Source organism: Corynebacterium sp. HMSC075F02, assembly GCF_001838335.1.
Lineage (GTDB): Bacteria > Actinomycetota > Actinomycetes > Mycobacteriales > Mycobacteriaceae > Corynebacterium > Corynebacterium jeikeium_D.
Map to the genome: position 1 here is coordinate 57,672 of NZ_KV836302.1, position 57,671 is coordinate 115,342.

At 59.7% G+C, this 57,671-nt stretch carries 48 protein-coding genes (2 of these 48 cut by a window edge); 13 read left to right on the forward strand and 35 right to left on the reverse strand.

The window, feature by feature from the left end; translation table 11 throughout:
* Positions 1-4: the 5' portion of a hypothetical protein gene (locus HMPREF2920_RS00245; protein ID WP_042388759.1), read on the reverse strand. The gene continues 380 nt to the left of window position 1, outside the view; 4 of the gene's 384 nt are visible here — the first part of the coding sequence; its start codon is at positions 2-4; the stop codon falls past the left edge of the window.
* A 110-nt stretch (positions 5-114) separates the two neighbouring features.
* On the opposite strand from HMPREF2920_RS00245, the gene HMPREF2920_RS00250 reads away from it, so the two are divergent.
* On the forward strand, positions 115-1,464 hold the full coding sequence (locus tag HMPREF2920_RS00250) for a DUF4921 family protein (protein ID WP_016422936.1): 1,350 nt from the start codon (positions 115-117) through the stop codon (positions 1,462-1,464).
* 43 nt (positions 1,465-1,507) lie between these two features.
* Positions 1,508-2,785 (forward strand): amidohydrolase, encoded by a 1,278-nt coding sequence (locus tag HMPREF2920_RS00255; RefSeq protein WP_070853966.1) that lies wholly within the window; start codon positions 1,508-1,510, stop codon positions 2,783-2,785.
* A 161-nt stretch (positions 2,786-2,946) separates the two neighbouring features.
* On the opposite strand, the gene pyk is transcribed toward HMPREF2920_RS00255, so the two are convergent.
* The 12 genes from pyk to hisH form a co-directional block, all read right to left on the reverse strand.
* Positions 2,947-4,362, reverse strand: coding sequence for a pyruvate kinase (pyk, locus tag HMPREF2920_RS00260; RefSeq protein WP_016422938.1), 1,416 nt, complete (start codon positions 4,360-4,362; stop codon positions 2,947-2,949).
* 33 nt (positions 4,363-4,395) lie between these two features.
* Positions 4,396-5,319 (reverse strand): prolipoprotein diacylglyceryl transferase, encoded by a 924-nt coding sequence (lgt, locus tag HMPREF2920_RS00265; RefSeq protein WP_048734621.1) that lies wholly within the window; start codon positions 5,317-5,319, stop codon positions 4,396-4,398.
* A gap of 7 nt (positions 5,320-5,326) precedes the next feature.
* Positions 5,327-6,106 carry a tryptophan synthase subunit alpha gene (gene trpA, locus HMPREF2920_RS00270; protein ID WP_048734624.1) on the reverse strand — a complete coding sequence of 260 codons (780 nt, stop codon included), beginning with the start codon at positions 6,104-6,106 and terminating at the stop codon, positions 5,327-5,329.
* Positions 6,107-7,396: a tryptophan synthase subunit beta gene (gene trpB / locus HMPREF2920_RS00275; protein WP_016422941.1), complete on the reverse strand. Its 1,290-nt coding sequence runs from the start codon at positions 7,394-7,396 to the stop codon at positions 6,107-6,109.
* 147 nt (positions 7,397-7,543) lie between these two features.
* A complete protein-coding gene (trpC, locus tag HMPREF2920_RS00280; protein ID WP_016422942.1) occupies positions 7,544-8,350 on the reverse strand; it encodes an indole-3-glycerol phosphate synthase TrpC in 807 nt (268 codons plus the stop codon).
* Between the two features lie 4 nt (positions 8,351-8,354).
* Complete coding sequence (locus tag HMPREF2920_RS00285; RefSeq protein ID WP_049182100.1) at positions 8,355-9,005, reverse strand: TIGR02234 family membrane protein; 651 nt, start codon at positions 9,003-9,005, stop codon at positions 8,355-8,357.
* A gap of 7 nt (positions 9,006-9,012) precedes the next feature.
* Positions 9,013-10,557 carry an anthranilate synthase component I gene (locus HMPREF2920_RS00290; protein ID WP_048734630.1) on the reverse strand — a complete coding sequence of 515 codons (1,545 nt, stop codon included), beginning with the start codon at positions 10,555-10,557 and terminating at the stop codon, positions 9,013-9,015.
* A 111-nt stretch (positions 10,558-10,668) separates the two neighbouring features.
* Positions 10,669-11,067, reverse strand: a complete 399-nt coding sequence (gene hisI, locus HMPREF2920_RS00295; protein WP_048734633.1) for a phosphoribosyl-AMP cyclohydrolase — start codon at positions 11,065-11,067, stop codon at positions 10,669-10,671.
* The gene (gene hisF / locus HMPREF2920_RS00300; RefSeq protein ID WP_070429588.1) at positions 11,064-11,840 is read right to left on the reverse strand and encodes an imidazole glycerol phosphate synthase subunit HisF; all 777 of its coding nucleotides are present in this window, start codon (positions 11,838-11,840) and stop codon (positions 11,064-11,066) included. Before hisF ends, hisI begins: the two co-directional genes overlap by 4 nt.
* Positions 11,841-11,923: 83 nt before the next feature.
* Positions 11,924-12,736 carry an inositol monophosphatase family protein gene (locus HMPREF2920_RS00305; protein WP_048734639.1) on the reverse strand — a complete coding sequence of 271 codons (813 nt, stop codon included), beginning with the start codon at positions 12,734-12,736 and terminating at the stop codon, positions 11,924-11,926.
* A 102-nt stretch (positions 12,737-12,838) separates the two neighbouring features.
* Positions 12,839-13,573 carry a bifunctional 1-(5-phosphoribosyl)-5-((5-phosphoribosylamino)methylideneamino)imidazole-4-carboxamide isomerase/phosphoribosylanthranilate isomerase PriA gene (gene priA, locus HMPREF2920_RS00310; protein ID WP_016422946.1) on the reverse strand — a complete coding sequence of 245 codons (735 nt, stop codon included), beginning with the start codon at positions 13,571-13,573 and terminating at the stop codon, positions 12,839-12,841.
* A gap of 148 nt (positions 13,574-13,721) precedes the next feature.
* Positions 13,722-14,420, reverse strand: coding sequence for an imidazole glycerol phosphate synthase subunit HisH (hisH, locus tag HMPREF2920_RS00315; RefSeq protein ID WP_016422947.1), 699 nt, complete (start codon positions 14,418-14,420; stop codon positions 13,722-13,724).
* Between the two features lie 189 nt (positions 14,421-14,609).
* Here hisH and HMPREF2920_RS00320 point away from each other — a divergent pair, with 189 nt between their 5' ends.
* Positions 14,610-15,233, forward strand: coding sequence for an arsenate-mycothiol transferase ArsC (locus HMPREF2920_RS00320; RefSeq protein ID WP_016422948.1), 624 nt, complete (start codon positions 14,610-14,612; stop codon positions 15,231-15,233).
* A 105-nt stretch (positions 15,234-15,338) separates the two neighbouring features.
* Here HMPREF2920_RS00320 and HMPREF2920_RS00325 read toward each other — a convergent pair whose 3' ends face one another.
* The 4 genes from HMPREF2920_RS00325 to hisD all read right to left on the reverse strand — a co-directional run bounded on the left by HMPREF2920_RS00325 (position 15,339) and on the right by hisD (position 20,220).
* Positions 15,339-16,760, reverse strand: coding sequence for an MFS transporter (locus HMPREF2920_RS00325; protein ID WP_049182106.1), 1,422 nt, complete (start codon positions 16,758-16,760; stop codon positions 15,339-15,341).
* A 284-nt stretch (positions 16,761-17,044) separates the two neighbouring features.
* Positions 17,045-17,683 carry an imidazoleglycerol-phosphate dehydratase HisB gene (gene hisB, locus HMPREF2920_RS00335; RefSeq protein WP_005510321.1) on the reverse strand — a complete coding sequence of 213 codons (639 nt, stop codon included), beginning with the start codon at positions 17,681-17,683 and terminating at the stop codon, positions 17,045-17,047.
* Positions 17,684-17,728: 45 nt separating this feature from the next.
* The gene (locus HMPREF2920_RS00340) at positions 17,729-18,871 is read right to left on the reverse strand and encodes a histidinol-phosphate transaminase (RefSeq protein WP_016422951.1); all 1,143 of its coding nucleotides are present in this window, start codon (positions 18,869-18,871) and stop codon (positions 17,729-17,731) included.
* The gene (hisD, locus tag HMPREF2920_RS00345; RefSeq protein ID WP_016422952.1) at positions 18,871-20,220 is read right to left on the reverse strand and encodes a histidinol dehydrogenase; all 1,350 of its coding nucleotides are present in this window, start codon (positions 20,218-20,220) and stop codon (positions 18,871-18,873) included. Before hisD ends, HMPREF2920_RS00340 begins: the two co-directional genes overlap by 1 nt.
* Positions 20,221-20,516: 296 nt before the next feature.
* Between hisD and HMPREF2920_RS00350 the strand changes: the two genes are divergently transcribed.
* Genes HMPREF2920_RS00350 through HMPREF2920_RS00360 form a run of 3 tightly spaced genes read left to right on the forward strand, consistent with a single transcriptional unit; the run spans position 20,517 to position 24,717 of the window.
* Positions 20,517-22,223 (forward strand): hypothetical protein, encoded by a 1,707-nt coding sequence (locus HMPREF2920_RS00350; protein WP_016422953.1) that lies wholly within the window; start codon positions 20,517-20,519, stop codon positions 22,221-22,223.
* Between the two features lie 41 nt (positions 22,224-22,264).
* Positions 22,265-24,091 carry a hypothetical protein gene (locus HMPREF2920_RS00355; RefSeq protein WP_246821088.1) on the forward strand — a complete coding sequence of 609 codons (1,827 nt, stop codon included), beginning with the start codon at positions 22,265-22,267 and terminating at the stop codon, positions 24,089-24,091.
* A gap of 50 nt (positions 24,092-24,141) precedes the next feature.
* The gene (locus HMPREF2920_RS00360; protein ID WP_049190032.1) at positions 24,142-24,717 is read left to right on the forward strand and encodes a hypothetical protein; all 576 of its coding nucleotides are present in this window, start codon (positions 24,142-24,144) and stop codon (positions 24,715-24,717) included.
* 35 nt (positions 24,718-24,752) lie between these two features.
* Here HMPREF2920_RS00360 and nadC read toward each other — a convergent pair whose 3' ends face one another.
* The 6 genes from nadC to bioB all read right to left on the reverse strand — a co-directional run bounded on the left by nadC (position 24,753) and on the right by bioB (position 30,530).
* On the reverse strand, positions 24,753-25,634 hold the full coding sequence (gene nadC, locus HMPREF2920_RS00365) for a carboxylating nicotinate-nucleotide diphosphorylase (protein WP_070853968.1): 882 nt from the start codon (positions 25,632-25,634) through the stop codon (positions 24,753-24,755).
* A gap of 6 nt (positions 25,635-25,640) precedes the next feature.
* Entirely contained in the window at positions 25,641-27,200 is a 1,560-nt protein-coding gene (nadB, locus tag HMPREF2920_RS00370; RefSeq protein ID WP_049170299.1) for an L-aspartate oxidase, read from the reverse strand.
* Between the two features lie 10 nt (positions 27,201-27,210).
* Positions 27,211-28,287 (reverse strand): quinolinate synthase NadA, encoded by a 1,077-nt coding sequence (gene nadA, locus HMPREF2920_RS00375; RefSeq protein WP_049193980.1) that lies wholly within the window; start codon positions 28,285-28,287, stop codon positions 27,211-27,213.
* Between the two features lie 292 nt (positions 28,288-28,579).
* Positions 28,580-29,158 carry a hypothetical protein gene (locus tag HMPREF2920_RS00380; RefSeq protein WP_049193981.1) on the reverse strand — a complete coding sequence of 193 codons (579 nt, stop codon included), beginning with the start codon at positions 29,156-29,158 and terminating at the stop codon, positions 28,580-28,582.
* Positions 29,159-29,233: 75 nt separating this feature from the next.
* Entirely contained in the window at positions 29,234-29,536 is a 303-nt protein-coding gene (locus tag HMPREF2920_RS00385) for a biotin synthase auxiliary protein BsaP (RefSeq protein WP_016422960.1), read from the reverse strand.
* On the reverse strand, positions 29,523-30,530 hold the full coding sequence (gene bioB, locus HMPREF2920_RS00390) for a biotin synthase BioB (protein ID WP_049193982.1): 1,008 nt from the start codon (positions 30,528-30,530) through the stop codon (positions 29,523-29,525). The genes HMPREF2920_RS00385 and bioB overlap by 14 nt, the downstream gene beginning before the upstream one ends.
* 192 nt (positions 30,531-30,722) lie before the next feature.
* Between bioB and HMPREF2920_RS00395 the strand changes: the two genes are divergently transcribed.
* On the forward strand, positions 30,723-31,391 hold the full coding sequence (locus HMPREF2920_RS00395) for a TetR family transcriptional regulator (RefSeq protein ID WP_224783712.1): 669 nt from the start codon (positions 30,723-30,725) through the stop codon (positions 31,389-31,391).
* A 40-nt stretch (positions 31,392-31,431) separates the two neighbouring features.
* Here HMPREF2920_RS00395 and HMPREF2920_RS00400 read toward each other — a convergent pair whose 3' ends face one another.
* The 5 genes from HMPREF2920_RS00400 to HMPREF2920_RS00420 form a co-directional block, all read right to left on the reverse strand.
* The gene (locus HMPREF2920_RS00400; RefSeq protein WP_049193985.1) at positions 31,432-32,796 is read right to left on the reverse strand and encodes a Na+/H+ antiporter family protein; all 1,365 of its coding nucleotides are present in this window, start codon (positions 32,794-32,796) and stop codon (positions 31,432-31,434) included.
* 89 nt (positions 32,797-32,885) lie between these two features.
* On the reverse strand, positions 32,886-33,245 hold the full coding sequence (locus HMPREF2920_RS00405; protein WP_070853969.1) for a biotin/lipoyl-containing protein: 360 nt from the start codon (positions 33,243-33,245) through the stop codon (positions 32,886-32,888).
* 71 nt (positions 33,246-33,316) lie between these two features.
* Positions 33,317-33,622: a hypothetical protein gene (locus HMPREF2920_RS00410; RefSeq protein ID WP_016422965.1), complete on the reverse strand. Its 306-nt coding sequence runs from the start codon at positions 33,620-33,622 to the stop codon at positions 33,317-33,319.
* Positions 33,622-35,235, reverse strand: coding sequence for an acyl-CoA carboxylase subunit beta (locus HMPREF2920_RS00415; protein ID WP_070545597.1), 1,614 nt, complete (start codon positions 35,233-35,235; stop codon positions 33,622-33,624). The genes HMPREF2920_RS00410 and HMPREF2920_RS00415 overlap by 1 nt, the downstream gene beginning before the upstream one ends.
* 23 nt (positions 35,236-35,258) lie before the next feature.
* Positions 35,259-36,755: a methylmalonyl-CoA carboxytransferase subunit 5S gene (locus tag HMPREF2920_RS00420; protein ID WP_042388769.1), complete on the reverse strand. Its 1,497-nt coding sequence runs from the start codon at positions 36,753-36,755 to the stop codon at positions 35,259-35,261.
* Positions 36,756-37,029: 274 nt separating this feature from the next.
* Here HMPREF2920_RS00420 and glgX point away from each other — a divergent pair, with 274 nt between their 5' ends.
* On the forward strand, positions 37,030-39,171 hold the full coding sequence (gene glgX / locus HMPREF2920_RS00425; protein WP_069359176.1) for a glycogen debranching protein GlgX: 2,142 nt from the start codon (positions 37,030-37,032) through the stop codon (positions 39,169-39,171).
* 173 nt (positions 39,172-39,344) lie between these two features.
* On the opposite strand, the gene HMPREF2920_RS00430 is transcribed toward glgX, so the two are convergent.
* Positions 39,345-39,587, reverse strand: a complete 243-nt coding sequence (locus HMPREF2920_RS00430) for a HigA family addiction module antitoxin (RefSeq protein ID WP_005510305.1) — start codon at positions 39,585-39,587, stop codon at positions 39,345-39,347.
* A 323-nt stretch (positions 39,588-39,910) separates the two neighbouring features.
* On the opposite strand from HMPREF2920_RS00430, the gene HMPREF2920_RS00435 reads away from it, so the two are divergent.
* From HMPREF2920_RS00435 to HMPREF2920_RS00445, 3 genes are all read left to right on the forward strand, one after another.
* Positions 39,911-41,554 (forward strand): exonuclease domain-containing protein, encoded by a 1,644-nt coding sequence (locus tag HMPREF2920_RS00435; RefSeq protein ID WP_070545600.1) that lies wholly within the window; start codon positions 39,911-39,913, stop codon positions 41,552-41,554.
* Between the two features lie 113 nt (positions 41,555-41,667).
* Complete coding sequence (treY, locus tag HMPREF2920_RS00440) at positions 41,668-44,130, forward strand: malto-oligosyltrehalose synthase (protein WP_070545603.1); 2,463 nt, start codon at positions 41,668-41,670, stop codon at positions 44,128-44,130.
* Positions 44,120-45,286: a GTP pyrophosphokinase gene (locus HMPREF2920_RS00445; RefSeq protein WP_016422971.1), complete on the forward strand. Its 1,167-nt coding sequence runs from the start codon at positions 44,120-44,122 to the stop codon at positions 45,284-45,286. The genes treY and HMPREF2920_RS00445 overlap by 11 nt, the downstream gene beginning before the upstream one ends.
* On the opposite strand, the gene HMPREF2920_RS10535 is transcribed toward HMPREF2920_RS00445, so the two are convergent.
* Together HMPREF2920_RS10535 and HMPREF2920_RS00450 are read right to left on the reverse strand one after the other, a co-directional pair.
* Positions 45,234-45,626, reverse strand: coding sequence for an RNA-binding S4 domain-containing protein (locus tag HMPREF2920_RS10535; RefSeq protein WP_016422972.1), 393 nt, complete (start codon positions 45,624-45,626; stop codon positions 45,234-45,236). The genes HMPREF2920_RS00445 and HMPREF2920_RS10535 overlap by 53 nt on opposite strands.
* Positions 45,627-45,872 (reverse strand): hypothetical protein, encoded by a 246-nt coding sequence (locus tag HMPREF2920_RS00450; RefSeq protein WP_005510313.1) that lies wholly within the window; start codon positions 45,870-45,872, stop codon positions 45,627-45,629.
* A 152-nt stretch (positions 45,873-46,024) separates the two neighbouring features.
* Between HMPREF2920_RS00450 and HMPREF2920_RS00455 the strand changes: the two genes are divergently transcribed.
* On the forward strand, positions 46,025-46,771 hold the full coding sequence (locus tag HMPREF2920_RS00455) for a helix-turn-helix domain-containing protein (RefSeq protein ID WP_016422973.1): 747 nt from the start codon (positions 46,025-46,027) through the stop codon (positions 46,769-46,771).
* Between the two features lie 6 nt (positions 46,772-46,777).
* On the opposite strand, the gene HMPREF2920_RS00460 is transcribed toward HMPREF2920_RS00455, so the two are convergent.
* On the reverse strand, positions 46,778-47,479 hold the full coding sequence (locus HMPREF2920_RS00460; RefSeq protein WP_016422974.1) for a YigZ family protein: 702 nt from the start codon (positions 47,477-47,479) through the stop codon (positions 46,778-46,780).
* A 129-nt stretch (positions 47,480-47,608) separates the two neighbouring features.
* Between HMPREF2920_RS00460 and treZ the strand changes: the two genes are divergently transcribed.
* Positions 47,609-49,525 (forward strand): malto-oligosyltrehalose trehalohydrolase, encoded by a 1,917-nt coding sequence (treZ, locus tag HMPREF2920_RS00465; protein ID WP_016422975.1) that lies wholly within the window; start codon positions 47,609-47,611, stop codon positions 49,523-49,525.
* Here the strand turns inward: treZ and HMPREF2920_RS00470 are convergent.
* The 3 genes from HMPREF2920_RS00470 to dnaE form a co-directional block, all read right to left on the reverse strand.
* Complete coding sequence (locus HMPREF2920_RS00470) at positions 49,522-53,202, reverse strand: hypothetical protein (RefSeq protein ID WP_016422976.1); 3,681 nt, start codon at positions 53,200-53,202, stop codon at positions 49,522-49,524. The genes treZ and HMPREF2920_RS00470 overlap by 4 nt on opposite strands.
* A 106-nt stretch (positions 53,203-53,308) precedes the next feature.
* Positions 53,309-54,604: a threonine ammonia-lyase IlvA gene (gene ilvA / locus HMPREF2920_RS00475; RefSeq protein ID WP_016422977.1), complete on the reverse strand. Its 1,296-nt coding sequence runs from the start codon at positions 54,602-54,604 to the stop codon at positions 53,309-53,311.
* A 56-nt stretch (positions 54,605-54,660) separates the two neighbouring features.
* Positions 54,661-57,671, reverse strand: partial view of a DNA polymerase III subunit alpha gene (gene dnaE, locus HMPREF2920_RS00480; RefSeq protein WP_016422978.1) — the 3' portion only. It continues 547 nt past the right edge of the window; only the last 3,011 of its 3,558 coding nucleotides appear in the window; its start codon lies beyond the right edge, outside the window — the gene reads right to left on this strand; its stop codon occupies positions 54,661-54,663.

Below are 57,671 nucleotides of genomic sequence, written 5' to 3' on the forward strand. Positions count from 1 at the left end.
ACATAACTTCACAGGCTAAGCCACGCGAGACGGCCAGACAATAGCTAACCGTCGTCAAGCCCTGTCCCCCTACATTGGCGCGCCGACCGCCAGCAAAGACGTAGTGTTGGACTTATGCAGGCTTTCAGCAATCCCCTCATCACGCTTGCCGACGGCACGGTGAAGCAAGTCAATCCTTTTTCCGGTACCCAGGTGTGGACAGTCCCAGGTCGTGGCAATCGGCCGTTGGGAATTAAGCACACGGATCCGCAGCCATTGAGCGAGGAGGATTTTGGATCCCGCGACTCCTTTGGCTGGAACAACCTGCTGCAAACCCCGCCGGAGAAGGCCCGCGTTGTCCTCGACGAATCGGTATTCGGCGGCTACAGCACGGTGACCGGAGTACTGCCCGACCAGCTCTTCGACACCACCGCGGAGTTCCGCCGCGTGCCCAACCTGTTCGAGATCGTCTCCTATGACTATTGGTCGGAAAACTATGGCTTCGAGCCCGACCGCGAAACTCAGCAACGTATGGAGGCCTACCTCGATGACCCGAAGGGCCGCGAGCACGTGCTCAATATCATTCGCACGCGCTACCGCGCCGCTGGACGCAGTGAAGAGGAAATCAGCGCGCTTTCCGACGAGGAATTGCTGCGCCGCGCCCCAAGCTATTTCGCCGGCGGCCACGATGTGATTGTTGCCCGTCGCCACTTTGTCGACGGCGCTACCCACGATAATCAGCTGGCTTCTTCTGGCACATTGAGTGTTGCCGAGCACCGCGCACTTATTGCGTTTACCGTCGAGTCGATTGCTGACCTGTACCGACGTAACCGCTACGTGCGTTATGTGGCCGCTTTCCAAAACTGGCTAAAACCGGCAGGCGCAAGCTTCGATCACTTGCACAAGCAGCTTGTGGCCATCGATGAGCACGGTGAGCAGCTCAAGCGCGAAGTACAGGCGGTGCGCAAGAACCCGAATATCTACAACGAATACGCAGTGGACTATGCGGCCCGCCACAACCTGGTTATCGCGGAAAACGAGCACGCGGTGGCTTTCGCAGGATTCGGACACCGGTACCCGACGCTGGAGATCTTCTCGAAGTCAGATGTCTGCGAACCGTGGCTGCAAACCCGGGCTGAGATCGACGCAATGTCGGACCTGATTCACGCATGTCATGCAGCTGCCGGCCCCACTATTCCGTGTAACGAGGAATGGCACCACCGCCCTGTCGATTTGGATGCCCGCATGCCGTGGCGCGTAATGATTAAGTGGCGCACCTCGAACTTGGCCGGCTTTGAGGGTGGCACCAAGATTTATCTGAACACCATCTCCCCATGGGATTTGCGCGACCGCGTTGTCCCGGAGATGTACCGTTTACGGGAGACCGGAAAGATCTCGGACAGCATCCACATTGCGACCGAGTGCCAGTGCCAGCCAAACTCGCTGAAGTACAACCCGCTCGTCGAAGACGGGTCGCGACTGTAGTTCTCTGGCACAGAGTAGAGAGAAGTTAGGAGTCTTAATCCAGGTGAGCAACAATGAAGCACGACTGAGCCGCATTCGCGACCTCATCGCCACTCATCGAGTGCCATTGGACAGGCAGTGGGAAATCTACCGTTACCTGCACCAGCACCCGGAGCTATCTCAGGCGGAGGAGAAAACTGCCGCGTATCTGGCCGGTGCTCTTCGCGACATGGGCACTTACACGGTGTATGAGGGAATCGGTGGTCACGGCCTCGTTGGTGTCATGGAAAATGGCCCCGGCCCTACCGTGCTGTTCCGCGCTGATATCGATGCGCTTCCGGTGTTCGAGGAAACCGGTGTGGACTTCGCTTCCTCTGCCACCGGTACCGCCCGCGATGGTTCTGCCACCGCCGTCATGCACGCCTGTGGCCATGACATGCACATGACGGCCGGTCTTGGTCTGGCTAGCCTGATGGCAGCAACTAAGTCTGAGTGGTCGGGTACTTTCATTGCCCTGTTCCAGCCCGCCGAGGAACTGGCCTGTGGTGCACAGTCCATGATTGACGACGGCCTGGCAGACCTCATCCCCACCCCAGATGTGTGCTTCGGCCAGCACATTGTTCCCGGCCCCGCAGGTCAGGTAATGACTATGCCCGGCCCGGCACTTGCTGGCTGTGACACCATTAGCATCACGCTGACAGGTCGCTCCGCACATGGATCTATGCCGCACAACGCCATTGACCCGACGTACTTGGCTGCCGCAATCGTTCTGCGCTTGCAAGGAATTGTGGGGCGCGAGATTCCTCCCCACGAGTTTGGTGTTTTGTCCGTCGGCACGCTGCAGTCCGGCAATTCGAATAACACAATCCCCGGTCAGGCCAAGATTGTGCTGAATATTCGCTACTACTCCAACGATGTGCGCGCGAAGCTCATTGCGGGCATTGAGCGCGTTGTTCGTGGCGAGTGCCTGGCTTCCGGCACTGAGGTTGAGCCTGTGATTGAGTACTCCGATCACGGCGAAGTCACTGACAATGATCCGGAGGCGTTTGCCACGATTCGCCCGGTCATGGACGCTGTGCTCGGCGACGATTCCACCGATGCTGTGCCGTGGACCGCATCGGAGGACTTCTCAGACCTGCCGCGTGAACTGAACTGCCCATATGTCTACTGGACCGTTGGCGCCACACCTCGGGATACGTGGGAAGCCGCCGTTGCTGCCGACCGCGTGGTCGAAGACGTACCGTCGAATCACATGCCGACATTCCTGCCGGACTTCGAGCCGACGGCTACCTCCGCGACTTCTGCCGCCGCTGCCGCCGTACTGTCCTACTTGGCAAAGTAAGAGCTGCGTGCCGGCCGCTTGCCACCGCGCACCGCGCCAAAAAAGACAGCTCAGTTTTCGGGTTGTCAGTTTTGCTACTTAACCCCCAGGTCGAAAGGCTCCAAGCAAAAAGCCGGTAAGCCCCAAAAGGGCTTACCGGCTTTTCCTAACGCGCCAGAGAGCTAGCGAGCGTCCTCGCCAATAACGTGGACGTGAATCATGTTGGTATTGCCCTCATTTCCTGGAGGGGTACCGGCAACAACGACCAGCGTGTCGCCAGCGTTGTAGTTTTCCATGGTCAAGAGCTGCTCATCGATGACCTGCATGATCTCATCCGTGCTGTTAACCTCGCGCACCAAGAAGGTCTCCGCACCCCACGTCAGCGCAAGCTGCGAACGAACCTGCTGATTCGGAGTGAATACCAGCAGCGGCAGGCGAGAGTGCAAGCGTGCCACACGGCGAGCGGTATCACCCGAGGTGGTGAAAGCAACCATAGCGCGGGCATTCAAGCGCTCACCGATATCGCGAGCTGCGTAGGAAATCACACCACGCTTCGTGCGAGGCATGTGGGTCAGCGCAGGAACTTCCCCCTCGCGCTCAGCGGCGGTGACGATGCGAGCCATGGTCTTAACCGTGGACTGCGGGTACTTACCAACCGAGGTCTCACCCGAGAGCATCACGGCATCTGCGCCATCGAGCACAGCGTTGGCCACGTCGGAGGCCTCCGCACGAGTCGGGCGCGAGTTCGAAATCATGGAGTCGAGCATCTGGGTGGCGACGATGACCGGCTTGGCGTTCTCGCGGGCAATCTGAATAGCGCGCTTCTGAACCAGCGGAACATCTTCCAACGGCACCTCAACACCAAGGTCACCACGGGCGACCATCACGGCATCGAAGGCCAGGATGATGGCCTCGAGAGACTCGACTGCCTCTGGCTTCTCCAGCTTGGCGATAATCGGGACACGACGGCCAACCTCATCCATGACCGCATGGACCAGTTCGACGTCGGAAGGCGAACGGACGAAGGACAGCGCGATGAAGTCGACTCCCAGCTTCAGAGCGAAGCGCAGGTCGGCGATATCCTTCTCTGACAGAGCCGGCACCGAGATGTTCATCCCCGGCAGGGAAACACCCTTGTTGTTCGAGACCGGACCGCCCTCGATGACACGGCACACCACATCGTTGCCATCTACCTCGATGCACTCCAGGCCCACCTTGCCGTCGTCGACAAGCAGGCGATCGCCCGGACGGGCATCGTCAGCGAGATTCTTGTACGTGGTGGAGACGCGGTCGTGCGTGCCTTCGACATCGTCGACGGTGATGCGGACAATCTCGCCGTCAGCCCAATACGTCGAGCCTTCCTTAAAACGACCGAGGCGAATCTTTGGTCCCTGCAAGTCGGCGAGAATACCGACGGCATGTCCCGTAGCGTCGGATGCTTCACGCACCCAGTGGTAGTTCTGAGCGTGGTCCTCATGCTCACCGTGAGAGAAATTCAGGCGGGCAACATCCATGCCGGCGTTGACCAGCCCGGTAATCCCCTCCAGCGAAGCAACTGCTGGACCGAGGGTACATACAATCTTCGTTCGTCTAAGCACGGCCTCCAGCCTAGTCCCTTAACGGGCTATGCGTCAGTTGGAAGCACTGTGAGCTTCAGCAGCCTCGCGCTCTCCCCTGACTTCAGCTGCGGTTTCGCGGCTCTTGGACCGCAGAATCCACAAAGCAATGACAGCGCAGAAAAAGACCACGAGCGACGTGATGTTATTAATACGCACACCGAATATCAGCGTTGCGTCATCGACGCGCATGAGTTCAATGAAGAAACGCCCCAAAGTGTAGGCCGCGACATAGAGCGCAAAGACGCGTCCTCCGCCCATCTTGAACTTTCGGTCCGCCCACACAATGACCAGACAGGCGAGGACGTTCCACACCATCTCGTAGAGAAACGTTGGATGCACCACGGCCAGCACTTCGCCTGTCGACGTTCCGGTGACAGGGGCGACCCGGCCAAACTCATCAACTCGTTGGTAAATTTCCAGGCCCCACGGAAGTGACGTTGGGCCACCGTAGAGTTCCTGGTTGAACCAATTGCCCAGACGCCCAATGGCCTGTCCAAGGATGATCGCGGGTGCGGCCGCGTCAAGAACTGGCGCAAACGGCACCTTTCGCCACTTAGCGACCGCCCACGCAGCCAGCACTCCTAGCGCCACCGCTCCCCAGATGCCGAGGCCACCATTGGTGATTTTCAGTGCATCGGCGGGATTGGCGCCGGGGCCGAAGTACTTCTCCCAGTCGGTGGCGACGTGGTAGAGACGGCCGCCGATAATGCCCGCAGGAATAACCGCAATGGCAATGTCGAGGACTAACTCCGGGTCTCCACCCCTGGCCGCGTAGCGGCGCTGCATCCAGTAAATGCCGACGAGTACGCCAATCAAGATGGAAATCGCGTAACCACGCAGTGGTAGCGGCCCTAACTGCCACACCCCCTGCGGCGGAGAGGGAATGTTGGCCAGATACGTCGTTGCAGTTTCAGCGAGAACAAGGGTGGAACTCATAAATGCGCTAGCTCTCTCCTCGTACGCCCGCGGCGAGTTCGCGGGCGAGCGTTACCAGGTCATCGGTGCTCTTCATCGCGGCCTTGATCAGTGCTGAGCCAACGATCACGCCATCTGCAAACTCGGCAATCTCGGCGGCCTGTGCCCCATTGGAGACACCCAAACCGACGCACACCGGTGTATCGGTGACCTCGCGCGTGCGGGCAACCAACTTGCCGGCGGCCGAGTCGACGCTAGCCTGGGCACCTGTGACACCCATGTGGCTGGTGGCGTAGACGAAGCCGGTCGACGCGGTGGCAGTTAGCTGCAGACGCTCGTTGGTCGATGACGGGGCCACCAACATGATGTTGGACAGACCATTGGCCTCAGCTGCACGCTGCCATTGGCCGGCCTCCTCGGGGATAAGATCCGGGATAATGGTGCCACGACCACCAGCGGCGGCCAAGTCCTTGGCGAAACGCTCCGGACCATACTGGAGAATCGGATTCCAGTAGCTCATGACCACACAGGTACCGCCGTACTCGGTGACTTCGCGAACCACGCGCATAATCTCACGGGTGCGGAAGCCCGCATCCAGAGCCACGTTGGCAGCATCCTGAATGGTTGGGCCATCCATCATCGGGTCGGAGAAAGGCAGGCCGACCTCGATGATGTCGGCGCCAGCGTCGACAATCGCCTTGATGTTCTCAATCGACTTATCGGTGGTCGGGAAACCCGCTGGGTAGTAGCCGATGAATGCTGCGCGGTTTTCCTCACGGACCTTGTCAAAGACGTCACTCAGACTCATTTAGGACTCCTCCATCAGATCAAACCACTTAGCAGCGGTGTCGACATCCTTGTCACCGCGACCGGAAACATTGACAATAATCAGCGGCTTACGGCCCAGCTCTTCATTCAGATCATCGCTGATGAGTCGGGCGGCAGCCACCGCGTGTGCGGACTCGATAGCGGGCAGGATGCCCTCCATCCGAGTCAGGTCCTGGAATGCCTGCATCGCCTGGGTATCGGTCACCGGCAGGTAGGACGCGCGATCAATATCGGCCAGGTACGAGTGCTCCGGGCCCACGCCCGGGTAATCCAGACCCGCGGAAATCGAGTGCGACTCTGTAATCTGACCGTCCTCGTTCTGCATCAGGGCGGCGAAGGAGCCCTGGAACACACCCGGATTACCGGCGGCCGAAATCGGTGCTGCATGGCGACCGGTCTCAACACCGTCACCGCCAGCTTCAGCGCCAATCAGTCGAACCGATTCATCATCGATGAAGTGGTGGAACGCGCCGATCGCATTAGAACCGCCGCCGACACAGGCCACGACAGCGTCGGGAAGCGAGCCGGTTTCCGCAAGGATCTGCTGGCGTGCCTCGGCGCTGATGATGCGCTGGAAGTCGCGCACCATTGTTGGGAACGGGTGCGGGCCGGCTGCAGTGCCGAAGCAGTAGTAGGTGTCATCGGCGTGTGAAACCCAAAAACGCATGGCCTCATTGATTGCGTCCTTGAGAGTCTTCGAGCCAATCTCGACCTCGATAACCTCGGCACCAAGCAGGCGCATGCGGGCGATATTGAGGCGCTGGCGGATTGCGTCGACCTTGCCCATGTAGATACGGCAGTTAAGGCCGAGCAGCGCACAGGCAGTCGCGGTTGCGACACCGTGCTGGCCGGCACCGGTCTCGGCAATAATGTTCTTCTTACCCATGCGCTTAGCAAGCAGAACCTGACCCAAGACGTTATTAATCTTGTGGCTACCGGTGTGATTCAAATCCTCGCGCTTTAGCCAGACGTCAGCGCCGATATCAGCGGAAAACTTCTCCGCGTAGTACAGCGGCGAGGGACGTCCGACATAAGTACGCTGCAGCCGGTCGAGCTCATCGAGAAAATCCTGATCAACGCGGGCCTTCGCGTAGCCATCGGTGACCTCACCGATAACGGCCATCAGCGCCTCCGGCACAAACTGGCCGCCCCACTTACCCCAGTGCCCAATGGCATCTGACTCGTGGTTCGTTGTCTCCGCGATAACCTCACCCATCGTGGGCAGGCGGTCACCGCGGGCATCATGATTCTTGAAATCTTGGTCACTCACAGTTATCTATTGTGGACTATCCCCACCCGTTGCGGGGACATAAGGCCTAAGAAACTGTGGCGTGCCAGCACAACAGGTGCGACACGCAACCAAACTAGGCGCAGATCGCAGCGCGGTACAGCTGCTTATCGCAACTGCGGTCTATCACTACTCGCTGCGGAGTGTCGGGTGGACACCGGCGGCAACGAGACGTCGGCAAGCCTCACCCGGCTTGCCCGCGGTAACCAGGCCCTCGCCCACCAGTACCGCGTCGGCGCCGTGGGAGGCGTAGTAGCGCAGTTCCTCCGGCCCCTTGACACCGGACTCTGCCACCTTCACAACATGATCCGGCAACATCGGCGCAAGGCGTTCGTACACGGAGAGATCCACGTCGAGGGTCTTTAGATTGCGGGCGTTGATGCCGAGGATCTTGGCACCAGCGGCCTCGGCGCGCTCGACCTCTTCTTCGGTGTGCGCCTCAACCAGAGCGTTCATGCCAAGCGACTCGGTGCGATCCAGCAGGGATTCCAGCGTCGGCTGATCCAAAGCGGAGCACATCAGCAGCACCAGGTCGGCACCGTGTGCGCGGGCCTCATGGACCTGGTACGGAGTGACGATGAAATCCTTGCGCAGCACTGGAATGTTGACCGCGCGGCGCACGGCATCGAGGTCGGCGAGCGAACCGCGGAAGCGGCGCTCCTCAGTCAGACAGGAAATGACAGCCGCGCCACCCTGCTCGTACTCTGCCGCCAAGACCTCCGGCGAAGGGATGTCAGCCAGCTCTCCCTTCGACGGAGAGGCACGCTTGACCTCTGCAATCACCTGCACCCCGGGCTTAGCCAGTGCCGCCACGGCATCAATCGGCGACGGCGCCTTCAGCGAGAGCTCCTTGATTTCACCGTAGGAAATCTTGGCTTCCCGAGCAGCGAGATCTTCCCGCACGCCCTCAATAATCTTGTCCAGAACGTTAGCCACGGCCTTACTCCTTATCCAGATCCGTAGGATCTACACCGGCATCCAAAGCATCCCACAGAACTCGACCCGACTGTGGGTCTTCCTCCAGGTCCTCGGCGATACGCTGACGGCGTACCTCCGGGGTCTCATACGCGCTGGACTTCTGCTTCTTCACAGTACCCGGTCGACGCACCAACAATACCGCCCCGACCAGCGCCAATGCGCAGCACAGCAAGGCCAGGGATGGCCCCATCGCATGCACTTCAATCGCTGAGATCTGCGCCCAGTCTGCCACAGTCACCGCATCACTGGCGCGTTGTGAGGCGCTTCCCGACGTCAACAAATCCAGTGCCCGCTGGGAATCCACCCCGTCTTCTCCGCTGGCAAGCAGAGTCATCGGAGTCCACGACGCCGCAACTGCGAGCAGCGCCGCGAGGCCACCGACGATACGGCGCCCCAGTGAGCCCAAAATGGTGGTGGCAAACAGTGCAGCCACCATTGCCAGCGCAATCGACGTCAACTCTGGAGCCCAGACTGCGCCCACCAAATCTGTGGTCGCTGGACCGGACTTGTCATCAACAGTATCGACCGTCAGCCACGCACTACGGCTGCACAACCACATTCCCGCTGCGGCCACACCAATGAGGCCACCGGAGAGCATCGTTGTCGACTTCATCGAAAACCTAGCTCCTTTCCGCTGGGACTAGTGTCTCAGCTGCCGCGACAGCTCGCAGCACGGCCGCGGCCTTGTTGCGGGTCTCCTCATCCTCTGCCACCGGGTCAGAGTCACTGACAATTCCGCCGCCAGCCTGAACATAGACCGTATCGCCCTTCTTCACACCTGTGCGGATGGCAATTGCCTGATCGGTATTGCCCCGGAAGTCAAAGTATCCAACAGTGCCGCCGTAAACACCCCGACGCGTGTCTTCGAGCTTGTCGATAATGCTCAGCGCGGAAGGCTTCGGCGCACCCGACAGCGTTCCCGCTGGGAAGGTGGCCGCGAACGCGTCGACGGCAGTGGCGTCGCTGGAAAGCTCGCCGGTGACCGTAGAGACCAGATGCATAACGTGACTGTAGCGCTCAATATGACGGAAGTCGTGCACAACAACACTGCCTGGGCGGCAGACACGTCCGAGGTCATTGCGGCCAAGATCAACGAGCATCAGATGCTCACTATTTTCCTTCTCGTCTGCCAGCAAATCAGCTTCCAGCGCATTGTCCTGCTCCACCGTGGCACCGCGCGGACGTGTGCCCGCGATGGGATTGGTGATGACCTCACTGCCCTGAACTGCCACGAGTGATTCCGGGGAGGAACCGACAATTTGAAAAGCGGTAGCGGAGAAGTCCTTGGTTGGAACGTTGACCAGGAACATGTAGGGCGACGGATTGGAAACCCGCAGGATGCGGTAGATATCAAATGCTGACGCCTGCGTGTCCATCTCGAACCGCTGCGAGAGCACAATCTGGAACGCATCACCAGCTCGGATGTGGTCCTTGCAACGCTCAATACGATCCATGTGGTCGTCGGCGGCGCGCTGGCGACGAATCACCGGCTCTGGGAAGCTAATTTCCGCCGGACGCAGATCAGAGGACCCCGACAGCCGCTCCACCATCGCATTGACCCGATCACAGGCGGTGTCATACGCCTGGTCAATCCGCTCATCCGAGCCGTCCCAGTTCACTGCATTAGAAATCAGCCACAGCACGCCCTCGTGGTGGTCAAAAGCAGCCAGGTCCTCCACCAGCAACTGCATGAGCTCAGGAATCTGCAAATCATTGTCAGTGGTATCCGGCAGCTGTGGCTCGATGTAGCGGACAATGTCATGCCCGAAGTAGCCAACGAGACCAGAGGTGAGCTTGGGTACCGAGGCATCGTCGGCAAGCGGAAGCTCCGTGTGCAGCAGCTCCAGCGTGCGACGCAGAGCATCCAACGGATTTCCGCCCTCTGGCGCACCCGACGGCGCATTGCCAATCCAGGTTGCCTCCCCCGCATCATCCACCGTCAGCGCAGCACGACTGCCGCAACCGATAAATGACCAGCGCGACCACGACTGCCCCACATCGGAGGACTCCAGCAAGAAAGTGCCGGGACGATCGGCCGCGAGCTTACGGTAGGCCGACAGCGCCGTTTCGCCGTCCGCCAAAACCTTGCGAACCACGGGCACGACCCGATGGTGTGCAGCCAGTTCACGAAAGCGCTCACGCGTGGTCATGGTGATACGAGTCATAGCCGCTATTGTGCCACGCACCCCGGATTGCACATCACTTAACCCCGGACTTCACCGGAGGTGGGCGCGCTTGACGACGAAATCCCCACCTCGGCAACCCGGATCGACTGATTAGCCCTCGAACACGGGATGCACGTCAAAGCAGCTATGCGAGCCAGTGTGGCATGCCGCGCCGTCCTGCACTACCTGCATCAGCACGGTATCGCCATCACAGTCCAACGCCAGCGATGTCACGGTCTGGAAATGGCCACTAGTAAGCCCCTTAATCCAGTACTCGGACCGGGAGCGCGACCAGTAAGTGCCGCGCTTGGTAGCGATGGTGTACGCCAGCGCGTGGGAATCCATCCATGCCATCATGAGCACGCGACCAGTGGATTCTTCCTGCACAATGGCCGGAATCAAGCCGTCAGCGTTGAACTTGGCGATGTTCGCGATATCTGCTGGGAGCGTGTACTCACGCGGATCGTCTCCGGCGCCGTGAGCTGCAGCGCCCGGGGCTAGACCAGTCACTGGCGCACCTCGATCCCCTCGCGGGCCATCTCTTCCTTAACCTCAGCAATGCTGACCTCGCCGAAGTGGAAAATGGATGCGGCCAAAACCGCGTTGGCACCGGCGCGCACTGCCGGGGGGAAGTGCTCTGCCTTGCCCGCACCGCCAGAGGCGATCACCGGGACGTCGACGGCAGCGCGGACTCTCTCCAGCAGCTCCAGGTCGAAGCCATCCTTGGTGCCGTCGCCATCCATGGAGTTCAGCAGAATCTCGCCGACCCCGAGCTCCTCGCCACGGCGTGCCCACTCGACGGCGTCAATCCCGGCCGAGCGTGAACCACCGTGCGTCGTCACCTCGAAGCCCGACGGCTGCGGCGTGCCTCCCTCGGGAACGCGGCGGGCATCCACCGACAGGACGACACACTGCGCACCGAAGCGGCGCGACAGCTCGCTGAGCAGTTCCGGACGTGCAATCGCAGCGGTATTGACACTGACCTTGTCAGCTCCGGCGCGAAGCAGTTGGTCGACATCCTCGACGCTGCGCACACCACCGCCGACCGTCAGCGGAATGAAGACCTCACTTGCGGTGCGACGCACCACGTCGAGCATGGTGCCACGGCCATCCTTGGAAGCCGTGACATCCAGGAAGGTCAGCTCATCAGCGCCCTCCTCGCCATAGCGGCGAGCCAGCTCCACCGGATCGCCGGCATCACGGAGATTCTCAAAGTTAACCCCCTTGACGACCCGCCCATTGTTGACATCCAGGCAAGGAATCACGCGTACTGCCAGAGACATAGTTTTTAAGTTCTCCTCGTGTTAGCTCAAAGTTGTGGCTCGACGGTTTGCGCAACCACCCAGCTCGGGACGTCGCCCACGGTTTAGCTCCGGAAAGTCTCCGGACGACCCAGTTGGTCAATAATCGACCGCAGCGTGGCATGAACATCGCGAGTTCCCGCCAGCACGCCTACGGAATCATGCCGCCAAGGATTGCCCGCCAAGTCTGTGACCACGCCACCAGCTTCGGAAATCTGAAGTACACCAGCTGCGTTATCCCACACATGCGGTGAGAAAGTCACGGTGCCGCCGAATGCCCCCATCGCGGTGGAACCCAAGTCCACTCCGACAGAGCCAGTAATTCGGATCGTCGGATAGCGTTCGCCCACCTTTGACAGCAGCAGTTGGCGCCACTTGCGCGGGAGTGTGCCGTCGGTACTCGCGATGACGGACCCGAAGGCAATCGAAACCGGGCGGCCGGCCTCGGCGTCGATGTTGACGCGACGGCCGTTGACGAACGTGCCGCTACCTTTAGCTGCGGTAATACGCCGGCGTAGCAGAGGCATGGAGGTAATACCAACCACCGGCTCCCCCTCATGCATGAGTGTGAGCAGCATGGCACACAGCGGAAAACCGTTGGAATAGTTCGTGGTGCCGTCAATCGGATCGATGACCCAGGCGGTATGTTCCTCGGGGACTTTGCCACCGAATTCCTCGCCGTAGACGGGCAGCCCAGAATACTGCGTGAGGAGCTGGCGCAGACGACGCTCAATTTCCAGGTCAGTCTCCGTCGCGAAATCTCCGCGCGGCTTCATGACAACCGGGTCCGCGCCCACCTGCTGAGTGAACAGGCCTTCAACCTCATCGAGCGCCGCTTCAGCAATAGCGAGCATCGCCCGCGGTTCCAGGGCATCCATACTTTCTAAATCCTTCATCCGCCGTCTCAGCCGGGGTGCCGTTTGCTCGTTAACGCTTTCGCTTGACGACGTCTCCCCGGCCCGGCCACGAAAGTGTTCTCTTTAGCCGCGAGCTACTGCCAGGGCCTCTTCCAGGGTGAAACGCCCTGCGTAGAGCGCCTTACCCACAATTGCGGAGTCAACGCCCTCATCGACCAGTGTGGCAATAGCTGCAATGTCGTCCAGGCTGCTGACACCGCCGGAAGCGACGATTGGAGCATCGGTAGCAGCAGCGACCTCGCGCAGCAGTTCCACATTCGGCCCCTGCAGGGTGCCGTCCTTGGAGACGTCAGTCACCACGAAACGGGATGCACCCTGAGCATCCAGGCGCTCCAGCACCTCCCAGAGGTCACCGCCGTCGGAGACCCAGCCGCGGCCGCGCAAGCGCCACTGCCCCTCTTCGTTAAGAACATCCAGACCAATGGCTACACGGTCGCCGTAGTTGGCGATAACCTCGCGGCACCACTCCGGATTCTCCAGTGCGGCGGTGCCAATATTGACACGGGCGCAGCCGGTGGCCAGCGCAGCCTCGAGCGAAGCGTTGTCACGGATACCGCCGGAGAGCTCCACCTTCACGTCGAGCTTGCCCACCACGTCGGCAAGCAGGTCGTAGTTCGAACCGCGACCAAACGCGGCATCGAGGTCGACCAGGTGGATCCACTCAGCGCCTGCGTTCTGCCAATTCATGGCAGCTTCCAGCGGTGCACCATAGGAAGTCTCGGTTCCAGCAGCACCCTGAACAAGGCGCACAGCCTGGCCATCGGCTACGTCTACAGCGGGCAGCAGGGTCAAACTCATGGGGGCTCTACTCTCTTCGACTTTTGGGCGTTGTGGCCATAGTCACCACGACGCTTGTTGCTAGTTATCTCAGTATAGGTGGTCTAGGTGGCGAAATTCCGCCACCTACCAGGTAGTGCGGTTAGGGCAGATACTACCGATTGGGCAACTACAGCGTGTCCACCCAGTTCTGCAGCAGCTTCAACCCTGCTTCACCAGACTTCTCAGGGTGGAACTGCGTGGCCCACAGCGGACCGTTTTCCACGGCTGCGATAAACCGATCGGATTCGTGGGCAGACCACGTCACCAGCGGCGGAGCGATGCGAGAATCCGTATTAAGGTCCCACTTGCGCACACCGTAGGAGTGGACGAAGTAAAAACGCTGATCTTCCAGTCCCTTAAACATCTTTGAGCCTTCCGGTACTTCAACCGTGTTCCAGCCCATGTGCGGCAGAATCGACGCCTCGAGACGCTCGACAGTACCGGGCCATTCACCACAACCCGGGGTGCCGGTGACAGCTGCGGATGCGTCGGTCTCCGCTGCGTGGATGCCGTCGGCGTACTCGACGCCGCGGTCAAAGAGCACCTGCATACCGACGCAGATTCCCATCACTGGTCGACCACCTGCGAGTCGAGAGCCGATCAGGCGCGGCCCTTGTACTCGATGCAAACCCTCCATGCATGCGGCATAGGCGCCGACGCCGGGAACGAGCAGACCATCGGCCTCCATCACGGTCTTCGGATCGGCGGTCACAATAACCTCGGCACCCGTGGTGGCCACAGCGCGCTCAGCTGAACGCAAATTACCGGAGCCGTAATCAAGGATGGCAACGGTCGGGGTCTTCGTCGAAGGTGAGACTTGTTCCATAGTTGGACATTTTAAGGCGCTGGGAATCGATGTTTGCCACTTACCCCAAGAAAACTGCCTGGATAGGCAGAAGCACTGGTATACAACTACCGAATACTTTGGTAAACTCAAGGTTAACAACAGGTTAACTAAGTTATTGATTTATCCCTAATACCCCTGATTACTTTTTCACAGAGAGGCTCCGACGCCATGACTACCGCATCCGTTCTTAGTAAATCATTTGCCATTGTCCGCGAGGACCTTCACCGGCTCTACGGTGCAGCCTGCGATGCTGCGACCATCGATTCCATCCTCGACGATGTCATTGCAGAGCTGTCCAACTCTGCGAAGGTGACTAACTTCCTCCCCGTCCTCGCCGAACGCGAGGCCACCGAACGCATCAAGGCCGCGAGCGGATGCAAGGACTTCGCCCCGCGCCAAGAGATTCTCTTTGCCGATAGTCGCGGTTCCGGCCGTAGCCAGATTGCCACTGCCCTGGCCTACCACCTGGTTGGTGACGAAGTCTTTATCCGCACTATCGGCCTCAATCCAGAGGATGGCCTGAACCCTCGCGTCGTCGCGGCTCTTCACGACCGTGGCGTGGACACCTCACGCCTCACCCAAAAGGCGATTACTCCCCGCGTTTCCCACCGCGCCGATGTTGTCGTGCTCATGGGCATCGACGAGACACCAGCAGTCCCCGGCGACCGCTACGTGGAATGGGATGTCGCAGATCCGGACAGTCTCACAGACGATGAGCTGCAGTCGCTTATCGACGATATCGAAACCCGCCTGCGGGCTCTCTTCACCGAGATGGACGTCGCCGTCGCATAAACAGGCACGGCTGCCCCACGCCGGGGGTTGCATCTAATAACCAAAAAGAGTGGCTGCGCAAGAACTTGCGCAGCCACTCTTTTTCAAATGTCTCTTTGTGTGTAGTTACTTCTTCTTGCGGTCCCGAACCGTCAAACGCGTCACTGCATTCTTTGCCGGGCGGGCAACACGCACAGCGGCCTCCGGCGTACGACGCTTCACGGCATCCCCCAGACGACGCAGCGTAGCGCGGGTGTTCTGGTACTCCGCCACGCGGTGCTTTCCGATGATTCGGTCGAGCACCGCACCAATGAGACCAACTGCCAGCAGAGCTGCCGCAAAGGCAAAGACAGCCGGGTACGGACGGAGTGCAGCCGCGGCTACGGCTCCCAGAACGAACGAGCCGATACCAGTGCCCGAGTCAAAGGACATGTTCCAGAAGGCACTGGCCTCAGCAGTACGGTCACGCGGCAGGCGGGCAAACATCAGCAGCAGAGCCTCATTTTGCACTATGCCGAAGCCCGCGCCGTAGAAAATGGCCGCAACCAGCAGCAGCCAGGCCGACAGATCAAAGAGAACCACGCCGGACATCATCAGCAGGCCAATAAAACCACTGATCAATGCCGGAATCAGCAGAATTCCAGCCTCCGACTTCCGGTCGGCGTAGATTCCTGCGAAGTAACGGAACACCATCTGCGCGCCACCGAGAACAGACAGCGACAGGCCAGCCACAACCGCACCGGAGACCAGATCGATTTCGCGAGCTGCCGGGGCAAGGAATGCGGAAATACCACCAAAGCCCATCGCAATCGTGCAAATTGCGAGCGCGGGAATGGCCACCAGCTTCCATGTGGCAACGTGCTCAACGGGGCTCGGCTGAGTTGCTGCAGATCCGGGCACAGGATCGCCGACGTCTTCCTTGCCGCCCTTGCCCTCCTTCGGCGCTGGCTTAATCTTCGGGATAAAGAGTGCCATCAACGAACCGACAAGCGAGATGACGGCGCCCAAGACATAAACAGGGGTGTAAGAACCCGTCTTGTCCGCAATGATTAGTCCTAGTGGCAAGAAAATGAGCTCAGATAAACCAACTGCCACACCGAGAACGCCAGAGGCCTTACCCAGAAATTTCATTGGCACTAGCTCGGCAATCAATGCGGACTCGGCGACAGTCAACGCACCGAAGCCCATACCGCGGAGAACCGCAATGATGAGCACCAAAGCAGCATCGGTGCCAAAGATGTGCAGAATCGTCGGCAAGCCCAGAAACAGACCTGAAATCAGCATGGTCATGCCGTAGCCAAGACGGCGACACATACGTGGAGTCTGCGTCTGTGTGAGAACGGTAGCGGCCATAAAAACACCGGTGTAGGCACCGGCGAGCGAGGTTCCACCGCCATCGTCAAGAATTGCCTGCGGAATGACAGGCATGAGGAGTGACCAGCCACCGAAGGCGGCCATCACGGCGACTAGCGTAGGTACTAGTCCGGGCGCTTTCCACATGCTGTCCAGTTCGTCCAACTGCCTGCGGTCCATCACCCGGGACGCCATTTACTCCATCACTCCTATCAACCACAAAATTGCGCCGGCGAGCGCGATCACAGATAAGAGACCAAGGACAATTGTTCCGACCCTCGATCCGGATTTATAGAGTGACCATGTTCCGCCCACCAGCAGACCAGCGACAATGAACAAAAAATAAGTGCTCAGCGTCGATGCGGTAGACACCTGCGCTAAAAGCACGTCTACAGACGTTGTTACCATCGATTCCCCTAAAATGCCAGCTAAGGCGGATTTTCCGGTTTCCTACAGTGGCCGTCTACTTCAGCTGCGACCTACAGAGTGCCCTTGGTCGACGGCACACCGTGGACGCGCGGGTCGTCCTCGACGGCAGCACGCAGGGCACGGGCCACAGCCTTGTACTCAGCCTCGGTGATGTGGTGCGGATCGCGCCCGTAGAGACAGCGAACATGCAGCGCAATACGGGCATTTAGGGCGAAGGACTCAAAGAAATGCTCGTTGATAACCGTTGCGTAGTGACCACCAATGACGGCAGTCAACATCTGCTCTGGTTCGCCAGTGCCAACGAAGTACGGGCGACCAGACACATCAACCACTGCGTGTGCCAGCGTTTCATCCATCGGGATATAGCAGTCACCAAAGCGACGAATACCAGACTTGTCCCCCAACGCCTGGGCGAAGGCCTGCCCCATCACAATGCCGGTATCCTCCACCGTGTGGTGCGCATCGACCTCGGTGTCGCCGTTGGCGTGCACAGTCAGGTCGAAGCTGCCGTGGGAGCCGAAAGCGGTCAACATGTGGTCGAAGAACGGCAGACCGGTCGAAATATCGGTCTTGCCGGTGCCATCGAGATTCACCGAGCAGACGATGCTCGATTCGCGGGTGGCGCGCTCGACACGGCCAACGCGCTCAGTGCGCTCTGCCTCCAGATGGTCCTTATCACTGAAGTGCATAAGTCAGATCTCTCCTTGTAGTGGGATGTACCGGCAGCATTTCGCTTAAGCCAGCGCGGTCGCTGCCAATTTCTTGGCCGCCGCCAGCAGCGCATCATTTTCGCTGGGCAGACCAATAGTGGCACGGAGACGACCGGGCACGCCAACATCGCGGATGAGTACTCCCTCATCCAAGAAGCTCTGCCATGCCGTCGCGGCATCGGCGAAACGACCGAAGAATACGAAGTTGGAGTACGAGTCAATCACGTCGTAGCCATAGCTGTTCAGGGCGGCTACGACGCGATCACGCTCGTCGGCAAGCTTTGCGACGGTCGACAGCGTCGCATCCGAGTGGCGAAGTGCAACCGTGGCAGCGGCCTGCGTCAACGTCGACAGGTGGTATGGCAGACGTACGAGCATCACAGCATCAATAAATGCCGGGTTAGCAACGAAGTAGCCGAGGCGGCCTCCGGCGAAGTCGAAAGCCTTGCTCATCGTACGGGAGACAACCAGCTTCGACGGGAACTCAGCCAGCAGCGTTGTCGCCGACGGCTCCTCAGTGAACTCGGCGTAGGCCTCATCGACAATGACGATGCCCGGCGCGGCTTCAATAATGCGGCGCAGGTCAGCGAGCGTGGTCAGATTGCCAGTCGGGTTGTTCGGAGTCGTGATGAAGATGACGTCAGGACGGTGCTCGGCAATGGCCGCGAGCGCACTATCCATGTCGATGTCGAAGGTCTCCGGGTCGCGGGCGATGCCGATGAACTCCGTCTGCGTGCCGGACGAGAGGATCGGGTGCATCGAGTAGCTGGGCACAAAGCCCATTGCGCTGCGCCCCGGCCCGCCAAATGCCTGCAGCAGCTGCTGGAGAATCTCATTGGAGCCGTTGGCGGCCCATACCTGGTCGACGGTGATGTCCACGCCGGTCTGGCGGGTGACATAATCGGCGAGTGCGCTGCGCAGTGCTACTGCGTCACGGTCCGGGTAGCGGTTGAGGTCAGAGGCGACCTTCTCCACTTGCGCCACCAGGTCGGCGATGAGGTCATCGGATGGCGGGTACGGGTTTTCGTTGGTGTTCAGGCGAACATCGACGTCGAGCTGCGGGGCACCGTAGGCTTCCTCGCCGCGCAGTTCGTCGCGCAGTGGCAAATCTGCCAGCGCCAACTTGGCTACCGACGGCTGTGGCTGATTCTCAGGCTGGTTGCTCATTAGTTGTTCCCCTTTTCTGCGCCATTGTCCTCAGAGCCGAGAAGCGTCTCAAAGCGGGCACGGATGGCCTCGCCGTGCGCTGGCAGTCGTTCTTCGTTGGCCAGGACTACTACGCTGTCGGCAACTTCCTTCAACGCGGCCTCGTTGTAGTCAATCATGTGGACCGACTTGAGGAAGGTGTGCGTTGACAGGCCCGAGGCGTGGCGGGCGGTGCCGGAGGTCGGCAACACGTGGTTAGAGCCGGCCGAGTAATCGCCCAGTGGCACCGGCGAGAAGCGACCGATGAAGATTGCGCCGGCATTGGTAATGCGTTCGGCATCGGCCTGCGCGTTTTCGGTGTGGATCTCCAGGTGCTCAGCGGCGTAGGCGTCTGCAACCTGGATGCCGATATTCATGTCGTCGACAAGCACGATGCCAGACTGATCGCCGGTGAGCGCCTCGCGAACGCGGTCGGCGTTCATGGTGACCTCGTAGCGGTTTTCGACCTCGCGGTCGACGGTGGCGGCGAAATCGGCGTCGTCGGTGATAAGCACGCTGGCGGCCATGACGTCGTGCTCAGCCTGGGAAATCAGGTCGTAGGCGACGGAGACAGGATCAGCGGTGTTATCTGCGAGAATGGCAATTTCGGTCGGGCCAGCTTCGGCGTCGATACCGACGACCGAGCGGCACAGGCGTTTGGCGGCGGTAACGAAGATGTTGCCCGGACCGGTGACCATGTCGACCGGCTCGAGGCTCTCGTTTTCATCGCCGTATGCGAGCAGTGCGACGGCCTGTGCACCACCGACGGCCCACACCTCGGTCACGCCAAGCAGCTTGCAGGCAGCCAGGATGGTCGGGTGCGGCCAGCCGTCGTTGTCGGCCTGCGGCGGAGAGGCGACGACGAGGGACTCCACACCAGCTTCCTGAGCTGGGATGACGTTCATCAATACGGACGACGGGTAGACGGCGTTGCCCCCGGGGACGTAAAGACCGACGCGCGAAACCGGAATCCACTTCTCGCGGACAATGCCGCCGGGCAGAATTTCAACAGTCTTATCATTCGGCTTCTGAGCAGCGTGGAACGCGCGCACGCGCCCGATGGACTCCTGCAGAGCAGAGCGGACATCGTCTTCCAGCGCAGCTTCCGCGGCATCGATAACCTCCGCTGGAACGCGCATGGATGCCGGACGAATACGGTCAAACTTCTCGGAGTACTCCATCGCCGCTTCCACACCACGGACTGCCACGTCATCGACAACGGGCTTGACCGTGGGAATCATCGAATCAACGTCTGCCGCACCACGCGGCAACACTCGACGCAGAGTGGCGGTGGTGGGAGTCTGACCGCGAAGATCAATAGTGGACAACATAATTAATTAGTAACCGCCTATTCGCACGATGGATTCATACGTGAGCACTTCAGAGTGACAAAGAAATGACAACAAAGTATTGAAAATCTGGGTCAAAGCCAAAGACTTTATCCACGGTTTTCGCTACTATTCGCCCTTAAAGGCACCCTTGAGTATGAACTAAGCATATCTTTCTCACGTTAGGTTCATACCGATTGCCCCATTTAACCCCTCATACTGTGGCGCAAGTTAGCTCCGCCACAGTGACCCATTACAGTGTTAAGGAAAGTAGTAACCAGTCGTAGAAAGGTCAGCTGTTGAACCAGGAAGGAAACAGCCCGGATTTGCCGGAGCTCGTCGCAGCCTATGCAGACGCGACCGCAGCCGACAATTCCCTGGCCACGCGCCAACTGGAATCAGTTTTCGCGCATCATTTCTACAACCCACAGCTCTTTTCTGACCCGGAAGCCCACGGCGTTACCGAACACGTCGGCGCGTTTTACCGCATAGTCCGCGAGGTCACCGAATCGCTCGGCATGATGACGGCTGCGCACGATGCCGCCCTGAACTGGATGGTATGGGCATCCGATAACGACAACGTCCCGGAGTACTGGCGCGCCCGGGCACGGCTAGCGGCGGATGAAGCCCGCCGCTACACCACCTTTATCGCCGATGGCCCCACCTCTGCTGCCGCAGAGACCGAAATCCCACTCATCGCACGCATGAGCAGGGAGATCACCTCGTACCGGGCACTCGTGCTTGCCGACGATCTGGATGCCCCAACCAGCAGTCACAGCGCGGTGACCACGGATGCGGATGGGCCGCGGCCGCAGGAATCGTCGGCAAGCGAAGAAGCGGAGGAGCCGTTTAGCCCACGCCAGTGGAAGAAGCGGGCGGCACTGACTGACGCGCTGATTCGGATTGCAAGCGCCCTGCGAAAGGTCAACCGCGAGGACTTGGCACGGGAGCTGCACGAGATGATTCGTGCACTGCCAAATGAGGATAAGTTTGAGTCGATTGCGCTGGCGAAGACTCTGACGGAGGCATCACTGCTGCACCGAGCCGGGAAAGTCGTCGACGCAGCGCGACTTTGCGCCTCACAGCTCAATGCAATCGGTAACCGCTCCGTAATCGCGGGCCTTGAGCTGAGGCAGAATTTGGCACGGTACTCGATAGAGACAGGTAATAGCGATACCGCGTTCCGAATGCTGTCAAACAACGTGGCAGTCGCGGACCAGCACAGACTGGACACTGACTATATTCTCGCGGTTCGTGAGATGGCAGACATCAACTTCGAGGTGGCACACAACAAGCCCGATGCCGGGGAGATGCTGAAGCTAACTCAGCGCGCCCAGGATGTGTCGGCAGACTACCCCAACTGTGAAGTCACCATGGAAATCGCGCTGCTGAAGGCAACGGCACTGTACGAGCTCGGAGATTTCCACCATGCCGGCCAGGAAGCGGAGTCGGTTGCAAAGTGGTCTGAGCCTACCCAGGATTCCGCACGTACTGATTTTTCCTGTGCCATTGCGGCGGAATCGGCAGTCCAAGAGGGCAATACTGAGCATGCCGCAGTACTCTTCGACGCACTGGCCGATATTCGTGCCGGATACTCGTCCCCGATTTCGCCTGCGGAAACTCTGATGGATGCCGCACTATCACTCAGTAACGTGGGCGCTACAAGTGAACTGACTGACCACCTGATGGAACGCTCACGTGGCTACGTGGTTGGGTCCTGGGAATCGGCCAAGTGGCATGAAGCACAGGCGCTGTTGTGCTGGTCTGTGTGGGACAACGACGGCGTGTACAAGTACGCCGACGAAGCTGCCGAGCTTTTCTTAGAAGCCCACGCCCCTGCCGACGCCGCCCGCACACTGACCATCGCGGTGCGTGCTGCTGCTAGTGATAACAATGAGGAACGCGCCCGCCGGTTCGCGGTTCGCATCGGCGACCTAGTCGGCCCGGATCACCCGGTGCGCGATGAAGTTCGTGGACTAATGCGTAGCTTTTCAAACCCGGCTTAACAGCGCACCCGACTGCACAGGTCTGAAAAACAAAGCAGTTTTTGCATCTTCCCGATGCCACGGGCGAAGATAGTCCAATGGTCTGGTGGGAAGAAGAAAACTCTGAGTCTGGAATTCAAGTTGGCGATTGGGATACCGGCATCGCGGCCGACTACGCGTCAGGGAATTCAGAAAACGCATCAGCAACGGAGAACTCGTCCGAACCCCTGGACTTTCCTCCCCTGCCCAATCCGCTAAAGGCATTACCGGACTCACTTCCGGAGCTGCTGGTTATTTCCCGCAGGGCCGGTGCCACGCTCGACCACGTCACCAGTTGGCGCGCTGTCACCAAGTTCGCCCACACGCACTGGTTAGCCGACGCGCCTACCAACTCCCCCGATGTCGTTGGCGAATTCCACGCACTCAGGCACGCAGTCGCCGACCAACTGGAATTAGTAGAAGAAGCCGCTGCTGCACGCGCCGAGTGGCTGCGCTGGGCAACTGAGGCCAACATCCGCCCCGCGATCTTGCACGCACGCTCCTACGGAGCATTCGCCGAGGCAGAGGCCTTCATCGACGCCAACCCAGGTGATGCCATCACCGGCCGGCGCCCCGAGGACTCCGAAATCCCCGAGCTGATCAGGCTTACTAAGGACATCGTCGCCACCACTCCACAGCCCGGGGAGGCCTATTACTACCTGGTCAGCGCGGCTGTTGCTGGTGCCGCAGCATCGCTGGCGCGCCGGGCGGAAATCGCCGGTCAACTCTCTGAATGGTCCGCACGCTGGGCACCAAAGCGAAGCAGTTTTGATGACCGCAAGCTATTGGAGGCGCAGCTCGCGCACAGCCGTGGTGAGCTGCGCAGGGCCGCCCGCATCGCAGCCAGCGTCGCGGCAGCCCCTCAGTCGGAACCCGTCACCACGACGATTGAAGCTCGCCAATTCCTGGCTTTCCTCTCTCTGGAAGCTGGTGAGGAAGCGGAGGCAATCCGCCAGCTACGCCCAATCGTGCAGGCTGGTCTCGATGCAGGACTCACGGTCGCGGTGCTTCGCAGCGTGCGTCTGCTCTGTGCGCTTCTCAACGCCCACGGCGATTTCGCGGAATCCGCCGCAATTGCCCGCCGCGCGCTCGCCAGCGCCGAAGGCATTCCGGTCAACCCCATCACCATGGATATCCAGCTCGTTCTGGCCCGCAGTCTCCTCGACGCCGACGAGGTTGACGAGGCGCTGCGCTTTGCCGAACCAGTTGCGCACTGGTCAGCATTTACCGCCGATGAAGAACGCACCGACGCGGCTTTTTCTATTGCCTCCGCAGCCGCGGGTCTCGGCCATAATCCCCGCCAGGCGGCAAAGCTGCTCATCGAACACGGCGAGCACCTTGAACGCAACGGCGATACCAAGGGTGCTGCCAAGGCCTACCGCCAGGCTGCGCGTTCCATCATTCATGTCATTGACCTGGTCATTTCCGAAGAGGGCTCCGAATTCACCGCCGAGATCGTCTCCGAGGACGCTTCCGCCGTCATTGACCACACGCTCAACGAGGCTGAGGACCTGCTGCTGCGTTCTCAGAAGCTCATCTCCGACGACTGGTCACTCGCCGACTGGCACGACGATGCCGCCTACGTCTTCTACTCCGCTGGCCGCGACACTTTGGCCATCAACCATGTGGAAGCCGCCGCGAAGGGCTACCTGCAGTCCGGCGATGGCGAGGAAGCCGCCCGCGCGCTGCTGGCGGGGGTTCGATACCGTCTCGACGCGGGTGATTCCGACGGTGCCGCCGCCTACGCCCGGCGCGTCGAAGAGCTTCTGCCCCGCGACGTGTGGGAAGGCCATCCTGTTCTCGATGCCCTTGACGTCATCATCATTCAGTCGCTTGACGACGAATACTAGCGCCCCGCCCACTTCAGTGCTGGCGGTGGCACAAAGTAGAGTGTTAGGTCATGACTACTTCTGGTGATTCCGCGACTTCTAGCCCGCAGCAGCTTTTCGACGCCGCCACGGCATTGGCTGAGGAAAACAACCTCTGGGAAGCAGCCCTAACTCTGATGCAGGGGTTCGAGGAGCTCGGCGACGAGGCGGATGCTCCGCAGACCGACAGTCTGGGGCGCCCCATCCGTGGCTCTGCACCGAAGCTGATGGACAAGGCCGCGGACTGGTTGGATTTGCTGGATAACCTGGAGAAAGACGGCTTCGAGCCGACTGCGGACACCCCTCCGCGCCACTTGCGCTGGGCGATGTGGCACACCTTGAACGGCCAGGCAGAGATTCGTCGAGGACATCAGGGGCGCGCCATTGATCACCTGGAGTTGGCGGCGGGACTTTTCCAGTCCGACAAGCTCAATATCCAGGCCGTGCCTCTGCTTGCACAAATTGCACAGTGCCACCTGCATTTGGGCGATGTCGCTGCTGCGGAGAAGGCGCTTTACCGCGCACAGGAAACCTGTGATGAGCAATCGCGGGAGCGCTGGGGGTCGGCACTAAGCGAGATTGGCGCAGAAATCGCCCGTCGCCTGTAGGCGAAGCTGCGAAGCGATACCGGGGGCTGATTCAGCTACTGCTCGTCGAAGTCGAGTCCGACATCGAACACCTTGGCCGAGTGGGTTAGCGCGCCCACAGCCAGGTAATCGACACCACAGGACGCGTACTCACGAGCCACATCGATGGTCAGTCCACCAGAGGACTCAAGCTGCGTGGCCGGAGAAATCTGCGAGCGGCGCTGCACCGCAATCTGGGTCTCCCAGACCTCGAAGTTGTCCAGCATGACGATGTCCGGCTTCATCGGCAGGATCTCATCGAGCTGTGCGAGGGTATCGACTTCCACCTCACACGGCAGCTCCGGGTACTGATCCCGCACCCTCTTCAACGCACCGGACACGGAACCGACAGCCACCACGTGATTGTCCTTAATCAGTGCTTCATCGCCCAAAGCGTAGCGGTGGTTAATTCCGCCGCCGCAGGTCACAGCATACTTTTCCAGGTTGCGCAGCCCCGGCAGCGTCTTTCGGGAATCGCGCACCCGCGCACCGGTGCCAACGATTGCGTCAGCCCACTGGCGCGTCGCAGTAGCTACACCACTGGCGTGCGTGAGGATATTCAGCATTGTCCGCTCAGCAGTCAGCAACCCCCGAGTCGGCGCAGAAATCGTTGCCAGCACTGTGCCAGGACGCACCAGGGTGCCATCTTCAACGTGCTTTTCGACGGTGAACTCACCCGAGATGACCTCCTGCAGCGTCCACTCCACCGCATCGATTGCCGCGATAACGCCCTCTTGCCGGGCCACCAGGCGGGCGAGTGCCTGCGCAGATGCCGAGACTGTCGACAGCGAGGTCACATCCGGCCCGAAGCTCATGTCTTCCTGTAGTGCCGTCCGAATGAGGCCACGGGTGATGTTTTCGTTCAGCACCCCGCGCAGAGTGTCCTTCTCAAGAGTCATGGTTAGCTAATCCCCATCCTTTTCAAACCAAGTGTGGCACCCCAAAGTATATGGTCGTGCCAATGCTGCTTCGACGACTTTCCTTGCGGCCACGACCTGAACCGATTGCGGGAGCCGATCGATAACCGCCAACGCCTGCCGCAAGCTCTGCTCATTACGCGTTACACCAGCGCCTTCCTGCATCGCCGTCTGCAACCGGAAAAGCTGCCGTGGTTCCAGTTCTGACCGTGGCTGAGGCAGGCTTTCAACGGCCGCTGCGAATTCCTCGTCCCCGACCGGCACAGCGTGTGTTTCAGCGACTTTTTCGACCACCCGCTTGCCGACGACCAGGCCCTCCAGCAACGAATTGGAGGCCAACCTGTTGGCACCGTGGAGCCCTGTTGCGGAGCATTCGCCGGCCGCATAGAGGCCCGGCACACTAGTTGCACCGAATGGGTCGACGGCAATACCACCACAGGTGTAGTGGACCGCCGGGGCCACGGGAATGAGGTCCTTGGTCGGATCAATCTCCGCTGCGGTCAGGCCCGCTGTGATCGTCGGAAAGCGGGCGGCGAAGTTGTCGATGTGACGTGCGTCGAGGAAGACGTGGTCCTCGCCGAGCTCGCGCATGCGAGTCGCGATGGCGCGCGAGACGATATCGCGCGGAGCCAGGTCCCCGCGAGGGTCAACGCCGGCGGTCACACTGTTGCCCCGGGAGTCGACGAGAATGGCTCCTTCACCACGGACAGCCTCGCTGATGAGATGGCGTCGGCCGGTGCCATCTGATGCCGAGCGCTCGTCATAGAGCACCGTCGGGTGAAACTGGATAAACTCCATGTCCCGAATCTCCGCGCCAGCATCGGAGGCCATGCCGATAGCCTCACCGCGGGCACCCGAGGGGGCCGTGGTCGCGCGGTAAATATGGCCCACGCCGCCGGTAGCCAGCAGAGTGGCGCCTGCTCGAATAGCTCCACCCCCACGGGGATCCGCTACCAGCGCCCCCAGCACGCGGCCGTCTTTGCCAACGATGAGCTGGCGCGCTGTGGCGTTTTGTAGTACTCGCACGCCGGTAACTGAGGCTTCTAGGGCGCGCTCGATTTCAGCACCAGTGGCGTCACCGCCGGCATGAATGATGCGCCGCGCGTGGTGTCCGCCCTCTTTGGTGCGGGAATATACGGCCGGGTTATCCCGCGCCGGGTCGAATGTAGCGCCTAGCCCTATCAGCCACTCGGTCGCCGCAGCGCCAGCACGGATGATAGAAGCCACGGCCCCTTCATCGCAGTGGCCGGCACCGGCATCGAGAGTATCCGCGATGTGGGAATCAGTGGTGTCATCGAACCCATTGGCCACATGGCCGCTGGGGTCGTCGTCAAGCCCGACGACCGCGAGCCCGCCCTGTGCGAGATTCGTGGCCGCATCGGCGAAACGTAGCTGTTTGCGGGCACCGACGCGCCACTCGACGCTGTCGATAACCAGCACGTCGAGGCCGAGCTCAAGGGCCCGACGCGCAGCACTGAGCCCTGCGACTCCCCCGCCGATGACGAGGAAGTCACACGTCAGTGTCCAACTGTCGAATGATGGGCGCAGACCAAACGTGTTACTCGCCTCCGCCTGGGTTACCGATGGCGATCATGCGCTCGACAGAAGCGCGCGCCTTGTCGGCGACATCCGGCTCGACATCGACTTCATCAGTGCCCTCAACGAGGCAGCGCAGCAGAGCCGCCGGAGTGATGAGCTTCATGTACGAGCAGGAAGCGCGGTCGTTGACCGGCTCAAAGTCGACATCCGGTGCGGCCTTGCGCAGCTGGTGGAGCATGCCCACCTCAGTGGCCACGAGCACCTTGCCGTTGGGCTTGTTCTCCTTCAGCTTCTGCGCCTCGGTCAGCATCTCGCCGGTGGAGAGCATCTGCACGCGCTCGGGCTCGATGGTGCCTTCACCTGCGAGGTAAATCGCAGAGTTCGCGCAACCGCACTCCGGGTGAATGAACAGCTGCGAATCGGCGTTCTCTTCCGCGCGGTGCGCGAGTTCCTCACCATTGATGTTGGCGTGGACGTGGCACTCACCAGCCCATACCTTGATGTTGTCGCGGCCGGTCTCACGGCGGACGTGTGCGCCGAGGAACTGATCCGGGTTGAACAGGATCTCCTGGTCTTCCGGGATGGACTTGACCACGTCGACGGCGTTGGAGGAAGTACAGCAGATGTCGGTCAGAGCCTTTACGTCTGCCGTGGTGTTGACGTAGCTGACCACCAGTGCGCCGGGATTCTCAGCCTTCCACTCGGCCAGTTCGTCTGCAGTGATGGAGTCCGCCAGGGAGCAGCCGGCGCGCTCATCCGGGATGAGGACGGTCTTCTCTGGGCTCAGAATTTTGGCGGTTTCCGCCATGAAGTGGACACCACAGAAGACGATGACGTCAGCATCGGTTTCCGCAGCGATGCGGGAAAGTCCGAGGGAGTCGCCGGTGTAATCGGCAATATCCTGAATCTCCGGCAGCTGGTAGTTGTGCGCAAGAATTACGGCATTGCGTTCGCGGGCGAGGCGCCTAATCTCCTGGGCCCAGCGCTCATCTGCAATTACGCCACCGTAGCGGCCATCTTTATCGACTACCGATTCGTACAGATCCGATTCAAGGCGCGGCAGGCTGGAAGCATTGGCCGCAAGGCTGGTATTCACGGAAAACTACGTCCTTACTTCAATGGGCTGTGGCTACGACCGGAAAAAACGCCGTCACCGTTACCGGCAACGGTCCCCGGAGGCATTCGCAGCGGACTCAAACGGGCAAGTGCAAGAGACCTAAGCTCGCCACACAATATCGAAAAAGCCCCTAAATCGGGGCGAATACTGACATCGAAGACGAACCTATTTCCCAAAATTGTAAGGCTTGTATAAGCCTATTTCCCAATAACTACCCCTGTTCAGTAGGAAATAGTGCTTTACGACGGCCCCCGCGCAGAACCTCACTGCCTCACTTAGTGACCGAATCTGCGTCCGCAACATTGTCCGCAGCGCTCTCGTTACCTTCCGTGAAGTCCGTTTGGAACAACACCCGGGACCACAGTGCGAGCATGGCAACCAGTGGCGCGACGAGCAGTGCTACATAGGTTTTGAAGTCTGGAATCACCGAGAACTTATCGCCCGGCTGCATGCCCGCCAGATCCGGCTGGAGCAATGCCGCAACCGACTGACCGACGAGGTACGTCACTGCTGCGCTCATCAACGCGGAGAAACCTGCCCAGCCAATTGCTGTGAGCATCTGCACAGGCGTCGTGATGGCACGGTTTCGGAAGGTAGTAATTCCCAGCACCAGGCCGCTGATGGCAGTGACAGCAACAAACCAGAGCAGCCCAATAAAACCAGCGTCAACGGTTTCCTGAATAATCGCTAGTTGGTTATCCGGGAGCATTTGCACTTGCTGCTTGGGGCGTAAGAATGCCCAGGCCACTCCGGCTATCGTTCCCGTTACAACGGAAAAGAGAACAATACCCGAGGCCATTGCCACGCTCTGCTTTTCAACGTGTGGGACTCGGGTATTTTTCATAGTCATAGTTGACTAACTTACCTCACGGCGCACATCCAGTACTAGCGTGCCCGAATGGCGCACTAGCACAACCAGCGCCTTTTATCGCTGCTCCAACATAACGGAGTCCACTTCGCCGTGGCGCGAGCACTTTGCAGTCCAGCCGTCCGGACGCACCTGCACCACCATCCGGCGCCCACAGAGCTGGCAGAACCGAGGCGCCTCCAGTCCAGCTTTTGCACCATAGGAGCGTTCGCGCACTTCACCAGCTTCGAGGTCGGCGCCGGTAAAAGGATCGAACTTGGGCTCATCTCCCAGCACCATGGCCTGGAGCAGCTCTGTGGAGTCGACTTTCTTACTCCGCGGCGAGCGCGGGCTAGATGTCCGAGGCTTAGACAGTTGCATTGAGAGCCTTAATTGGGAGTCGTACCTTGCCAAGCATGTCTAGATCCTGCTCCGCCGGACGGCCCAGAGTGGTCAGGTAATTACCGACAATGACAGCGTTGATACCGCCGAGCAGCCCCTTTTCTGCGCCCAGGTCTCCCAGGGTGAGCTCACGACCACCAGCAAAACGCAAGATAGTCTTCGGCAGTGCCAAACGGAAGGCACCGATGGCACGCAGTGCATCCTTAGCTGGCATCGGCTCGCGACCGGCGAACGGAGTGCCCGGGCGCGGGTCGAGGAAGTTCATCGGCACCTCGGTCGGGTTGAGCGCCGCCAGGTCCTGAGCAAACTCAGCACGCTGCTCAAGGGTCTCGCCCATACCCAGGATGCCGCCACAGCAGACTTCCATGCCAGCTTCGCCGACCATGCGCAGGGTGTCATGGCGCTCTTCCCAAGTGTGGGTGGTCACGACCTGCGGGAAGTAGCTCTTGGCGGTCTCAAGGTTGTGGTTGTAGCGGTGAATACCAGCCTTGGCCAGGCGATCCACCTGTTCCTGCGTCAGAATGCCCATCGATGCGGCCACATTAATGTCAACCTCTGCCTGAATGGCGGCGACGGCCTGTTCCATCTGGCTGAGCAGTCGCTCATCCGGCCCCTTTACTGCAGCAACGATGCAGAACTCAGTCGCACCAGACTTTGCAGTCTGCTTGGCGGCGTCCACCAGAGCCGGGATATCCAGCCATGCCGAACGTACCGGAGACTCGAACAGACCCGACTGCGAACAGAAGTGGCAATCCTCTGGGCAGCCGCCAGTCTTCAACGAGATAATGCCTTCAACCTCGACCTCTTCGCCGCACCACTTCAAGCGCACCTCATGAGCCAGCGCCAGCAGTTTCTCGATGCTGTCGTCATCGAGGTTCAGAACCGCCAGGGTCTCCTCGTAGTTCAGCCCCTCTCCGCGGGCGAGCACCTTTTCGCGGGCGAGTTCCAAAATGTCCTGCTGCTGTTGAGTCATGGGGGGTGACGCTCCTTGAGGCTGGGGATAAAACTTGAACACCGTTTCAGAAGTTGTACAGTTATCAAACTTAATACCGCAGCTACAGAATGTCGAACAGGGTTCAATTCCCGTCGTGTCGCGGATTTACGCTCCCCATTTCAGCCTTGAGACATCTTCCAGATGATTCTTCTTTCGTCTACGGTAGGCAGTGTGCAATTGACCAAGGACATCATTGTCGACGCAGCTCTCACCATTCTCAACGAGTACGGACTCGGCGATCTCACGATCCGCCGCCTGACTCGCCACTTGGGTACCGCCGCTGGCGCAATGTACTGGCACTACCCTTCCAAGCAGGCACTGCTGGGCGCCGTCGCTGACCGCATCTTGGCTCCCTGCACAGAGTTTTCCGCCACAGGCGATTGGCGTGCCGACATCGAAGCCGTCGCCGAGCTGCTCTACTCCTGCCTCACCGCTCATCGGGATGGCGCCGAGGTCGTCTCGGCCGCGCTCGCTACGGGCACCGCCACGATTCGCCCCGAACAACTGCTTGCCGACGTCCTGGAGAACGCATCCGAAACCTCCATCAGCACCCCATCAGCGGCTGATACCGCGTCTGTCCTCGTGTACTTCATTCTCGGTGCGACAGTCGACCAGCAGACAGCCATCGCGCTTAATCTAAATGGCGCCAAGGGCGTTTCCGACAATGGTGATGCCAGTGGCGAGAACACCGCCGGTAAGGACGCTGAGGTCGAGATTTCCTCTGAAGATACGGCTACACAGACAAAAGAGCTCGGCCGCCAGCGCATTGCACTGGGAACCGAGCTCTTTATCGCCGGAATTGCGGGGGTTGCGGAGACTAAGGGGATTGCAGGTCAGTAAGCCCCGCTGAAACAATCACGCTCACGGTCAAGCCCCGGCGCTAGAGCACCAGAGCTGCTACCCAACCAGCTGCCAGCAGCGGCAGGTTGAAGTGCAGGAAGGTCGGAATAACCGAATCGCGAATGTGGTCGTGCTGCCCGTCGGCATTGAGACCCATCGTCGGGCCGAGCGTCGAGTCCGATGCCGGCGAACCAGCATCACCTAGAGCACCTGCAGTACCAATGATGGCGACGGTAGCCATCGGCGAGAAGCCCAGCGACAGACACAACGGCACATAGATGATGGCGATAATCGGCAACGTCGAGAAGGACGAACCAATACCCATCGTGACCACCAGACCAACGACCAGCATGGCGAATGCAGCGGCAGGCTTGTTGCCCGCAAACAGCTCTGCAGTAGCGGTCACCAGCGGCTCGATCTGGCCGGACTCCGACATCACCGAGGCGAAGCCCTGTGCAGAAATCATGATGAAACCAATCAGGGCCATCATCTTCATACCGGCGGTGAACACGTCGTCCGCCTCACGCCAGCGCACGGCGCCGGTGAACATGAAGATTGCCAGACCAGTGAGTGCACCAATCAGCAACGGATCGGCATCGGTCTCCATAGAATTCATCACAATCTGGACGACGAAAGTCACCACGATTGCAACGAGAGCGACGATAACTCGGTACTTCGACACCGGTTCGTCAGACTGGGTTTCTGCGTGTGAGGACTGGGCAATCGGCCGATCTTCGTAATGCCGTGGCTTCCGGTAGGAGAAAAATACGGCAATGGCCAGACCGGCCAGCATGCCGAGAGCCGGGATGCCCATCGTCATCATGATGTTGATATTGGAAACATCAAGGCCAGCATTCTCGATGTTCCCCAGCAGGATGTCGTTCAGGAAGATAGAACCGAATCCGACCGGAACCCACATGTAGGTGGTGACCAAGCCGAAGGTCATCACACTGGTAATCATTCGACGGTCGATGTTGAGGCGGTTAAATACCGGCAACAGCGGCGGAATAATCAGCGGGATAAACGCAATGTGAACTGGGATGAGGTTCTGCGACATAATCGCCATGGCCAAAATGCCGGCGACCATACCCCACTTGGTCCATGCCTCTGCCTTAGATTTAGCGCCTTCATCCTCCGTACCGATCTTGGCAATCAGCCAATCGGCCAGCAATTTGGGCAACCCAGAGGATGCCACTGCCATGGCAAAGGCACCCAGCATGGCATAGCTCAGGGCAATCTTCGCACCACCAGAGAGGCCTTCCTGGAAGGCAACCATTGTGGCATCGAGCCCCATACCGGCGGAAAGACCACCGACTAAGGCGCCAATAAACAGCGCTAGCACAACGTGTACCCGGCAGACCGCCAGGATTAGCATCACCAAAACGGCGAGAAGAACGGCATTCATAAGGAAAATATTAAGGCAACCTTAAGTATTTCCAGCAACCGGGGCTAGAAAGACTTCACCCCAAAATCTTTACACCCCGGCTAATGCGGCTAATCAATCGAGACGAGTCCCTGGCCGCCCTGCACTGCGTCGCCGACTTCGACATGAATAGAGCCGACGGTGCCTGCAGCCGGGGCCGTAATCTCGGTTTCCATCTTCATTGCCTCGAGAATGAGCAGCACCTTCCCAGCCTCAATCTTCTGGCCTTCCTCGACCAAAATCTTGCTGACCGAACCTGCCAGTGGCGCCACCACCGAATTGGCGGAGACACCCGAGACACTAGCGGTGGCCGGCTCAACGGAAGCGCTCGACGATCCACCCAACACGATGGGCGAAAGACGCTTGGGCTCCTCAACTACTTCAACGTCGACATCGTAGGCAATGCCGCCGACAGTCACTTTCAATTTCATGGCTCAACAATCCTCACGTAGCAAAAGTCAATGAGTCAGACTCAATTAAGTCGGGTATCGAAAATTTCCAACTAACGCAGGTTGCGCTGCTGCTGGATCTGGCGTCCCTGCGCAGCCCACGTCTTATGGCGGTTGTATCGAATTGCCTTCACCTTGCCGCGATTGCCCAGGTACGCAGACACCGCTGCCGAAATGGCGATGACAGTATCCTCGGGGATATCTGCGTCCACGCGTTTGCGCAGTTCAGCCAACTCGCTTTCTGCCTGATTCAGGCGTGCCGTGGCCTTCTGCAAGCTTGTCGAGGTCGCATCCAACCGGTCGGTCAGTTCAGCGACGAGCGCTCGCAGCTCCTTAATCTCACCGATGCCGTCAGACATTACTGTGGCCCCAATCCGTGCTTCTTGGCCGGGCGAACCTCGCGCTTGTTACGCAGAACCGACAGTGCGTCAGCCACACGCAGGCGGGTTTCCGCCGGGTCAATCACGTCGTCGACCAGTCCGCGCGAGGCGGCGACATACGGCGTCGAGAAGCGTGTCTTGTATTCGGCGATACGCTCGTCGCGCACGCGCGCCTGCTCTTCCTCGTCGCCCGCGGCGGCAATTTCCTTTCGGAAGACCACGTTGACCGCACCCTCTGCGCCCATCACCGCAATTTCCGCGGTCGGCCATGCGAATACGTAGTCCGCACCGAGGTCCTTCGAGCACATCGCCAGGTACGCACCGCCGTAGGCCTTACGCATGACGACGGTCACCTTGGGCACAGACGCTGCGGAGTATGCGTAGAGCATCTTTGCGCCGTGGCGGATGATGCCGCCATGCTCCTGGGTGACGCCCGGCATGAAGCCAGGAACGTCAACCAGGGTGACCAGCGGGATGTTAAAGGCATTGCAGAAGCGGATGAACTTTGCGCCCTTGTCCGAGGAATTGATGTCCAGCACACCGGACATCACGTTCGGTTGGTTGGCGACAAAGCCCACGGTACGGCCCAAAACTCGACCAAAGCCGACAACCAGGTTGGTGGCAAAACCCGCCTGGCACTCGAGGAAATCGCCATTGTCCGCAATACGGATGATGACCTCGCGGACGTCGTAGCCCTTCTTGCCATCGACGGGGACGATGTCGCGTAGCTCTGGATCCGGCTCGGCGTCGAATACCGGATCCACGATTGGTGGCTCTTCCGTGTTGTTCTGTGGCAGGAAGCTTAGGAGCTTCTGCGCAATCAGGATGGCCTGCTCGTCATCGTCGGCAACGAAGTCGATATTGCCGGCCTTGGCCATGTGCGCATCAGCGCCACCGAGCTGCTCGGAGGTGACCTCTTCGCCGGTCACAGACTTAATAACACCCGGACCAGTGATGAACATCTGCGCCTTGCGCGTCTGAATGATGAAGTCGGTCAGAGCTGGCGAGTAGGCAGCGCCTCCAGCACATGGACCTGCAATGATGGAAATCTGCGGCACCAGACCGGATAGCCAGACATTGTTGTAGAAGACCTGGCCATAGCCCGACAGAGAGTCAATTCCCTCTTGAATGCGAGCGCCACCGGAGTCGTTGATGAAAACGAACGGAGTGCCGTTGTCGGCAGCAGAGCGCATGGTGGCCGCAACCTTGCGGGACTGCGTTTCACCAGCGGAGCCACCCATGACCGTGAAGTCCTGGGAGGCCACGTGTACTGCCCGGCCGAGAACCGCGGCAGTGCCGGTGACCACGCCGTCGGCAGGCGCGTCGGCAGTATCCATGCCGAAGTCGGTGGTGCGGTGAGTCATGAACATCCCGGTTTCACGGAAAGTGCCCTCGTCGACGAAGTTGTCGATACGCTCGCGGGCAGTCATCTTCCCACGTTCGTGCTGCTTGGCCTGGCGGGCTTCACCGCCACCGGACTCAACACGGCGACGCTGAGCATCCAAATAATCCAGGCGCTCCGCCATCGAGGCATCGACGCCCGGCGCGACGGCATCCGCCGAATTCGGCTGGTTTGCTGAACTTTGCGACATTGCTATCTCTTCTCCCGATGTTCCTAGGCGGGTTCCACCTGGACGGTCTGCGAACGACCGCCAACGGTGACCTTGTAGCGAATTGGCTCGCGAATGGCATTGGCAGCACCTGAGGCCTGCTCCGCCTCGCGCTTGAGCTGTTCGGCAGTCTTACCGACGTTCTTCGGCCCTTCGCCGCGCGTGGTGAAGAATCCCGGTGCGACGGATGGGAACAGTGCGTTGGTCAGGACGTCCTCGGCGGTGCCGTTGTAACCGTCGAGCTCCTTGGCCTGCTCGACCAGGTCGTCCCACTCTGGCTCGAGGAGATCAGCCGGACGAACAGTGATTTCTTCCTTCTTAGTCTGTTCCGCTGCCTGCTTAATCAGCTCTGGGTTGCGCTCACCCGGGCACTGCCCGTAATAGCCGAGCATGAGGTCAGCGAACTCAGCCGTCATAACCTTGTAGCGTCCCATCAGCACGTTAAACACAGCTTGCGTGCCGACGATCTGCGAGCTCGGAGTCACCAGCGGCGGGTAACCGGCGTCCTTTCGGACAATCGGTACTTCACGCATGACCTCTTCGACGCGGTCGCCCGCGCCCTGGGCCTTGAGCTGGTTTTCCATGTTCGACAACATGCCGCCAGGAATCTGCGACATGAAAATGTCGGTATTGACCAGGGTTTTCGACTCGAACTCTGCGTACTTCGGACGCACCTTGCGGAAGTGGTCACGAATGGTAATCAGATTATCCATGTTCAGGTCGGTGGTGTAGTCGGTTCCCTCCAACATTTCCACCAGCGACTCGGTCGGGTTGTGTCCCGGCCCCAGCGACATCGACGAAATTGCTGTGTCCACGACATCCGCACCAGCTTCGATGGCCTTCATCAAAGTCACCATGGTGACACCGGTGGTCGAATGACAGTGGACGTTAATCTGGGTGTCCTCGCCGTAAGTTTCCTTGATGCCACGGATGATGTCGTAAGCCGGCTGGGGTTTCAGCAGCGCTGCCATGTCCTTCAACGCAATGGAATCCGCCCCCATATCCAGTAGACGACCAGCGAGCTTCACGTACCCGTCGACGTCGTGAAGCGGAGACGTCGTGTAGCAGATCGTGCCCTGCGCATGCTTGTCGACGTTCTTAACTGCGCGCATGGCGTGCTCGAGATTGCGTGGATCGTTGAGGGCGTCGAAAACACGGAATACGTCCATGCCGTTTTCAGCGGACTTTTCGACGAACTTGTCAACCACCATGTCCTCGTAGTGGCGGTAGCCGAGGAGATTCTGACCGCGCAGCAGCATCTGCAGGCGGCTGTTCGGCATCAGTTTGCGGAATGTCCGCAGTCGCTCCCAGGGGTCTTCGTTGAGGAAGCGAATGCAAGCGTCGAAGGTTGCGCCACCCCAGCACTCCACACTCCAAAAACCGGCCTTGTCCATTTCTTCACAGACATCGACCATGTCTTCCATAGCCATTCGCGTTGCCATGAGGCTCTGATGAGCGTCTCGGAACGCTACTTCCGTTACACCAATGGTTCGTGGACTCATAATTCCAAAAGTAAAGGCCTTTGGGAATCTTCGCGCGTTGGTGACCGCGAATATTGGTGATTCGGCGCCCGCCAAGGTGCGTTTAGAGTGTCAAATTGCCCACTTGCAGGGTTAAATACTTATTTTCACGCGAAGTTTATGCTCTTAATCGTTCGACTCGAATTTTTCCTTGGGGGTCGTTTTTGCGAAGTGCGCTCGACAGATGGGACGGATGGCGCGCCCACACGGGACCGAAAAAGGCTCATGTTTTTTACAAAACGGTTAAGGTAGTCACATGAACCAAGCAAATACAGTCGGCGATTATCAAGTATGGCCGGGTGAGCCTTACCCGCTCGGATCTACCTACGACGGCGCTGGCACCAACTTTGCACTCTTTTCCGACGTTGCGGAAAAGGTTGAGCTTTGTCTGATTAGCGCCGAAGGCGAAGAAACACGCATTGAGTTGGAAGAAGTCGATGCGCATATCTGGCACTGCTACATCCCGTCCATCATGCCGGGCCAGCGCTACGCCTACCGCGTACACGGCCCATTCGATCCGGCCAACGGTAAGCGTTGCGACCCCAACAAGCTGCTGGTCGACCCATACGCCAAGGCTTTCGACGGCGAATTCGACGGTCACCCATCACTGTTCAACTATGACATTCATGACCACTCGAAGCGCAACACCGAGGACAGCCTGGGACACACCATGACCTCCGTGGTCATCAACCCATTCTTCGACTGGGGCGCTGACCGCGCACCTCGCACGCCGTACAACGAGACCGTGATTTACGAAGCCCACGTCAAGGGCATGACCATGACTCACCCGGATATCCCGGAGGAGCTACGTGGTACCTATGCCGGTCTCGCGCATCCGGCAATTATTGACTACCTCAAGGACCTTGGTGTCACGGCTATCGAACTGATGCCGGTCCACCAGTTCCTCCAGGACGACCACCTGCGCGAAAAGGGGCTGCGCAACTACTGGGGCTACAACACCTTCGGCTTCCTGGCACCGCACCAGGACTACTCGGCTTCCCAAAAGCCAGGTGGCGCAGTCAGCGAGTTCAAGGGCATGGTGCGCGCATTTCACGATGCGGGCATTGAGGTCATCCTCGACGTGGTCTACAACCACACCGCCGAGGGCAACCACATGGGCCCAACCATCTGCTTCCGAGGCATCGACAACGAGGCCTACTACCGCCTGGTCGAAGGCGATCGCCAGCACTACATGGACTACACCGGTACCGGTAACTCCCTCAATGTGCGCCACCCGCACTCCCTGCAGCTGATTATGGATTCGCTGCGTTACTGGGTCTCCGAGATGCATGTCGACGGCTTCCGCTTCGATTTGGCCTCCACCTTGGCTCGAGAATTCCACGATGTCGATCGCCTCTCCGCCTTCTTTGACTTGGTGCAGCAGGATCCGATTGTCAGCCAGGTCAAGCTCATCGCAGAGCCGTGGGATGTCGGCGAAGGCGGCTACCAGGTCGGCAACTTCCCACCGCAGTGGACTGAATGGAACGGTAAGTACCGTGACACTATTCGCGACTTCTGGCGCGGTGAGCCATCCACGCTCGGCGAGTTCGCTTCACGTATCACCGGTTCCTCGGACCTGTATGCAAACAATGACCGCCGCCCAACTGCGTCGATTAACTTCGTGACCGCGCATGACGGTTTCACCCTCAACGACTTGGTCAGCTACAACGAGAAGCACAATATGTCCAACGGCGAGGACAACCGCGATGGCGAGTCCCACAACCGTTCGTGGAACTGCGGTGTGGAAGGCCCGACCGACGACGAGCGCATCATTTCGCTGCGCGCCCGCCAGCGTCGTAACTTCCTGACCACTCTCCTGCTGTCCCAGGGCACTCCGATGATTAGCCACGGTGACGAAATGGGACGTGGCCAGAAGGGCAACAACAACGTCTACTGCCAGGACAACCGTTTGGCCTGGGTCGACTGGAATCAGACTCGTACCAACTCTGAACTGGTCGAATACACCCAGTTCCTGACTGAGCTGCGTGCGGAACACCCAGTCTTCCGACGCCGCCGCTTCCTGCGCGGTGGCCCGCTCGGTGCGGAAACCGACGATCGTGACATTGCCTGGCTGACCTATGAGGGTCGTGTCATGACGACCGATGACTGGAACTTCGACTTCGGCAAGTCGTTGATGGTCTGGCTCAACGGCGATGCCATCACTGAGCCTGACCGCCGAGGTCACAGGATTGAAGATGACTCTTTCCTGTTGTGCTTCAACGCTCACCACGAGGACATCATGTTCCAAATTCCGGGCACCGAATACGCACACAGCTGGGAAGTCATCATCGACACCACAGAGATCACGGGTCGCCCGACCCGCGAGCGCATCGTTGAGCCAGAAGGCGAGCTCCGCGTGCCAGCCCGTTCTACCATCGTGCTGATCGAGCGGCACTAGCCGCGTCCGCGTTGGGTGTAGGGGCCTGGGCCTGGGTTTGTTCCTACACAAAAATCCCCTGTCGGCGGAAGACTTTTCTTCCACTGACAGGGGATTTTTCGGCTCTGAGTTCAACTCAAAACAGGGTTTGGGTCAACACAGCACTGCGGGAGCCGAGCTGGCGTGAAGTCTTCTTACGCAGATGCGCGCATATTGAACTCCGCCTGAGAGTTCAACCAGTACTCCGGCTCGGTGTCAAAGTAGTCGGACAGTCGATTTGCGAGGTCAGTAGTGACCGCAGTGCGGCCGGTGCGAAAGCGCTCCAGAGTTGAGCTTGGCACGCCGATGGCAAGAGCCAGTCGGTAGATAGAGAGGTGTCGCGGCTCGAGGAAATTATCGTTCAAGATAGAACCAGGGTGCACAGGATGCGTGCTCAAAATGTTTACTCCTTATTTCATCGCTTCACTGGCATACGTTGTTTCCGCTTTGCCCTACGCTTGAGCTCGAAAGCTCGAACGACCAGTTACCGCCGTTCGTCGAAAAGTATAAGGAGCGCCCGCTCAAAATGCATCCGGACATTTAACCCCCCAAAACATGTGGTTTTCAGGGGTACAGACACCCCCACTGTCCGAACGCTCCATAAATATTCCTATTTTTGTGGGCATTTCCACATTGTCGGAAGCCATGTGTACTCGGCGAGAACCGCAGGTACCGCAGCCTCTATGGGGCTCAATCCGCCATCGGCGCTACCATCTAGTGCATGACTACGACCACGCCATCCTCCGAGCCCGCCGTCGTCTTCGAGCTCACAGGCGACACGGTGACTATTACCGCAGATGGGCTCCGCCTTACCCACACCATCAACACGGCTAGCACCGACCCCGCGAAGCCCCTCCCGCTTGCCGACGTTGCGGAGGTCGCATCGGCAAGTAAAAACGGTGTCTACACTCCGGCCAACCGCTTTTTCCCCGGCACGGTGGACCTCGGAGTAGCTTTGCCAAAGGCCCGTGTGATGCCTCATCGTCAGGCAGCAGCGCAGTTGCTGGCAGACCTCGTGGCGGAGATGGCCAAGAATCCGGAGTTCTACAACTCAGCAGATGCTTTTACTTCCACGTTGATGCCGTGGGTGGCACAGCGTGCGGCGGTCACCGAAGGCGTGAGTGTGGTTGAGGGCGCGGGCGACGTCGTAAAGCAGTCTGTGCCTTTTGCACCGCTTCCTACGGGGGATGAGGTTGCGGCGTCGGACATCGCACCGTTTGCGGCGTTCGATGTAGAGACAGCGAACGAAGACACCGGCTCGATTATTCAGCTTGGCGTTGCGGTCGTGCGTGGCGGGAAGGTGACGGAGCGTTATTCCTGGATGTGCCGTCCGCCAAAGGGGCTGGAGTATTTTGATGAAGCCAATGTCGCGATTCATGGCATCACGGCGGCGGATGTGGCCGGTGAGCCGTCATTTCCGGAGCAGCTGGCGAAGTTTGTTGACGTCGTTGGGGATTTGGACGTAGTTGCTCACAATGCGCGGTTTGATTTCACAGCCCTGTCGCGGGCGTGCCGGACGGAAGGCATTCCAGCACCGAAGTTGAATTTTGCGTGTACTTATATGTGGGCTCGGCAGATGCAGTTGGGGCTGCCCAATTTGAAGCTGCCGACATTGGCGGAGGCCGCGGGGGCGTCGCTGGAGAATCATCATGATGCGACGGCAGATGCGGTCGCATGTGCTGAGGTAGCGCTGTGGTTGATGGAGCAGCAGCGCGCAACATCGGTGGCTGATTTGAGCCAGAAGGTCTCGCTGAGCTTGGGCCAGATTGGCAGTGGACGAGTGCGGATGGTGCGCTATGACCCGGCTGGTGTCGCCAGCACTGGCGCCGGGACCAACGCGGGAACTGGTACTGGTGCTGGTGCGCAGTCCGGCAGTTCCGCGCCGTCACGTCGGCCGCGTCGCAATGCGAAGTGGGATGCGGCCAAGACACCGGACACCATTCCAGACCCGAATCCGGACGCGGATCCAAGCGGCCTGCTGTACCAGCAGCGGGTGACGCTGACCGGCGATTTTGCCCCGTATGACAAGGGCTTTCTGTGGGATAAGATCGCCTTTGCAGGTGCGAATATCAATAAGGGTGTCACGAAGAAAACGACCATTTTGGTCGCCGGTCCGTGGGATTCGGTGACGTCGAAGGAGAAGAGGGCTCGACAGCTGCAGGCCGAAGGCCAGGAAATCCAGATTTGGACTGAGAAGGAGCTCTTCACCGCACTCGGGCTGAATCCGGAAGAGGATGGCGCGTCCGAAGCAGGAGACACTGCGGAAGGGACACCTAGCGCCAGCGCCGGAAACAACTCCAGTGAGTCGGTTCCGTTGTTCGGTTCTACTTCCCTGCCCGGCGATGACGGAATGCCACCCTTCTAGGCCACGTTCACGAGAAGAAATTCGCATTCGGACGGCAGGCGCAGACTCTGGGGCTAGCTGCTGCCACAGCGGTCAGGCAGCAGCTTTTCCTGGTGGGCGGTATAAAGGGGAACATGAGTCGCCGACCAATTACGTCCACCTACCGTCTCCAACTCCGTGGCCCCAAGGCCGACCCAAACGGGCGCGCTTTCACGTTCGCTGACGCGGCTGAACAGGTCGGCTACTTGGCAGACCTCGGAATTTCACACCTGTATCTGTCGCCTATCCTCACCGCCGTACCGGAGTCTAACCATGGCTACGATGTCATCGATCCGACGACGGTGAACCCGGAGCTCGGCGGCATGGAAGAGCTGCAGAAGCTCGCGCAGGTGGCGCACAAGGCCGGTCTGGGCATCATTATCGACCTGGTACCGAACCACCTCGGTGTTGAGGAGCCCAAGCTCAATGCCTGGTGGTGGGACGTTCTGACCTATGGCAAGGATTCTCAGTTCGAGCCATACTTCGACATCGACTGGCACGAGGACAACGGTGCCAACGGCAAGATGGGGTTGCCGATTCTGGGCTCCCCGGAGGATATCGACAAGCTGGAGCTCGACACGTCTGGTGACGAGCCACTTCTGCGTTACTACGACAATGCATTCCCGGTGCGCCCCGGCACCGAGGACGGCACCCCGCAGGAAGTACATGATCGCCAGGCCTATCGCCTGATGTACTGGAAGGACGGGGTCATTGGCTACCGTCGATTCTTCAGCGTCAACGGTCTGGCCGGCATCCGCCAGGAAAACCCGGTGGTATTCGAGCACACACACCGCATCATCCGCGAGCTGCTAGCTGCGGACATCATTGACGGTGTCCGCATTGACCACCCAGATGGCCTCAGCAACCCATTCGGATACCTCAGCGAGCTGCGCCGTCTACTCGGCGATGACAAGTGGCTGGTTATCGAGAAGATTCTGGGTGCCGAAGAGCCACTGGATCCGAGGCTCCAGGTTGACGGCACCACGGGTTACGACGCCCTGCGTGAGTTCGACAATGTCTTCGTCAACCGCGACTCCCGAGACGCCATGAGTATGTTGGCTCTGCAGCAGTCCGGTTCAACCTGGGACAAGACTGCCGTGCAGGCAACTGCGCAGGCTCTCAAGCACGATGTCGCTGCTCACGAGTTGGCTGCAGAAGTCCGTCGTCTAGCACGTGCCCTGCGCCGCGATAACTGGTCTATCAACGGTACCAGCGTCAGCGATGAGGTACTTATCGACACCATCTGCAAGCTGGTCGCTGCCATGCCTGTCTACCGTTCGGACTATGTCTCCCTGTCGCGAGTGGCTTCCACGGTCATTGGTGAGATGGCAGCGCGTTTCCCCTCGCGTGTCTTTGCCCTCGACCTCATTTCGGCAGGTTTGGTAGCCGGTGGTGAGGCCGCCACGCGGTTCGCTCAGGTTTGTGGTGCGGTCATGGCAAAGGGTGTCGAAGACACCACCTTCTACCGTGCCTGCCGCCTGATCAGCCTAAACGAAGTCGGCGGTGATCTCGGTCGCTACGGCATGTCTGCGGCGGAGTTCCACCTGTTGCAGTCGGAACGTGCTCGCCTCTGGCCACGAACCATGACCACGCTGTCCACGCACGACACCAAGCGCGGCGAAGATGTCCGCGCCCGCATTCTCCAGCTCTCCGATGTCTCCGGCGACTGGGCTGAAAATGTCCGCAACTGGATGGCCATCACCCCCGCCCCTGACGATGCCACCGGCTACTTCCTGCTGCAGAACATCATCGGAGTCTGGCCGACCGACGGCGTAATTACCGATGAACTGCGCGAACGCCTCCACGACTACGCCATTAAGGCCATCCGCGAGGCAGATGTGCACACCTCCTGGACGGAGCCGGTCGAGGAGTTCGAACTCGGCATTCGCAGCTGGATCGACGCGCTTCTCGACGGCCCCCTGACCGACTCCATCACAGAGTTCGTCCGCTCCATTGCGCCAGCTGCCCTGACCACGTCTCTGTCGCGCAAACTCCTCCAGCTTGTCGGCCCCGGCATCCCCGATACCTACCAGGGGACGGAGTTCACAGAGGACTCCCTGGTTGATCCCGACAACCGCCGGTTCGTCGACTACGATGCGCGCGTCGCGGCGCTGGATAAGGTTGCTCGCGATGAGGTCACGTCGGTAACTAAGAGTCCAGAGCACCCAGCTGAGCTGCCGGAGGACTTTACGGATGCCGATGCGGACGTCGCAAAGCTGATGGTGACTCACCACGGCGTGAAGCTACGTGCGGAGCGCCCGGAGTCCTTCGTCGGCGGTGCCTACCAGCCAGTATTCGCCGTTGGTGTGGGCGAGCGTCATCTGGTCGGCGCGGCGCGTGGACCGAAGGGCGAGCCGGAAGATGTTATCGCGCTGGTGACGCGCCGTCCGCTGGGGCTGCAGCGCGAAGGCGGTTGGGGCGACACTACAGTGACACTTCCCAAGGGGTTTTGGACCGACCGTTTCACCGGCCATACCTGGTCGGGCACCATCGCCGTGGCTTCTCTGTTCAGCTCCTTCCCAGTAGCACTGCTGGTACGCGAGGACGATGACGACTAAGCGCATGAAGGATTCGCTTGCCGACGGTTCCCGCGATCAGACCCGCAAGGCTCAGTTGGCGGAGGATCGAGAGGTTACACGTGCGCTGCAGTCGAAGTACGACTCGTGGGCAACTCGGCACCCCACCGCCGCGCAGGACTTTGTCGATGCGATTAAAGAGATTCTCTCCGATGCCGGTTTGGCCTTTGACAATGTCACGGCGCGGGTGAAGTCTTTCCGCTCATTGCGGCAGAAGGCCCTGCGTCGTGAAGCGGATGGCAGCTACGTCTACCCTGACCCGTGGCACGATATCCACGACATCATCGGTGTGCGTGTAACCACGTACCATTCGACGGAGATTCCCGCGATCATGGATGCGCTGGGAGATTCGCTGACTGTGCTGCGTAGGATTGACAAAACCGCGGAGACACGAATCAGCGGCCGGTTGGGATACGGCTCCCAGCACTTGATCTGCAAGGTGTCGACGGCGGCGCCGTCAGAGCTAGCTCCATATGCGGATATGCAGTTTGAGGTGCAACTGCGCACTGTGCTGCAGCATGCGTGGGCGGAATTTGAGCACGATATTCGCTATAAGGCCCCTGAGGGAGCGACAGACCCGCGGATTGATCGAGCTTTTGCGCTGGCCGCTGGCCTTATTGAGCTCGCGGATCAGCAGTTCGACCAAGTCGTTGCCGTGCTGGAGGAATCCACGCCGGACGATTCCGCGCAGGGAGAGGGCAAACAGCCCTCAGCTCCGGCAAAGACCACAGCCGATGACATTGTGGTGACTGAGGAAACCCTACCCGGCGTGCTGACGATGCTGCTTCCAGATGCGCCCCGATCGAAATCAGAACATTACGGCTGGGCAGAAGAACTGCTGGAGCGCAATGGCATTCGCACTGTCGGGCAGCTGCGAGAGCTACTTAATCCACAGCGCCTCAGTGCGGTAAGCAAGGCCATGAAGTACCGCTTTAACCCAGGCCATGTGCGTGTTATCGATGACCTACTACTAGCGGCTCGCGGTGAAAAGCACATCAAGGCCACTGCAGATACCAGCCATAACCCGAAGCGTCGACCAGCCCGTTTGCGCGCACGGTTGCAGCAACTAGCGGAGGCCGGGATGCCTATGAGCGACGTCCCCGAAGACGATCGAGCTGACGGCGATCGCGCTTCGTAGGCCGCCCGGCACCGCGATCGCGCATCGGCATCGATGCGAGAATCTCCCTCGGAGGCGGTGGCGGAGAGTGGTCGATATAGCACTGCCTGGCCACCGGAGCTCCGACCCGCTTCTTCACCGTCTTGGTGACCTCAACAATGTGTTCGCGGTGGTTTGCCCACAGTCGCACTCTGTCCCCTGGGACGACTAGAACTGAGGGTTTCACGGCTTCGCCGTTGACTTTGACGTGGCCGCCACGGCACGCATCTGCGGCCAATGAGCGAGTTTTCAGCAACCTGACCGCCCAAATCCAGGCATCAATACGCACTGGCTCGGTAGACAATTGCTGCTGAGCAGGCATTTACTGCGGATCCTTGTAGTTCACAATCCGCTGAACCTTTTGCCAATTGAGAAAACCACCGACCAGGCCGACTACTGCCAGGATGAGGAATAGAGACATGCTTCCGGCTAGAAGTCCGAGCACTGCACCGCCGACGACACCACTGCCTGCCCATACAACGGCATTGCGGGAGTACTTTCGCACCGCGTTCTTGCGGAGCTCAATGGGGTTCTGAGGTTGGGGCTGAAGATAGCTCATGGAGTACATATTAGAGCGTTCTGGTCGCCCTGACGCATCGCATAGGTCGATAGGGCGTACAATTCGGGAAAAATTTCTACAGCTATAGCAAACCTGCTAGATATTCCTATTTGGGTAGGTAATTAACACAATGGCGTAGGTTGATTGCTAGTGTTAGTCCTATGACAGAAACTGTCCGCCCCCGCCACCGCATGGTCGACCGCGTTGCGGCGATCCTCGAACTCGTTGCGCGCTCTAACGAAGGTCTAACCCTCACTGACATCGCCCACACGCTGAACTATCCGCTCAGTACCACGCAGGGCCTTGTCAACGGTCTGACTGTGACAGGTTACCTTGACGAGTCCAACAAGCGTTACACGCTCGGCATGGCGCCGTTTCTGCTCAATGTCATGGCCGGTCGTCGCATGGTCAACGTTCCGACGGCTGAGCTCGAGGCGATTCACAACGAAACTGGCTTGATTACCGTGCTGGCACTGCCGGTTGGTGGCAAGCTTTTCTACCTCAAAACCGTCGGTGAATCCATGCGCTACCAGTACCTGACGGAGAACTTCCTGCCGCGCTCGCTGTTGCGCACCTCTGCAGGTTGGGTTTTGATGAGTCGGTTTGAAAAGCGCGAACTGTGGTCCTACCTGAACTCCGCGCGGCCGGAAGACCAGGTCTATGTGGATGATTTCCTCCGCCAGGCCGGGGAAATCGCAGAGACCGGCGTCTGTGCTGCCCCGGGTATTGCCGAAGGCGGTGGCGTTGACGGTGTCTCTATCGCAGTGGAGGAAGACGGTGCTACTGTCGCGGCAGTCTGCGTCTTCGGTCGGCCAGAAAAGATTGCGGAAAATAAGGACGAGCTGGTGGAAATTCTCAAGCGCCATCGCGGCGCACACAACGGCGAGGAATCCCCGAACCAGGGTTAGTGGCTGTTAAGCGCGCAGCTCCCACCAGATTTCGCCACCGTCCGTAGACGGCTCGCTAGCTCCCTTAGTCAGCGCCTGCATTTCGCCGTCAAGCTGGGCAATCCCATCGGCAGTCACCGCGATGGAAAACTCCACGTTCTGGCCCCACCGCGTTTCCACGATCTCATAACCACGAGCACGCAATTCCGCTTCGATGCGACCGGCATCTGCGGCGGAGACACTCACTACCCTCAAGGCTCTTTGCACGCGTCGCATGCGCGTGACTTTTTCTAGACACTCTAAGACCGAATCCGAATAGGCCCTCACAAGCCCACCCGTGCCTAATTTGATGCCGCCAAAATAGCGGATCACTACGGCGGTGACATTCGTCATTCCAGAGCCCTGGAGCACATCGAGCATCGGGCGCCCTGCCGTGCCACCAGGTTCACCGTCATCTGAGGATCGCTCCACCCGATTCCCTCCGACGACCTCATGAATGTATGCGCTGCAGTGGTGGCGAGCATCCGGGTACTCCGCCTTGGCCAAATTGATGACCTCTCGGGCGCTGTCTTCGTCGTCGGCACGCGCGATCCACGTAATGAAGCGAGATTTCTTAATCTCGATTTCATTCGTGACGATGTCACCGTCGGCGGGGACAATCAGCTCGATGTCACGCTGATTCTGCGTCGCTTCGGTCGAAGTGGATGGCTCGGTGGTCATAGTGTCCATTGTTGCCTATGGGCTTAGTGCACACCCAATCACCGCCGCTCGGTACTTTTCTCGACCTCACCTTTGACTCCCCTCGAATCCGCGGTGTTCGAAAACGTTTCCCTGTGCCCATCCGCTGACTGACCTACCATGGTGCCCATGAGCAACTACCGAGTCTGGGCCCCGTACGCTTCCGAAGTTCGTCTGCTGTTGGGCAATCCTGACGCGCCGGCGATTTTTGATATGCATCCCATCGCTGACGCGACCGATGACTACGGCGCCAACTCTGGTTGGTTTGAAGCTGATGTGGCTCGCACACCGGGGGATCGCTACGCATTTTCGCTGCGGGCACATGCGGGATTCGGCGCGCCTGACGACGAATCGGGGGACGGCTCCTCCCCCGCTGTCGGTGACTGGACAATACCGCTGCCAGATCCGCGTTCCCAGTCGCAGCCGGATGGTCCGCATGGTTTCTCCGAGGTCGTTGACCTGGGTGCCTATAAGTGGAAGGACTCGGCCTGGTCGGGCCGGATTCTGCCAGGAGGTCTGATTTATGAGCTGCATGTGGGCACCTTCAGCGATTCTGGTGATTTCGAAGGTTTGGTGGAACATCTAGACCACCTGATTGAGCTGGGGGTAACACACATTGAGCTGATGCCAGTGCAGCCTTTCGGCGGTGACCGCAATTGGGGCTATGACGGTGTGTCCTGGCACAGCGTGCACGAGGGCTACGGTGGCCCGCGGGGTCTACAGAAGCTAGTTGATACGTGCCACCGAAAGGGTTTGGCTGTCATCTTGGATGTGGTCTTTAACCACTTTGGCCCAGACGGCAACTATGTGGGGTTTTTCGGTCCCTACACCGCTGGTGGTTCGACGGGTTGGGGTGAGGTTGTCAATCTCACTGGCGACAACTCTGATGAGGTGCGTGCGTATATTTTGGATGCAGTGCGCCAATGGCTGGTGGATTACCACGTCGACGGTCTTCGTCTGGACGCAGTCCATGCCCTGCATGACGAGGGCGCATTCCACATTCTGGAGCAGATGCAGGTTGTCGCAGACACTGTCGCAGCCGAGACTGGTATTCCGCGTTCTTTGATTGCAGAGTCCGACCAGAATGATCCGCGTTTGGTCCGTCCGCGCGCCGCTGGTGGCTTTGGCCTCAACGCTCAGTGGGATGATGACGTCCACCATGCACTGCACACGCTAGTATCTGGCGAGGACCACGCCTACTACTCAGACTTTGGGTCGGTGGAAGCGCTAGCTAGTGCTTTGGAAACTGGCTTCTGGCATACGGGCACAATGTCGACGTTCCGTGGTCGCACTCATGGTCGTCTCTTCGACCTGTCTGTACAGCCCATGCATGCTTTCGTAACGTACACGACCACACATGATCAAACGGGAAACCGCGCTGTCGGTGACCGTCCGTCGATGAACCTCACTCCGGCGCAGCAGGTTTTAAAGGCAGCAGTTATCGCCTGCAGTCCTTTCACCCCGATGCTTTTCCAAGGTGAGGAATGGGGCGCCTCTACCCCGTTTGCTTTCTTCTGTTCCCATGAAGATCCGGAGCTGCAGCGGCTCACGCGCGAGGGACGCCTACGTGAGTTTGCCCGTGCCGGGTGGGATCCGAAGGAGGTATCCGACCCATCCGATCCAGAGACCTTTAACCGCTCGAAGCTCAATTGGCAGGAGGTCTCGGAGGGCTCGCACGCCACTATTCTGGCGGCCTACCGCGATCTCTTCGCGCTGCGGAAGTCACACCCGTCGCTTCGCACTCCGTGGTCGGCATCTGTAGTGACTGAGTATGACGAGGACAATCGTTGCCTCGTCGTTGTGCGCAGCCAGGATGAGCGCGAAATGGGTGCCCGAAACTCGGATGCCTTTGAAACTGTCGCTTTGGTTGCGAATTTCTCCGACGCCGAAACCAGCGTCAGCCTGGATTCCGAGTTCGGTTCCGCCCACCTGCTACACACTTTTGAGGACGCAGCAGCCAGCATCGTCAATGACGAAGCTGCTGGTCCCGAAATCTCGCTTCCAGCGTGGGGCTACGCTGTCGTCTCGCTCAGCTAGTCAGCCGGATTTTCAGCCTCGGTGTCGGACTCTTCCTCATCCGCCGCACCCGACTCGGGTGCTGGCCACGGCAACTCGGTGACATCACCGTGGAGGACGTGAGCCACCAACGCGTCTGCGATGAGAATATCGCTCATCACCAACGTCGGAACCAGGTCCGCCAGCTGAGCCCACATCGGAATCAGCTCACGGACAGCGGCGACACTGGCATCAGAGTTCTCAGCCTGAGTACGAGCCAATACGCGGGCAGCCACTGCAATAAGCAGTGACGTTCCCGGCACCAGAGTCCAGTGCAGCGAAGGATCATCCGCATCGATGCCGTCGAGCTTGTGGAAGCGCACATTGACCGCCTTGCGCAGTCGTGGAGACGCCTTCGATACCGTCTTAAACAACACCCGAGAGGCGGCGGCAAGCTGGGTCATGACACCGGATTCCACAATCTCAGCACGATTGCGTACCACTTCGTAGATTGCGGTGAAGCGAGCGTCATCGTCGGTCAGCGGACCCGGGACCATGCGGTAAGGATCAAAGACCTGCGACAGAATAGCGCTGGCCTGTGCTTCCGGCAGCGAGGTAATCTGCACCGAGCTCTGGTCGATAGTAGCGGACTCCAGGGTGGTGTCCTGGCCGCTGGCAGCAATGTCCAGCAGTCCCTGGCCACCAGTTGTGCGCAGGTAGTCCAGCTGACGAGAACGGTCCACGCTCTCATCAGTGAGATCCGCCAATGCTGCCAATGCACCGAGCCACGGCACACGGCGACGCCCCGGCACTGGCTTAGTAGCGCTGAAGTCTCCCAGCACGAGTCCGGAGGCGATAAACATACCCGGCTGATCGTCGAGCGCGATGACTGAACGGTTCAACGCTGCCAGACCGGCGCGTGGTTCGGCACACAAGATCGCACCCAACCTAGGTGCGGCCAGCAGCGGATTCGCCTGCGCCATGTCGGTTGCACGACCAGCCCGCAAGGTCGCCAGTAGTGTCCACAAACGTGCGAGCTGATCCTGATTTAGCTCGCCCCACAGTTCCTGCGCGCGAGCAACGGGATCGGTGTCCTCGCCATCGAGGTCGATAGCCTCTGCATCATCGACATGATTCAGAATGGTCGACCCGGCCGCCGGCCACTGCGGGTGGCGTTCCTTTTCCACACCGAGAGTCACCTGCGCGACAAATGGGCCGAGGCCGCGGAGCTCGTCGGGAAGCTCGCATTCGCCCTCCACGACTTCGAGGGCGACGGGTTCGCGCCACGGCTGACCGGCGGCCCAGAGCCACAGGGTCATCGGCAAGTGCGAAACGTCGTCAGCGACATCAACCTCGATGATGTCAGTGGCTTCATCGTTGAAGGCAATCTGGCGGATGGCATCGCGGGAGGAAGCCTCCACCAGTGGTACAGACAGGCGCTTCCGTCCCGTCACACGTGTCCAGTCCAAACTGATGCGCAGAGCCTTCAGCAGGGAGATACGGTCTGCAAACTTGCCGAACTCCGCGTAGCCAGTATCGCCGAAACGCTTGATGGGGACACGACAGATGTCGCGCTCACCGCTGGAAACTGCAACATGCGCATGGCGCAACTCGCCCGGGGCACTGACGACAATCTTGCCGAAGGCATCGACACGCTTCGGGCGGGTGACCAATGTAGTGGTGCGGCGGGCGACGGATTCGTCGGCAAGCGGAACCTCAAACTGCAGCGTGCCTGGCGTGACCTGCAACTGCAGCCATGCGCCCTCGTCGGTGGAAAGCTCGACGGTACCTGTGACTTCGTCCGCCCCGAGGCGCACGATAGCGGGCTCGGCGTCAAGCGGCTTGTCGCCGGAGACAACGCGGATGTCGGCGGGGCTCAGACCGTCGATGGTTGGGATGCGGAATCCGTCACCACCACCGCTGTAAGTGATCGTGAGGTCTGCCTGCTCCGCAATGGCGAAGTGCTTCTGGAAGCTGCGGCCACGCGGATTGACCAGGCGAACCACGAACTCGCCGACCCACGGGTAATCATCATCGGTAAGGATCTCAACCTCGCCACCCGCGGCGGGCACCTCGAGGTCATAGACCATGACGGAATCCGTGGTAAACGCACCATAGCCACCAAAATCGGTGACGATGGCGCGCCAGGACTCGTCCTTACCGGACAGCGTCGGCGGGAACACAGCGACCGGACCACCGGCGTAAACCGGGGTGCCGTAGGCAGACACCGTGCCGTCGAGACGCGCGTGGGGCATGGTCATTCGCGGTTGACGCTGCGGTGATGCCGAGCGAACCTCGCCAGCCGCCCCAGACCGACGAACCTGAACTGCATGAACATCGCGAAGATCGATCTCAGCGACTTGCCACAACTCCCAGTTAAATGGGCGCGGGTCCGATAGCAATGGCACCTCAGCACCCGTAACGGGGTCAACGAGTGTGGCATCAACCGGGTAGACCACCGTAGCGGACGTCGAGTGTAGCGAGACCTTGTCTGTGACTGACTGACCGTCGGCACCGAAAATGAGAATTGGGTCCTCAGTGCTAATCGCAGGGACTCGCCAGTGCTTCTCATCGCCAATTTCCACCAGCACATCGCGCACCGGCTCATCGATGGTCACCACTGGACGCGGCAGCGAATCCTGCAGGCCCACCACCGGCGTCGTTGCTACCGTGCCGCCGAAGGTGACACGCCAGGTCCGTCCCGCCGGATCCAGCGGCGTCGGTAGCTGTACGCCAACGGTCTGCGTCAGCTCATCGAAGTACAGCTGCGGGCGGCCGGTCGTTGCCACCACGCCCACCGCTTCACGACGATTCGCAGTACCCGCCGGACGCATACGCAGCTCTTCACGCGCAGCGGCCACCAGAATAGGCGGCAGCCCCGCATCGAGCTGGCCGAGTTCTTCCCGGGCCTCCCAGTTGGCCGGATCGGCAGCGGTGGCAATGGCGTAGCCGAGGGTTGCCTTAAACAACTTGTGTGCCTGACGAGGTGCCGTCCTGGCCAGCTGACGCAGCGCCAGCGGGTAGACACCATCTTCCGCCTCTGCGATTTCGGTCAGCAGCTCCTCGAGCAGCGGATGAACCTTCGAAAGCGCCTGTACCAGGTCATTTGATGAAGGGTCGGATAGCTCCGCTACCCCGGCAAGTTCCTCGCAGCGCTCGATAATCAGTGGCATCACTGACAGCTGCACTCCCGCGTGCAGCAGAAGCACCTGCGCTGCCCGCTGCAGCGGATCCGCGTCGGCTTGGTTGCTGTCGACGTCGTTAGGCAAACCAGCGTTGGCCAGCATTGTCGGCACTGCGGCGGCGAGGTGCTCGATGAGCGCGCCGGTAGTGTCAGCGTCTGGATCCAGCTGCAGAGCGGCTGGCCAGTCCAGCCACATTTCGCTTGCCGACGCAACACGCGCGGCGCGTCCTACCAGCGAGGCAAGGGTGACCAGCGGGTGATTGTCAACGACACTCTTCGCAGCTTCGATATCGGCGGCAGTACCGCCCGCCAGATGATGGGCCAGGAGCGTTCCCAGGAAGCGGTCGATACGCTCAACCTCGTCCATCGCCAGCCCTGACCAGACAAACAGTGGCTCAACTTTGGCCTGTGTGGCAGATTCCAACAGCCCTGGAATCCGGGTGGCCAGGTCCTGCTCTGCGGCAGCCAGCCACATTTCGACAGTCACGGTATTTTCCACTCGGACACCCTGGTCGACACTGCTTGCCCCAGTCATAGTGGGTGGACGCTCCCCTTCGCTACAAAGCTTGCTCGAAAAGATTCATTTAATTAACGGAGCTGGGAGGACTTCCTCGGAGGTTTCCCAGCTGGACCCAGCAAGTCTAGGTCAAAAAGTCATACTCTGGTGTGCCGGGTACCAGTCGGCGGCACTTCAGCGGCGAGGCATCCATGCGTGCCAGCAATTCCTCGAGGTCAGAGGCACGACGTAGCTCAATACCGACAAGAGCCGCGCCAGTTTCGCGGTTGTTGCGCTTGAGGTACTCGAACTGCGAGATGTCGTCATCCGGGCCGAGAACATCGCTGAGGAACATACGCAGCTGGCCGGGCTTCTGCGGGAAGTTGACCAGGAAGTAGTGCTTGAGGCCGCGGTAGACCAGCGAGCGCTCCATGATCTCGGCATAGCGCAGCACGTCGTTATTACCGCCCGAGATGATGCAGACAACAACCTCGTCCGGTTCAAACTGCATCTGCTCCAGAGCTGCCACAGACAGCGCACCGGCCGGCTCAGCGATGATCCCTTCGTTCTGATAGAGATCCAGCTGCGCCTCACAGACCGCGCCCTCCGGCGCAATCATCGGATGAACGCGGTTGCGGTTGGCCTCCAGGATGTGCCATGGCAGGTCACCGAAACGGGCCACCGCGGCGCCATCGACGAACGGATCGGTGTGCCCCAGCGTAATCGGGCCGTTGTTCTCCAGGGCTGCGCGCATGCAGGCCGCACCCGCAGGTTCCACACCCATGACCTGGGTGTTCGGCGACATATCCGACAGGTAAGAGGTGACACCGCTGAGCAGACCACCGCCACCGACCGGTGCGCAGATGGTATCCAGAGTCAACCCCTGGCCGGAGAGCTGCGCAATAATTTCAGCTGCGACAGTGCCTTGTCCGACAATGGTGTTGAAGGAGTCGAATGGCTCCACCATGGTGGCACCAGTGCGCTGTGCGTCAGCACGCGCCGCAGCGGCGGCCTCATCGAAGGAGTCCCCGACAACGACAATCTCAACGGCATCGCGGCCGTGGTAAGCGATACGGTCGCGCTTCTGCTTCGGCGTGGCATTGGGCACATAGATGCGCCCCTTAATACCCAGCTGGCGGCAGGCATATGCCACGCCTTGAGCGTGGTTTCCTGCAGATGCCGCAACGACGCCTGCTGCTCGCTCTTCGTCGGTGACCTGAACCATGGCGTTGTAGGCACCGCGAATCTTGTACGAGCGCACGTCCTGGAGGTCTTCCCGCTTGAGGAATACCTTAGCACCGGTGATTTCGGAAAGACGTGGGCTGAACTGCAGCGGAGTGGCCGCAATAACCGAAGAAATTCGTGCCTGCGCAATCTGAATATCGGCCGCGTGGACAAGTCGGCGTTCGGTCTGGGAAGCAGGCACAGAATTCTCACTCATGAGCTATGACTCTACTCGGTCATACAACCGGTTGCGACAATCAGGGCCACGATAAGCTACCCCAAAATGCTGGCCCCAATCGTCGCCTTCAGATCACCAATCAAGCTGGCGTCCCGGTCGACCCGCAAGTGCTCGCCGAGAACCAAAGTGGTGTGGGAATCGCCGTCGACAAGCTTGAGGTAAACGTCGGAGTCGCCTGGGTTGTCCAGCAGTACTGACTTCAGCTTGGCAATCATCTCCGGAGTGCACTGATCAGTGCGCATGGTCAGACGCAGCGGCGCCGAAGTGGAGCCATTACGGCCAAGATCCGGCAGCTTCAGGTCATCACAGACCACACTCATGCGGTCATCGCGGTACTGAACGCGGGCACGAATAAGCACGATGGCGTCTTCAGCAATGCTGGTGGCAATCATCGCGTAGGTTCTCGCAAAAGCCATAACTTCCACGCGCGCGCCGTTGTGGTCCTCAATACCGATAATCGCCCAGGGCTGGCCGTTCTTATTCACGCGACGGTCAACGCTAGAGACAATGCCACCAATAGTGATTTCGGTGTTGTTAGCGACTTCCCCACCGACGACCGTGGTCAAAGCGGTATCGGTCTGCGCGGCCAGCGATTCTTCGAACCCATCGAGTGGATGACCGGAGACATAGAGGCCCAGCATTTCTCGTTCCAGGGTCAGCTCGTGCTTGCGATCCCACTTTTCATCCGGCACACGGATTTCAAAGATGCTCTCCGATCCGGTGTCCTCTTCCCCACCGAAGCCCGCAAACAGGTCGAACTGTCCCTTGTCTGCAGCCTTCTTGGTCGACAGCACCGAGTCAATGGCTTCTTCGTGAATGAGCGCAAGGCCCTTTCGTGGGTGCCCCAGCGAGTCGAAAGCGCCGGCCTTAATCAGCGACTCGGTGATGCGCTTGTTACACGGCAGCGTCTCAATCTTGTCCAGGTAGTCCGAGAACGACGTGAACTTGCCCTTCTCCTCGCGCGTCTTCACAATCGACGCGACCACATCATGGCCGACGTTGCGGATAGCGCCAAGGCCGAAGCGAATATCCTCACCGACCGGCTCGAAGTCCATACCCGACTCATTGACATCCGGCGGCAGCACCTTAATGCCAAGGTGGCGACAGTCCGACAGATAAATAGCCAGCTTGTTCTTATCATCCGCCACCGAGGTCAACAGCGCCGCCATGTACTCAGCGGTGTAGTTGGCCTTCAGATACGCGGTCCAGTAGGACACCAGGCCGTAGCCCGCCGCGTGAGACTTGTTAAACGCGTACGAGGCGAAGGGCAGAATAATATCCCACAGCTTCTGGACAGCATCCTTGGAGAAACCATTCTCCAACATGCCGCCTTCGAAGTTCACGAACTCCTTGGCCAGCACCTCGGGCTTCTTCTTACCCATGGCCTTACGGAAACCATCTGCTTGGCCCGCGGTGTAATTCGCCAGCTTCTGCGAGATCTTCATGATCTGCTCCTGGTACACGATCAGGCCGTGTGTTTCTTCCAGGATTTCTTTCAGCTGCTCATCCAGTTCCGCGTGGATGGCGTTATAAGGCTTGCGACCATTCTTAATATCCGCGTAGTCAAAGTGCGCGTTCACACCCATCGGCCCCGGACGGTACAGCGCCAGCGATGCCACGATGTCGTCGAAGCCCGTTGGCTGCATGCGTTTGAGCAGCTCACGCATGCCGCCACCATCGAGCTGGAACACGCCGAGGGTGTCACCGCGCGACAGCAGCTCATAGACCTTCGGATCATCGGTCTGAAGGTCATCGAGCAGAACTGTCTCGCCTCGGTTGGACTTGATGTGCTCAATACAGTCACCGATAACCGTCAGGTTTCGAAGACCCAGGAAGTCCATCTTCAACAGACCGATGGCCTCACACGCCGGATAGTCCCAGCCAGTGATAATCGCGCCGTCAGCCTGTCGCTTCCACATCGGGATGTGATCCAAGAGTGGCACCGACGCCATTACCACGGCACAGGCGTGCACGCCGGTCTGCCTAACGACGCCCTCGAGACCACGGGCTGTCTCGTAAATTCGAGCCACATCCGGGTCGGTTTCAATAAGCTGACGAACCTCGGCGGCCTCGCCGTAGCGTGGGTGCTCCGGGTCGACGATGCCGCTCAGCGGAATGTCCTTAGCCATAATCGCAGGTGGCAGCGCCTTAGTAATGCGGTCTGCAATCTGGTAACCCGGCTGACCGAACTGCACACGCGCCGAGTCCTTCAGAGCCTGCTTGGTCTTCACCGTACCGAAGGTGACCACCTGCGCCACCTTGTCTTCGCCCCAGCGATCGGCGGCGTAGCGAATCATTTCATCGCGGCGGCGGTCGTCGAAGTCGATATCGATATCCGGCGCGGACGGGCGCTCTGGGTTCAGGAATCGCTCGAAGAGAAGACCGTGCTCAATCGGGTCGATATTGGTAATCCACGTCGCGTATGCAACCAAAGAACCGGCAGCGGAACCACGCCCCGGACCGACCTTGATGCCCACCTCACGGGCATGGCGGATCAACTCCGCCACGATAAGGAAGTACGACGGGTAGCCCTTACCGTCAATCACCTCAATTTCGTACTCCGCGCGCCGGATGTACTCCTCCGGTACCTCGCGCCCTTCAAAGCGCTTGCGCAGCCCCTCCATCACGTTGTGATGCAGCCATGTCGTCGGCGTCTCCCCTTCCGGAACGTCCGCCTTCGGCATGCGATCGTGCGGGTGCTCCTCCCACAGCTCGTCGTAGTCCTCAACGCGCTCTGCGATGAGCAGCGTGTTATCGCAGGCACCCGGGACTAGGTGATCCCAGGTCGCGCGCATTTCTTCGGCGGACTTAATAAAGTAGCCGTCACCGTCGAACTTAAAACGGTCCGGGTCATTGAGCGTCTTACCCGTCTGCACACAGAGCATGGCCTCGTGAGCCTTGGCCTGGTCACGGGTGACATAGTGGCAGTCATTCGTAACCAGCGGCGGCAGGTTCAGCTTCCGGCCAATCTCCAGTAGCTCACTGCGCACACGGGTCTCAATATCCAGCCCGTGATCCATCAGCTCAAGGAAGTAGTTTTCCTTGC

Coding starts and splice junctions, on each gene's coding strand:
- HMPREF2920_RS00250 (WP_016422936.1), top strand. CDS start 115: ATGCAGGCTTTCAGCAATCCCCTCATCACGCTTGCCGACGGCACGGTG.
- hisB (WP_005510321.1), bottom strand. CDS start 17,683: ATGCACTTCAGTGATAAGGACCATCTGGAGGCAGAGCGCACTGAGCGC.
- hisF (WP_070429588.1), bottom strand. CDS start 11,840: ATGTCTCTGGCAGTACGCGTGATTCCTTGCCTGGATGTCAACAATGGG.
- nadC (WP_070853968.1), bottom strand. CDS start 25,634: ATGACTCTTGAGAAGGACACTCTGCGCGGGGTGCTGAACGAAAACATC.
- HMPREF2920_RS00385 (WP_016422960.1), bottom strand. CDS start 29,536: ATGCAACTGTCTAAGCCTCGGACATCTAGCCCGCGCTCGCCGCGGAGT.
- HMPREF2920_RS00380 (WP_049193981.1), bottom strand. CDS start 29,158: ATGACTATGAAAAATACCCGAGTCCCACACGTTGAAAAGCAGAGCGTG.
- treZ (WP_016422975.1), top strand. CDS start 47,609: ATGGTGCCCATGAGCAACTACCGAGTCTGGGCCCCGTACGCTTCCGAA.
- hisH (WP_016422947.1), bottom strand. CDS start 14,420: ATGGAACAAGTCTCACCTTCGACGAAGACCCCGACCGTTGCCATCCTT.
- hisD (WP_016422952.1), bottom strand. CDS start 20,220: ATGTTGTCCACTATTGATCTTCGCGGTCAGACTCCCACCACCGCCACT.
- HMPREF2920_RS00285 (WP_049182100.1), bottom strand. CDS start 9,005: ATGAAGTCGACAACGATGCTCTCCGGTGGCCTCATTGGTGTGGCCGCA.
- HMPREF2920_RS00305 (WP_048734639.1), bottom strand. CDS start 12,736: ATGGATGCCCTGGAACCGCGGGCGATGCTCGCTATTGCTGAAGCGGCG.
- HMPREF2920_RS00405 (WP_070853969.1), bottom strand. CDS start 33,245: ATGAAATTGAAAGTGACTGTCGGCGGCATTGCCTACGATGTCGACGTT.
- HMPREF2920_RS00415 (WP_070545597.1), bottom strand. CDS start 35,235: ATGTCGCAAAGTTCAGCAAACCAGCCGAATTCGGCGGATGCCGTCGCG.
- HMPREF2920_RS00325 (WP_049182106.1), bottom strand. CDS start 16,760: ATGGCGTCCCGGGTGATGGACCGCAGGCAGTTGGACGAACTGGACAGC.
- HMPREF2920_RS00455 (WP_016422973.1), top strand. CDS start 46,025: ATGACAGAAACTGTCCGCCCCCGCCACCGCATGGTCGACCGCGTTGCG.
- HMPREF2920_RS00320 (WP_016422948.1), top strand. CDS start 14,610: ATGACTACCGCATCCGTTCTTAGTAAATCATTTGCCATTGTCCGCGAG.
- HMPREF2920_RS00470 (WP_016422976.1), bottom strand. CDS start 53,202: ATGACTGGGGCAAGCAGTGTCGACCAGGGTGTCCGAGTGGAAAATACC.
- HMPREF2920_RS00360 (WP_049190032.1), top strand. CDS start 24,142: ATGACTACTTCTGGTGATTCCGCGACTTCTAGCCCGCAGCAGCTTTTC.
- HMPREF2920_RS00340 (WP_016422951.1), bottom strand. CDS start 18,871: ATGAGCAACCAGCCTGAGAATCAGCCACAGCCGTCGGTAGCCAAGTTG.
- HMPREF2920_RS10535 (WP_016422972.1), bottom strand. CDS start 45,626: ATGCCTGCTCAGCAGCAATTGTCTACCGAGCCAGTGCGTATTGATGCC.
- glgX (WP_069359176.1), top strand. CDS start 37,030: ATGAACCAAGCAAATACAGTCGGCGATTATCAAGTATGGCCGGGTGAG.
- HMPREF2920_RS00410 (WP_016422965.1), bottom strand. CDS start 33,622: ATGTCTGACGGCATCGGTGAGATTAAGGAGCTGCGAGCGCTCGTCGCT.
- HMPREF2920_RS00435 (WP_070545600.1), top strand. CDS start 39,911: ATGACTACGACCACGCCATCCTCCGAGCCCGCCGTCGTCTTCGAGCTC.
- HMPREF2920_RS00460 (WP_016422974.1), bottom strand. CDS start 47,479: ATGGACACTATGACCACCGAGCCATCCACTTCGACCGAAGCGACGCAG.
- priA (WP_016422946.1), bottom strand. CDS start 13,573: ATGAGTTTGACCCTGCTGCCCGCTGTAGACGTAGCCGATGGCCAGGCT.
- HMPREF2920_RS00290 (WP_048734630.1), bottom strand. CDS start 10,557: ATGACTCGTATCACCATGACCACGCGTGAGCGCTTTCGTGAACTGGCT.
- HMPREF2920_RS00445 (WP_016422971.1), top strand. CDS start 44,120: ATGACGACTAAGCGCATGAAGGATTCGCTTGCCGACGGTTCCCGCGAT.
- treY (WP_070545603.1), top strand. CDS start 41,668: ATGAGTCGCCGACCAATTACGTCCACCTACCGTCTCCAACTCCGTGGC.
- lgt (WP_048734621.1), bottom strand. CDS start 5,319: ATGAGTTCCACCCTTGTTCTCGCTGAAACTGCAACGACGTATCTGGCC.
- HMPREF2920_RS00400 (WP_049193985.1), bottom strand. CDS start 32,796: ATGAATGCCGTTCTTCTCGCCGTTTTGGTGATGCTAATCCTGGCGGTC.
- HMPREF2920_RS00450 (WP_005510313.1), bottom strand. CDS start 45,872: ATGTACTCCATGAGCTATCTTCAGCCCCAACCTCAGAACCCCATTGAG.
- ilvA (WP_016422977.1), bottom strand. CDS start 54,604: ATGAGTGAGAATTCTGTGCCTGCTTCCCAGACCGAACGCCGACTTGTC.
- bioB (WP_049193982.1), bottom strand. CDS start 30,530: ATGACTCAACAGCAGCAGGACATTTTGGAACTCGCCCGCGAAAAGGTG.
- HMPREF2920_RS00420 (WP_042388769.1), bottom strand. CDS start 36,755: ATGAGTCCACGAACCATTGGTGTAACGGAAGTAGCGTTCCGAGACGCT.
- trpA (WP_048734624.1), bottom strand. CDS start 6,106: ATGAGTCTGAGTGACGTCTTTGACAAGGTCCGTGAGGAAAACCGCGCA.